The 53,763-nt window shown below is 65.0% G+C and carries 66 protein-coding genes (1 of these 66 only partly in view); 32 read left to right on the top strand and 34 right to left on the bottom strand.

Annotated features, from left to right (window positions below):
• Positions 1 to 388 carry the 3' portion of a hypothetical protein gene (locus ACODSO_RS24540; RefSeq protein ID WP_489039271.1) on the top strand. It extends 251 nt beyond the left edge of the window, so only the last 388 of its 639 coding nucleotides appear in the window; its start codon lies beyond the left edge, outside the window; it ends in the stop codon at positions 386 to 388.
• 376 nt (positions 389 to 764) lie between these two features.
• On the top strand, positions 765 to 1,289 hold the full coding sequence (locus ACODSO_RS24535; RefSeq protein ID WP_489039270.1) for a hypothetical protein: 525 nt from the start codon (positions 765 to 767) through the stop codon (positions 1,287 to 1,289).
• 165 nt (positions 1,290 to 1,454) lie between these two features.
• On the opposite strand, the gene ACODSO_RS24530 is transcribed toward ACODSO_RS24535, so the two are convergent.
• Together ACODSO_RS24530 and ACODSO_RS24525 are read right to left on the bottom strand one after the other, a co-directional pair.
• Positions 1,455 to 1,817 carry a hypothetical protein gene (locus tag ACODSO_RS24530; RefSeq protein WP_489039269.1) on the bottom strand — a complete coding sequence of 121 codons (363 nt, stop codon included), beginning with the start codon at positions 1,815 to 1,817 and terminating at the stop codon, positions 1,455 to 1,457.
• 42 nt (positions 1,818 to 1,859) lie between these two features.
• Positions 1,860 to 2,054 carry a hypothetical protein gene (locus tag ACODSO_RS24525; RefSeq protein WP_489039268.1) on the bottom strand — a complete coding sequence of 65 codons (195 nt, stop codon included), beginning with the start codon at positions 2,052 to 2,054 and terminating at the stop codon, positions 1,860 to 1,862.
• A gap of 136 nt (positions 2,055 to 2,190) precedes the next feature.
• Here ACODSO_RS24525 and ACODSO_RS24520 point away from each other — a divergent pair, with 136 nt between their 5' ends.
• A complete protein-coding gene (locus tag ACODSO_RS24520) occupies positions 2,191 to 2,433 on the top strand; it encodes a hypothetical protein (protein WP_489039267.1) in 243 nt (80 codons plus the stop codon).
• A 243-nt stretch (positions 2,434 to 2,676) separates the two neighbouring features.
• Here ACODSO_RS24520 and ACODSO_RS24515 read toward each other — a convergent pair whose 3' ends face one another.
• From ACODSO_RS24515 to pgfA, 4 genes are all read right to left on the bottom strand, one after another.
• Positions 2,677 to 4,506 carry a hypothetical protein gene (locus ACODSO_RS24515; protein WP_489039266.1) on the bottom strand — a complete coding sequence of 610 codons (1,830 nt, stop codon included), beginning with the start codon at positions 4,504 to 4,506 and terminating at the stop codon, positions 2,677 to 2,679.
• Between the two features lie 227 nt (positions 4,507 to 4,733).
• The gene (locus tag ACODSO_RS24510) at positions 4,734 to 4,946 is read right to left on the bottom strand and encodes a hypothetical protein (protein ID WP_094728925.1); all 213 of its coding nucleotides are present in this window, start codon (positions 4,944 to 4,946) and stop codon (positions 4,734 to 4,736) included.
• 115 nt (positions 4,947 to 5,061) lie between these two features.
• Entirely contained in the window at positions 5,062 to 6,201 is a 1,140-nt protein-coding gene (locus ACODSO_RS24505; protein ID WP_489039265.1) for an acyl-CoA dehydrogenase family protein, read from the bottom strand.
• Positions 6,194 to 7,234 (bottom strand): cell envelope lipid trafficking protein PgfA, encoded by a 1,041-nt coding sequence (gene pgfA, locus ACODSO_RS24500; RefSeq protein ID WP_489039264.1) that lies wholly within the window; start codon positions 7,232 to 7,234, stop codon positions 6,194 to 6,196. The genes ACODSO_RS24505 and pgfA overlap by 8 nt, the downstream gene beginning before the upstream one ends.
• A gap of 72 nt (positions 7,235 to 7,306) precedes the next feature.
• Here pgfA and ACODSO_RS24495 point away from each other — a divergent pair, with 72 nt between their 5' ends.
• Positions 7,307 to 7,906 carry a methyltransferase family protein gene (locus ACODSO_RS24495; RefSeq protein ID WP_094731880.1) on the top strand — a complete coding sequence of 200 codons (600 nt, stop codon included), beginning with the start codon at positions 7,307 to 7,309 and terminating at the stop codon, positions 7,904 to 7,906.
• Here the strand turns inward: ACODSO_RS24495 and ACODSO_RS24490 are convergent.
• The 5 genes from ACODSO_RS24490 to ACODSO_RS24470 all read right to left on the bottom strand — a co-directional run bounded on the left by ACODSO_RS24490 (position 7,896) and on the right by ACODSO_RS24470 (position 11,382).
• Positions 7,896 to 8,744, bottom strand: coding sequence for a hypothetical protein (locus ACODSO_RS24490; RefSeq protein ID WP_489039263.1), 849 nt, complete (start codon positions 8,742 to 8,744; stop codon positions 7,896 to 7,898). The genes ACODSO_RS24495 and ACODSO_RS24490 overlap by 11 nt on opposite strands.
• Before the next feature lie 92 nt (positions 8,745 to 8,836).
• A complete protein-coding gene (locus ACODSO_RS24485; protein WP_094731878.1) occupies positions 8,837 to 9,448 on the bottom strand; it encodes a hypothetical protein in 612 nt (203 codons plus the stop codon).
• The gene (locus tag ACODSO_RS24480; RefSeq protein ID WP_489039262.1) at positions 9,448 to 9,756 is read right to left on the bottom strand and encodes a hypothetical protein; all 309 of its coding nucleotides are present in this window, start codon (positions 9,754 to 9,756) and stop codon (positions 9,448 to 9,450) included. The genes ACODSO_RS24485 and ACODSO_RS24480 overlap by 1 nt, the downstream gene beginning before the upstream one ends.
• 242 nt (positions 9,757 to 9,998) lie before the next feature.
• Positions 9,999 to 10,676 (bottom strand): helix-turn-helix domain-containing protein, encoded by a 678-nt coding sequence (locus ACODSO_RS24475; protein WP_489039261.1) that lies wholly within the window; start codon positions 10,674 to 10,676, stop codon positions 9,999 to 10,001.
• Positions 10,677 to 10,935: 259 nt separating this feature from the next.
• A complete protein-coding gene (locus tag ACODSO_RS24470) occupies positions 10,936 to 11,382 on the bottom strand; it encodes a helix-turn-helix domain-containing protein (RefSeq protein WP_306437382.1) in 447 nt (148 codons plus the stop codon).
• A 980-nt stretch (positions 11,383 to 12,362) separates the two neighbouring features.
• Here ACODSO_RS24470 and ACODSO_RS24465 point away from each other — a divergent pair.
• The 20 genes from ACODSO_RS24465 to ACODSO_RS24370 all read left to right on the top strand — a co-directional run bounded on the left by ACODSO_RS24465 (position 12,363) and on the right by ACODSO_RS24370 (position 32,767).
• Positions 12,363 to 13,913 carry a cutinase family protein gene (locus ACODSO_RS24465; RefSeq protein WP_489039260.1) on the top strand — a complete coding sequence of 517 codons (1,551 nt, stop codon included), beginning with the start codon at positions 12,363 to 12,365 and terminating at the stop codon, positions 13,911 to 13,913.
• Between the two features lie 26 nt (positions 13,914 to 13,939).
• A complete protein-coding gene (locus ACODSO_RS24460; protein WP_489039259.1) occupies positions 13,940 to 15,178 on the top strand; it encodes an insoluble domain protein in 1,239 nt (412 codons plus the stop codon).
• A 164-nt stretch (positions 15,179 to 15,342) separates the two neighbouring features.
• Positions 15,343 to 16,320 carry a DUF8176 domain-containing protein gene (locus ACODSO_RS24455; protein ID WP_489039258.1) on the top strand — a complete coding sequence of 326 codons (978 nt, stop codon included), beginning with the start codon at positions 15,343 to 15,345 and terminating at the stop codon, positions 16,318 to 16,320.
• Positions 16,317 to 17,240, top strand: coding sequence for a hypothetical protein (locus ACODSO_RS24450; protein ID WP_489039257.1), 924 nt, complete (start codon positions 16,317 to 16,319; stop codon positions 17,238 to 17,240). The genes ACODSO_RS24455 and ACODSO_RS24450 overlap by 4 nt, the downstream gene beginning before the upstream one ends.
• The gene (locus tag ACODSO_RS24445) at positions 17,237 to 17,827 is read left to right on the top strand and encodes a hypothetical protein (RefSeq protein ID WP_489039256.1); all 591 of its coding nucleotides are present in this window, start codon (positions 17,237 to 17,239) and stop codon (positions 17,825 to 17,827) included. The genes ACODSO_RS24450 and ACODSO_RS24445 overlap by 4 nt, the downstream gene beginning before the upstream one ends.
• On the top strand, positions 17,824 to 18,180 hold the full coding sequence (locus ACODSO_RS24440; RefSeq protein ID WP_489039255.1) for a hypothetical protein: 357 nt from the start codon (positions 17,824 to 17,826) through the stop codon (positions 18,178 to 18,180). The genes ACODSO_RS24445 and ACODSO_RS24440 overlap by 4 nt, the downstream gene beginning before the upstream one ends.
• Positions 18,181 to 18,280: 100 nt before the next feature.
• Positions 18,281 to 18,574 (top strand): hypothetical protein, encoded by a 294-nt coding sequence (locus ACODSO_RS24435; RefSeq protein ID WP_094731869.1) that lies wholly within the window; start codon positions 18,281 to 18,283, stop codon positions 18,572 to 18,574.
• A gap of 20 nt (positions 18,575 to 18,594) precedes the next feature.
• A complete protein-coding gene (locus ACODSO_RS24430) occupies positions 18,595 to 18,984 on the top strand; it encodes a hypothetical protein (RefSeq protein WP_489039254.1) in 390 nt (129 codons plus the stop codon).
• Between the two features lie 49 nt (positions 18,985 to 19,033).
• Positions 19,034 to 19,723: a DUF8175 domain-containg protein gene (locus ACODSO_RS24425; RefSeq protein ID WP_489039253.1), complete on the top strand. Its 690-nt coding sequence runs from the start codon at positions 19,034 to 19,036 to the stop codon at positions 19,721 to 19,723.
• Complete coding sequence (locus tag ACODSO_RS24420) at positions 19,720 to 20,601, top strand: DUF8175 domain-containg protein (protein ID WP_489039252.1); 882 nt, start codon at positions 19,720 to 19,722, stop codon at positions 20,599 to 20,601. Before ACODSO_RS24425 ends, ACODSO_RS24420 begins: the two co-directional genes overlap by 4 nt.
• On the top strand, positions 20,592 to 22,142 hold the full coding sequence (locus ACODSO_RS24415) for a hypothetical protein (RefSeq protein WP_489039251.1): 1,551 nt from the start codon (positions 20,592 to 20,594) through the stop codon (positions 22,140 to 22,142). Before ACODSO_RS24420 ends, ACODSO_RS24415 begins: the two co-directional genes overlap by 10 nt.
• A gap of 103 nt (positions 22,143 to 22,245) precedes the next feature.
• Entirely contained in the window at positions 22,246 to 23,739 is a 1,494-nt protein-coding gene (locus tag ACODSO_RS24410) for an SCO6880 family protein (protein ID WP_489039250.1), read from the top strand.
• A 71-nt stretch (positions 23,740 to 23,810) separates the two neighbouring features.
• Positions 23,811 to 25,730, top strand: coding sequence for an ATP-binding protein (locus ACODSO_RS24405; RefSeq protein WP_489039249.1), 1,920 nt, complete (start codon positions 23,811 to 23,813; stop codon positions 25,728 to 25,730).
• On the top strand, positions 25,727 to 26,092 hold the full coding sequence (locus ACODSO_RS24400; RefSeq protein WP_489039248.1) for a hypothetical protein: 366 nt from the start codon (positions 25,727 to 25,729) through the stop codon (positions 26,090 to 26,092). The genes ACODSO_RS24405 and ACODSO_RS24400 overlap by 4 nt, the downstream gene beginning before the upstream one ends.
• Positions 26,089 to 27,780 carry a peptidoglycan DD-metalloendopeptidase family protein gene (locus tag ACODSO_RS24395; protein ID WP_489039247.1) on the top strand — a complete coding sequence of 564 codons (1,692 nt, stop codon included), beginning with the start codon at positions 26,089 to 26,091 and terminating at the stop codon, positions 27,778 to 27,780. The genes ACODSO_RS24400 and ACODSO_RS24395 overlap by 4 nt, the downstream gene beginning before the upstream one ends.
• Positions 27,777 to 28,367: a hypothetical protein gene (locus ACODSO_RS24390; protein WP_489039246.1), complete on the top strand. Its 591-nt coding sequence runs from the start codon at positions 27,777 to 27,779 to the stop codon at positions 28,365 to 28,367. The genes ACODSO_RS24395 and ACODSO_RS24390 overlap by 4 nt, the downstream gene beginning before the upstream one ends.
• Entirely contained in the window at positions 28,364 to 28,537 is a 174-nt protein-coding gene (locus tag ACODSO_RS24385) for a hypothetical protein (protein ID WP_489039245.1), read from the top strand. The genes ACODSO_RS24390 and ACODSO_RS24385 overlap by 4 nt, the downstream gene beginning before the upstream one ends.
• Positions 28,534 to 30,417 carry a type IV secretory system conjugative DNA transfer family protein gene (locus ACODSO_RS24380; protein ID WP_489039244.1) on the top strand — a complete coding sequence of 628 codons (1,884 nt, stop codon included), beginning with the start codon at positions 28,534 to 28,536 and terminating at the stop codon, positions 30,415 to 30,417. The genes ACODSO_RS24385 and ACODSO_RS24380 overlap by 4 nt, the downstream gene beginning before the upstream one ends.
• On the top strand, positions 30,414 to 31,202 hold the full coding sequence (locus tag ACODSO_RS24375; RefSeq protein WP_489039243.1) for a DUF4913 domain-containing protein: 789 nt from the start codon (positions 30,414 to 30,416) through the stop codon (positions 31,200 to 31,202). The genes ACODSO_RS24380 and ACODSO_RS24375 overlap by 4 nt, the downstream gene beginning before the upstream one ends.
• Entirely contained in the window at positions 31,199 to 32,767 is a 1,569-nt protein-coding gene (locus ACODSO_RS24370) for a hypothetical protein (protein WP_489039242.1), read from the top strand. Before ACODSO_RS24375 ends, ACODSO_RS24370 begins: the two co-directional genes overlap by 4 nt.
• Positions 32,768 to 32,815: 48 nt before the next feature.
• Here the strand turns inward: ACODSO_RS24370 and ACODSO_RS24365 are convergent, their stop codons facing one another.
• The 3 genes from ACODSO_RS24365 to ACODSO_RS24355 all read right to left on the bottom strand — a co-directional run bounded on the left by ACODSO_RS24365 (position 32,816) and on the right by ACODSO_RS24355 (position 36,498).
• The gene (locus tag ACODSO_RS24365) at positions 32,816 to 34,297 is read right to left on the bottom strand and encodes an ApeA N-terminal domain 1-containing protein (RefSeq protein WP_489039241.1); all 1,482 of its coding nucleotides are present in this window, start codon (positions 34,295 to 34,297) and stop codon (positions 32,816 to 32,818) included.
• A 66-nt stretch (positions 34,298 to 34,363) separates the two neighbouring features.
• Positions 34,364 to 36,091, bottom strand: coding sequence for a relaxase/mobilization nuclease domain-containing protein (locus ACODSO_RS24360; protein WP_489039240.1), 1,728 nt, complete (start codon positions 36,089 to 36,091; stop codon positions 34,364 to 34,366).
• A 26-nt stretch (positions 36,092 to 36,117) separates the two neighbouring features.
• Positions 36,118 to 36,498, bottom strand: a complete 381-nt coding sequence (locus ACODSO_RS24355; RefSeq protein WP_489039239.1) for a plasmid mobilization protein — start codon at positions 36,496 to 36,498, stop codon at positions 36,118 to 36,120.
• A 396-nt stretch (positions 36,499 to 36,894) separates the two neighbouring features.
• On the opposite strand from ACODSO_RS24355, the gene ACODSO_RS24350 reads away from it, so the two are divergent.
• Positions 36,895 to 38,184: a pentapeptide repeat-containing protein gene (locus tag ACODSO_RS24350; protein WP_489039238.1), complete on the top strand. Its 1,290-nt coding sequence runs from the start codon at positions 36,895 to 36,897 to the stop codon at positions 38,182 to 38,184.
• Positions 38,185 to 38,220: 36 nt separating this feature from the next.
• Here the strand turns inward: ACODSO_RS24350 and ACODSO_RS24345 are convergent, their stop codons facing one another.
• Positions 38,221 to 38,565: a helix-turn-helix domain-containing protein gene (locus tag ACODSO_RS24345; RefSeq protein WP_094731964.1), complete on the bottom strand. Its 345-nt coding sequence runs from the start codon at positions 38,563 to 38,565 to the stop codon at positions 38,221 to 38,223.
• Positions 38,565 to 38,963, bottom strand: a complete 399-nt coding sequence (locus tag ACODSO_RS24340) for a hypothetical protein (protein ID WP_489039237.1) — start codon at positions 38,961 to 38,963, stop codon at positions 38,565 to 38,567. Before ACODSO_RS24340 ends, ACODSO_RS24345 begins: the two co-directional genes overlap by 1 nt.
• 192 nt (positions 38,964 to 39,155) lie before the next feature.
• On the opposite strand from ACODSO_RS24340, the gene ACODSO_RS24335 reads away from it, so the two are divergent.
• From ACODSO_RS24335 to ACODSO_RS24320, 4 genes are read left to right on the top strand one after another with little or no spacing between them, the layout of a single operon-like run.
• Complete coding sequence (locus tag ACODSO_RS24335; protein ID WP_489039236.1) at positions 39,156 to 39,608, top strand: hypothetical protein; 453 nt, start codon at positions 39,156 to 39,158, stop codon at positions 39,606 to 39,608.
• 4 nt (positions 39,609 to 39,612) lie between these two features.
• Positions 39,613 to 39,813 carry a hypothetical protein gene (locus tag ACODSO_RS24330; RefSeq protein WP_489039235.1) on the top strand — a complete coding sequence of 67 codons (201 nt, stop codon included), beginning with the start codon at positions 39,613 to 39,615 and terminating at the stop codon, positions 39,811 to 39,813.
• 57 nt (positions 39,814 to 39,870) lie between these two features.
• A complete protein-coding gene (locus tag ACODSO_RS24325) occupies positions 39,871 to 40,698 on the top strand; it encodes a methyltransferase (RefSeq protein WP_489039234.1) in 828 nt (275 codons plus the stop codon).
• Positions 40,695 to 41,039, top strand: coding sequence for a hypothetical protein (locus tag ACODSO_RS24320; protein ID WP_489039233.1), 345 nt, complete (start codon positions 40,695 to 40,697; stop codon positions 41,037 to 41,039). The genes ACODSO_RS24325 and ACODSO_RS24320 overlap by 4 nt, the downstream gene beginning before the upstream one ends.
• A gap of 99 nt (positions 41,040 to 41,138) precedes the next feature.
• Here ACODSO_RS24320 and ACODSO_RS24315 read toward each other — a convergent pair whose 3' ends face one another.
• The 5 genes from ACODSO_RS24315 to nrdH are packed head-to-tail and all read right to left on the bottom strand — an operon-like array spanning position 41,139 to position 43,274.
• On the bottom strand, positions 41,139 to 41,933 hold the full coding sequence (locus ACODSO_RS24315; RefSeq protein ID WP_489039232.1) for a hypothetical protein: 795 nt from the start codon (positions 41,931 to 41,933) through the stop codon (positions 41,139 to 41,141).
• Complete coding sequence (locus tag ACODSO_RS24310) at positions 41,930 to 42,550, bottom strand: DnaB-like helicase N-terminal domain-containing protein (protein WP_489039231.1); 621 nt, start codon at positions 42,548 to 42,550, stop codon at positions 41,930 to 41,932. The genes ACODSO_RS24315 and ACODSO_RS24310 overlap by 4 nt, the downstream gene beginning before the upstream one ends.
• A gap of 33 nt (positions 42,551 to 42,583) precedes the next feature.
• Entirely contained in the window at positions 42,584 to 42,880 is a 297-nt protein-coding gene (locus tag ACODSO_RS24305; RefSeq protein ID WP_094731847.1) for a hypothetical protein, read from the bottom strand.
• Positions 42,877 to 43,008 carry a hypothetical protein gene (locus ACODSO_RS24300; protein WP_256980116.1) on the bottom strand — a complete coding sequence of 44 codons (132 nt, stop codon included), beginning with the start codon at positions 43,006 to 43,008 and terminating at the stop codon, positions 42,877 to 42,879. Before ACODSO_RS24300 ends, ACODSO_RS24305 begins: the two co-directional genes overlap by 4 nt.
• A 32-nt stretch (positions 43,009 to 43,040) precedes the next feature.
• Entirely contained in the window at positions 43,041 to 43,274 is a 234-nt protein-coding gene (nrdH, locus tag ACODSO_RS24295) for a glutaredoxin-like protein NrdH (RefSeq protein WP_489039230.1), read from the bottom strand.
• 490 nt (positions 43,275 to 43,764) lie between these two features.
• On the opposite strand from nrdH, the gene ACODSO_RS24290 reads away from it, so the two are divergent.
• Entirely contained in the window at positions 43,765 to 43,938 is a 174-nt protein-coding gene (locus ACODSO_RS24290; RefSeq protein ID WP_179276886.1) for a hypothetical protein, read from the top strand.
• Between the two features lie 178 nt (positions 43,939 to 44,116).
• Here the strand turns inward: ACODSO_RS24290 and ACODSO_RS24285 are convergent, their stop codons facing one another.
• Both ACODSO_RS24285 and ACODSO_RS24280 read right to left on the bottom strand, forming a co-directional pair.
• A complete protein-coding gene (locus tag ACODSO_RS24285) occupies positions 44,117 to 45,139 on the bottom strand; it encodes a DUF4192 domain-containing protein (protein ID WP_489039229.1) in 1,023 nt (340 codons plus the stop codon).
• A 53-nt stretch (positions 45,140 to 45,192) separates the two neighbouring features.
• Positions 45,193 to 45,333: a hypothetical protein gene (locus tag ACODSO_RS24280; protein ID WP_155291694.1), complete on the bottom strand. Its 141-nt coding sequence runs from the start codon at positions 45,331 to 45,333 to the stop codon at positions 45,193 to 45,195.
• Positions 45,334 to 45,798: 465 nt separating this feature from the next.
• Between ACODSO_RS24280 and ACODSO_RS24275 the strand changes: the two genes are divergently transcribed.
• Positions 45,799 to 46,989 (top strand): DUF3089 domain-containing protein, encoded by a 1,191-nt coding sequence (locus tag ACODSO_RS24275; protein ID WP_489039228.1) that lies wholly within the window; start codon positions 45,799 to 45,801, stop codon positions 46,987 to 46,989.
• A 272-nt stretch (positions 46,990 to 47,261) separates the two neighbouring features.
• Here ACODSO_RS24275 and ACODSO_RS24270 read toward each other — a convergent pair whose 3' ends face one another.
• The 4 genes from ACODSO_RS24270 to ACODSO_RS24255 all read right to left on the bottom strand — a co-directional run bounded on the left by ACODSO_RS24270 (position 47,262) and on the right by ACODSO_RS24255 (position 49,698).
• A complete protein-coding gene (locus tag ACODSO_RS24270; RefSeq protein WP_489039227.1) occupies positions 47,262 to 47,726 on the bottom strand; it encodes a hypothetical protein in 465 nt (154 codons plus the stop codon).
• A 14-nt stretch (positions 47,727 to 47,740) separates the two neighbouring features.
• The gene (locus ACODSO_RS24265) at positions 47,741 to 48,127 is read right to left on the bottom strand and encodes a hypothetical protein (protein ID WP_489039226.1); all 387 of its coding nucleotides are present in this window, start codon (positions 48,125 to 48,127) and stop codon (positions 47,741 to 47,743) included.
• Entirely contained in the window at positions 48,124 to 48,651 is a 528-nt protein-coding gene (locus tag ACODSO_RS24260) for a hypothetical protein (protein WP_489039225.1), read from the bottom strand. The genes ACODSO_RS24265 and ACODSO_RS24260 overlap by 4 nt, the downstream gene beginning before the upstream one ends.
• A 96-nt stretch (positions 48,652 to 48,747) precedes the next feature.
• On the bottom strand, positions 48,748 to 49,698 hold the full coding sequence (locus ACODSO_RS24255) for a hypothetical protein (protein ID WP_489039224.1): 951 nt from the start codon (positions 49,696 to 49,698) through the stop codon (positions 48,748 to 48,750).
• A gap of 112 nt (positions 49,699 to 49,810) precedes the next feature.
• Here ACODSO_RS24255 and ACODSO_RS24250 point away from each other — a divergent pair, with 112 nt between their 5' ends.
• Entirely contained in the window at positions 49,811 to 49,993 is a 183-nt protein-coding gene (locus tag ACODSO_RS24250; RefSeq protein ID WP_489039223.1) for a plasmid mobilization protein, read from the top strand.
• A 57-nt stretch (positions 49,994 to 50,050) separates the two neighbouring features.
• On the opposite strand, the gene ACODSO_RS24245 is transcribed toward ACODSO_RS24250, so the two are convergent.
• From ACODSO_RS24245 to ACODSO_RS24215, 7 genes are all read right to left on the bottom strand, one after another.
• Positions 50,051 to 50,311: a hypothetical protein gene (locus tag ACODSO_RS24245; RefSeq protein ID WP_094731839.1), complete on the bottom strand. Its 261-nt coding sequence runs from the start codon at positions 50,309 to 50,311 to the stop codon at positions 50,051 to 50,053.
• A 51-nt stretch (positions 50,312 to 50,362) separates the two neighbouring features.
• Positions 50,363 to 50,713, bottom strand: a complete 351-nt coding sequence (locus ACODSO_RS24240; RefSeq protein WP_489039222.1) for a hypothetical protein — start codon at positions 50,711 to 50,713, stop codon at positions 50,363 to 50,365.
• A complete protein-coding gene (locus ACODSO_RS24235) occupies positions 50,710 to 51,585 on the bottom strand; it encodes a hypothetical protein (protein WP_489039221.1) in 876 nt (291 codons plus the stop codon). The genes ACODSO_RS24240 and ACODSO_RS24235 overlap by 4 nt, the downstream gene beginning before the upstream one ends.
• Before the next feature lie 39 nt (positions 51,586 to 51,624).
• Positions 51,625 to 51,831 carry a hypothetical protein gene (locus ACODSO_RS24230; protein ID WP_489039220.1) on the bottom strand — a complete coding sequence of 69 codons (207 nt, stop codon included), beginning with the start codon at positions 51,829 to 51,831 and terminating at the stop codon, positions 51,625 to 51,627.
• A gap of 311 nt (positions 51,832 to 52,142) precedes the next feature.
• Positions 52,143 to 52,358: a hypothetical protein gene (locus tag ACODSO_RS24225; RefSeq protein ID WP_489039219.1), complete on the bottom strand. Its 216-nt coding sequence runs from the start codon at positions 52,356 to 52,358 to the stop codon at positions 52,143 to 52,145.
• Between the two features lie 332 nt (positions 52,359 to 52,690).
• A complete protein-coding gene (locus ACODSO_RS24220) occupies positions 52,691 to 52,933 on the bottom strand; it encodes a hypothetical protein (RefSeq protein WP_094731834.1) in 243 nt (80 codons plus the stop codon).
• Positions 52,934 to 53,218: 285 nt separating this feature from the next.
• The coding region (locus tag ACODSO_RS24215) for a hypothetical protein (RefSeq protein WP_489039218.1) at positions 53,219 to 53,763 on the bottom strand (545 nt) is incomplete at its 5' end.

Raw genomic sequence — 53,763 nt, 5'->3', positions numbered from 1 at the left:
TCGCCGCCACCCGCGCATGACCGCTGTCGAGACTGTGTCGGCCTGCGCGACAGCGTTACTCGAGCAGGCGGACGCAGACCCGGTGGTGCGTGCGCTGCATGCTCTCGAAATGAGCAACCTCGCAGCCGATACCGGACTGCCGAGCATCTATCGGGTGTTGACCGCCTGGATGACCGACACGCTCACACCGCGCCCGGATTGTTCTGCCGCGGAGCGAGCGCGGATCGGTGAGATCGTCTCGGTGGTGGTGGCGGCAATTGCGGGTATGTGCGCACTACGAACAGGGCACGGCATGCCTGCGAATGCGGCAACCCGGGCACGGCCGCTGGCTCTGACCGCTCTACTCTCGGAGTTCGACAATCCTCATCGGCGAGCTGGCACTAGCTGAACAGCCGCCGTGCGCACCCACCGAAAACCGAGAATTTGATCGACGACGCGTGCCCGAACCACAGTGCACCGTCGCAGCATCGCATCCGCAGGTCCGATCATGCCCAAAGTTCTTGGGCACCGCTTCCTGAACTCGTTGAAGTGCAGTTATTTTCGCGCCGCATCCACGTGTGCGGATGACCCGTCCGGCTACATGGGAGTCCACGGATCGAGGTGTGTCCGTGAACGCGCCGGCCTCTACATAAGCATCGCTGATGCAACGAGGATTCAACCGGTTTCCGCCTCACTCGGCTGCGTTCGGTTCGAAAAATCCCTTTCGGTCTTTTTTGCTGCAGACTGACAACTCGGACATAGTTCACTCGACGACAAGGATTGCGATGAAATCGATCAACCGCGTAGTACTCGGCGCTTTCCTCTGCGCCCCAGCACTGTTGGCCTTCCCCGCAGCAGCCTCAGCGGCAGGACCGTCGGATGTGACCTACGCGTTCGCAGTCGACGGATCGACGGTGACCAACACGATCACCAACAATTCCGGAAACACCTTGACCTGCGCCACATCACTGGCTCCCGCACCGGGTGGAGTCCTACCTCCGGTGTGGGAAGTCATCGGACCGGGACAGACGTTGTACTCCACCGACCCCGCCGGCCAGCCCGGAGTCAGCACCCAATCGGTCACCGACATTCCCACCGGCACCTACGTCGCGTTGGCAACGTGCGGCACCGAGAACGTCGACCCCGCAACCCTCTGGATCTCCGACTATCCAGGCCTGAGCGAGGTGCTGGCTACCGTGCCGTGGACCGCGTACACCGCGGCGCAGGCATCGCCCATCGTCACGATCGGAGAGTCCGTCCCGGTCTTGCCGGACCTCGGTTCACTGCCGGGCACAGGTAGCGCTGGCTGAGGACCGCCGTAATCTTCTGAGCCTCACCCGTAATCCCCCGGGGGGTGTGGTCCGCCGCCGTCTGAGGGGGCAGACCACGCCTCCCTCTCAGACGGTTGAGCGCCCCTCTCCACACATAGTTCGATGCACCAAGTCCCGAACGGTTCCTGCACCCGCCGGACGCCCTTAGAAGATCGCGAGTTGGTTGTCATCGACACGCCGGCGCGCCGTCCGTGCACGCGCTGTGGGCTTCACTGCAGGCTCGGGGTCGGGCACCGACGGGATCGGCCCCTGCTGTAGATCGATTCCTGCTCGGCTGGCGAGCACAGCGCGGATGTAGAGCCGCCGGGCGTGATGCTGTCGTCCGGTATCGCTGCCGCGATCCAGCCACTGTTCCCGCCACGCCGAGGTCCCGGCGTCGGGGACGGTGAGAGCGCGATCGGTCAGCCGGTCGAGGAGCACGTCGAGTTTCTCGGCGAGGGTGTGGGCGAGCTCGTCGAGGACGCGCTCGGAAACGCCGGCCACTCCCGCAGTCTCGCTTTCGCGCATGCCCCGCACAGTAGACCGCGGCACCGACACGAAACCCCGAACTCATCTCTTCTGTGCGTCCTGCCCGCACTGCGGCCGGGTCCAGAGTGGGACCGGGCTCGACGCCGGGGCGGTGCGCGGATCGGGGCGCGCGCTCGCCGGCTCCTCCTTGTGGGTCATCGACAGCACGATCGCGGCAGCGGTGTCACGGACGATCTCGTGCGGCAGGGGCGGGCCGAGCACTGTTCGGATCCTCATACCCTCGAGTATCAGGTGCCCCACTGACACAGTTCGACGACCGGAACGCATCTCCGCCCCAGCCTTCGGTGAGCGGATCGTGTGATCGGCGCTACTCGGTGGAACCGATCCGCTCTCGGCTGCGTCCAAGTCTTACGTGGAACAAGACCCGGAGTACCGCCAGGCAGTGCTCGACGAGGGCTACGACCCCGATGACCCTCACACCCGCCGGGCGATCGCGGGCGTTGGGGCGCTGCTGCGCGAGGTTGGGTTCGCCGAACGCACGGCACACCACGAGATCGACGACACCAGCGCGCCGCGTGCCCCGGGTTCGACCGATGCCCCAGGTGCGCGCACACGCCGCGAAGTCGAACGAGAGACAGCGTGGGCGCGGACGTGAAAGTGTCACTGTCGAATCCTGATCCGGTTGCAGTGCACCGGGAACCGCAGGGCCGAGATGGCAGGAGGGACGGAGTCCACATCAACGCGCTGTTGGTGCGTACGCGTGCCCAGCCGCCGAACGCGCGGGTTCACACGTACGGGCTCTGGGTTGAGCCGCTGATCCCGACGACTGGGCATCGATTGGAACGGCCTGCAGCAAGCGAGGCGCCGGCGCGGGTCGTGTAACGGTTCTCGTGCCTCGTTAGAACGGATCGGGTGGGCCGGTGTTCAGCACCGCGGCGATGTACTCCGGTTCCGGTGTATCGGCGTGGTGGCCAACGTCTGGGACGGTGAACAGTGCCAAGTCCGGTTCCGGCGGTGTCCGGGCCTCCTCGCGGGCAGCGAGCCATTCCCGCCAGACGATGCGTTCGGCGCGGTGGCGCACGATTCGGGCGCGGACCGCTGTGGTGAGACCGTGTCGGAGGCCGATGTCATCGAGTTCGACCGGCCCGATGCTCACCTGGGTGTTTTCGACCGTCAGTAAACCTGCGACACGTAGGTCCAGGAGCGCTTCGTAGCCGCTGGTTCGCCCGATCCCGACAGCGGTGAACAGTGTTTCCGGTGTCATCGGTTCCGGTGTTGCTGTCACGGCGTCGTAGAGGACGCGGTGGCGCCATCCGATCACGCTCCACGCCGGGTGTACCGACTCGACCTCCGCCGCCCTCCCGACAGCCTCAGCATGCGGGGCCGTCGACACCGCTCGTCCCGCCGGAGTGGGAACAAGGGCGTACCGATCAGGGTTCTGCCCGACACCACGCTCGATCAACAACAGCGGAGACCCTTCCATCTCGCGCAGTCGTTCGAGTACGGACCACACGGTCGATTCGGGCAGCATCCCCGCAGCGATCGACAGGGACCGTCCACCCACTCCGACTGTGGGTACCCCTTCGATGATCTGGCCCGACACCGCTGCAGTCCACGCCAAGGCCTGGACAACTGCGTGAGTGGTCCAACGATCGCGGCGGTGAGAGAACTCGGATGTAACCCAGGTTTGCGCGTGGGTAAGCCATAAACGAAGAACCGGATCGTAGGTCCCCCCTGTGTGCTTTTGCTTGTGCCCGGTATCCCGAACTTGATCAGGGAGGGCCGACGCGGCCCAGTCGAGGGCGCGGGCGGCGTCGCGGCGGATGGCGCGCGCCGGTTCGGCGTATCGGGCGTAGGCGGCGCGGACGCCGGCCCATTGGGGCGCCGCCGTGCGGGTGAGGATGTCGGCGGCACTGGCGCCGGCCAGTACCGCGTGGGTGATGACCGATTGCCGCGCTTCCGAGCGTGACGGCCAGCGGCTGGTGTCCAGGCGGCCGGTGGCCGCGAAATCGACGACGCTGCGTGGCGGCGGCGTCGAGCGGCAGAAACGCGGGTGCAATCGGGCGGCGTCGCCGGCGCCGAGGACGCGTTCGGTCACCGTCTCGGTGCGGATGTGCGTGTCGACCGGCGTGGTGGGTGCACGGCCTGTTCCGCCGAGGAGAGCTTCGAGCCGGGTCAGGGTGCCGGGATCGGAGCCGACGGTCAGGACGTCGAGCGCGGCGGCGGGGTCGACGTCGACGAGCTCGCGGTGACCGCCTTCTTTGCAGGACGAGCCGGGCACGGTGATGCATCCGGTCTTTTCGTTCGTCATCGGTGTGGTGTCGAGTGTGGGAAGCCGCACAGAGAGTTGGCGCAGTAGCGGTCGGACCTCGGCGGCGGAGACCGTATGGCCTGGGGCCAGCGGTATCAGGACGTGCTGTCCGCCACTGGTGGAGCGATCAACGACGGCGCGGCCGCCGCATTCGGTCAACCACGCCAGAACACGCTGCACATCGGCGACGACGGCAGCGTGACCGTGGGTTTTGGTGTCGAAGTCGAGCGCCACTACGCGAGCGCGCCCACGCAGGAACAGTGGTACAGCGGACGGGAGCGCTGGCCGCTTGACCGTCAGCGGGCCCGCTGAACCGTATTTTCGCAGGGCTGGGTCGTAGAGGCGCATCGAGTTGCGCGCCGCTAGAACCGGCGCGAAACGACGCCACAACCGGTCCGGTGTCGCGTCCGGGTACACGACACGAGCATTAAATCTTGTACCTACTTCAGGGCACGATGTACCCTGAGACATGTCCTCCAAGACAGTCCCTTCGGGGAAAAGCACCAAACACGAGTAGCGAGCTAGTCACTCGCTTCTCCGACTTCGAAAGCCCTCGGCCCGCACGCCGGGGGCTTTTGTCGTCTCGTGGTGCTGCATAGATTCAGTTGGGCGTATGACCCGAATGTCGGTTCAGGTCAAAACTGCTACGCAGTCAGGGGCAGCACCCCCTGGTCATGCGCACCGTTGAGCTCGCGCGCCAAATCTTCACGGTCGCTGGCGATCGCGATGAGATCGGCAACGTATTGACTGAGAGATGTCGCGCCAGCCGAACTTCGCTGTGCTTTGAGCGTGTCAATGAGCTCTGACGGGAGCCGGACAGTCAGCGACGTCCGGTCACCCTTACTGGGCATCGGCATGGCATGGCCTCCTTCGTCTACGTCTTCGGTCCCAACCGATGTCCATCCTGAACCAGAATCAATTTCGCGCTGCCGTGACACGCCGACAACAGGCCTAGAAATTACATCCATGTCACTAACTCACCGCGTCCTCGTCTGACCTCGCTTGTCCGGAACGAGCGGGCAGAGGCGACTGGGGCCGCTGATGGTCTAATACGCCAGCCAATACTTGAGCCCTCATCTCGGCCGTAGTAGCGCAAACAAGCGAGAAATTCGCCTCGCGGGCGGTGCGTTCTGCCAACTCTCCGCGTTGCACGGCTCGACTACCAGTAATTGCCGTGTAATAGATCGAGGCATCGACGGCGAAGCGACAGGCATCCGCACGCGCGCCGTGGATGTCAGCAGTCGAGTCGCTAACAGCGTGGTCCAATGAGTTCTTAACTGCAGTGAACTTGTTGGCCATTGTCTGACTGCTGTGCCCAGACGCGTCCAGAGCCGTCAGGCTTCGACTGGCTAGTCCCAACGCGAGCGAACCATTGATACGGACAATCGCTCTGTCAAGCATTGACATGGTTCCATGCCTGCTCCGACGTCGTCGCGCGACATGCATTACATCGGCTGCGTCGACGCGATAACCGTCGAAATCCAATGCGACAGTGCGAGAAGCGTTGGCGGCCGATAAATCTAGTTGTGTCGAGGACATGCCGGAGTTATCAGATGCGGACGCAAGGAACGTCACCGTCTCATCGTTTGCCTCGTCGTAGGCAGAGACCCCCAAGACGTCGACGAAACCCCACCCGGTTACGAATGGCGCCGAACCTTCGATCGAGTAACCGCCAGAGGTCCGGTGAGCTTGGACCAAAGGACGCTGGGGTGCAGCGTAACCCTCGCCCGACACTCCCGCGCGAACCAAGCCCATTTGCAAACCGGCTAGGTACCGCTCTTTGAGCGGTTGATTACGCGACGTCGCGAGTCTGAGCAGGGTTCCATGGTGCTGGGCCCAAACGAACGCCGTTGACAGACAACCGCTTACCAGAATTTCTCCCACTGCAGACAGCGCCTGTAAGGGGTTGTCACTGGCGAGAGCGACTCCATAGAATCCTCTATTAGCGAGTTCGTCGAAATGGGTAATCGGAACTTTGGCGGTTCGATCCACTTGTTCTGCAACCGGTTCCAAAACCTGGGCGCTAAACTCCCTTGCCTCATGGATCCAATCGATCGCGTTGGCTGCTTGTTTGCCCGGTGTCGGTTGGGGACTACATGGTGTTTCACTCACCGACGTTCGCCTCCTCGTATACACGGAGCGCGCTGCTGTCGACCTCGTCCGTCGAGTCGGTATGCCCTTCTGTGCCCTTGCGCCGAAGTAACACCACTCCCGTTGTCAGCGCCACGAGACCAGTTGCCCCGAGGCTAAGTGGGCCGTAGATCTCGACCCAGTCGACGAGACGTTTGGACTCGACAGCACGCTGCACCTGTTCATCGACGGTGGCAGCGTCGAGCTCCGGCGACATTTCCACGATGGTGACCGCCGCCGGGTCGTCGGCGGTACGTCCGTAGTACTGGTGAACCGCTTGTTTCCCGAAGACGATTGCACCTGTCGTGGGCTCGACCAGCAGTTCACGGCGTGCCTTGTAGAACCGGTGCATCAGAATTTCTTCGTCCCCGTCGATACCCCAGTAAGACGCGGGAAGGCTGAGCTTGCCGCCGGTGTCGAGGGGCGCGATGTCCTGAACGAAGCGGTAGACGTCCAAGCCGTTGAGTGTGGTCTCGCCGGCGAACTCGATCTCCTGGCTACGGCGCGCTGTCGTATCGAAGTACGGATATGACTTCTGTTCGACGTGGAACGGAAACTTGAGCGAAAGTCCGTCGTGAGTAACCTGGTCCGCGGGCTGATCGACGTACTTCTGGATCGACCCGATCGGATCGTCCATCGGCATCGCCGTTCTGCGGTCTGCGGTGAATCTGTCGACGGTCGCGTTGACCGTGCCTCGTTCACCCGGCCTATCGTCCCGTTGCAGTAACACAGCGGATTGCATCGTGATCTTGTTGCGGTCGGACGGTTCTTCAACAGTGACCTGTTGCAAGACCCGAATAGGAACGTCGCGATCGATTTTCGAGACTCCCTGAATGAGAGCTTCGGTGTCGAGCAAGGTGGCGGTGCCCGTTGCGACCGTTGCAGAGTCGACGTCGAGAGGCGTCTCCACCAGCTGTGGAGCCATGTAAAAAGCCATCGTTGCTGACGACGCGGCGAGAAACGCACCGACCCCAACCAGTGTCAAGCCTTTGATCGGTCGTGTCGCCTTAGTCATGCGTTAGTCCTTGAAGTAGGTCGGTGCCTTGCGCATCCCGGTGCGGCCACTGAGTCTGAGAAGCTGTGTCGCATGATCGTCAAGAGGCTGCCCTTGTTCGTGACCAGTCGACCGGCCGCTGCGGTTTTGGCCACAGCTTTCGCGGGATTCGTGTTGTCGGAGTACAAGATGGGCAAGCAGAAGCCGCGCACGGGCTCTGTGAATCGGGACAACGGGTCCGGTAGAGCAGTTGGCCGCGGCCTTGCACTGGCGTACGGCGGAGGCCTCGTGCTCAGTGTGGCCTCGCCGGCAACCGTCGTTACGCGGCGTCCACGAATGATGTTCGTTACGGGACTGACCACTGCGGTGCTCGGGCAGGCGCTCCGGTTTGCTTCGGCGCGCGAGCTTGGGGAGTCCTTCACGTTCAAGGTCCACACACACCCCGAGCAATTGGTGGTGCAGTCGGGCCCGTACCGGTCGATTCGGCACCCCGCGTACACCGGGGCACTGATCTGCGCACTGGGTTTCTGTATCGCGTACGGTAATTGGCTTGCTCCCGTCATGGTGTCGTTTCTTGCGGGCGGATACGTCCGCCGGATCCCGTCGGAAGAGGCAGCGATGCTCGAGGGCCTAGGAGACGGGTACGCCGAGTACATGGCGAACACCAAGCGCTTGATCCCGTTCATCTTCTAGCCGCACTCGCGGACGTTGCCTTACCGTCTTCTCCGTCGACCATCTCGACCATGAGCCGGGTAGACGCGACGGAATTTCTGCTGGCACGCCAGGCAGCCCGTTTGGAGCTCGGAATCAGGGTGTCCGCAAGGATGGCATTGCTTCGGGTCGCCAAGGCCTGCCACTCATCCATGTACGCCACGATGCGGCGGTATCTCTGGACACGAGGAAGCAGGGTCGTCCAGATATACACCCACGCAACGTATCCGGCGACGAGGAGAGGCGACATGATGAGAAAAAGAGATATCTGAACGGTGTGAGCGGTATACCAGTTCTCTACACCGCGGGCAAACGCCACTAGGTAGACGATCTTGTGGACTGCGTAGAGCAGGATCATCCCGCACGCCACCGCCGCAGCGATCAGGATGCGTGCTAGTTCTCCGGTCTTGACAACCAAAGCCATGCGGACCAACAGATAGAACGGTACTGCCACGCACATAGACAGGCTTCCGAGAAAGATGACCCAATAGACGAGCATCCAGCCTTCGGCTGCAAAGGTCTGGCTGAGGTAATAGGTAGGCCTGGACGACGCAGGAGAGAGCAGGAATGAGACGACGAGACCGAGGAGTAGCGCTGAAGTGGTGGCATAGCGAGCGCTGCGCGGATAACTACGTTGGGTCGAGTGAGCCACAATTCCGACCCATTGCATTGCCGCGCAAATGGCCAGGGCCTGAGCTATCAGAACGGACACGTTCCACAGGCCCGTTGCGTCATGGATGACGGGATCAAGCTTGTCGTCCGCCAGCGAGTGAATCCTGAACATCTGTGCACCACTGAGAGCGAGCAGTAGCACAGTCATGGGGCGTGTCTGCGGCCTTCGCTTGTACAGAGGTAGGCGTTGAAGGCCGAATACCAGCAAGACTATTGGCAGTATTGCCTCGAAGAACGTGCTCACATTTGCCACCCAAAAATTGTGGCTACCCGGCGCAGGGTCTCCTTGTCTTTCGAGTCGATGCCCTCCGGGTAGAAGGGCTTACGTAGAGAGTCGGCGCGAGCGAGCATGAGTGTGCCGAGCCATTCGGCCTCCGCTTCGATGGGCTGCAGGAAGTCCGGAACTCGTGTGAAACACACTTTCGCACGCTGCTCCTGGGCAAGAGCACTGATCATTGTTCTGGGGATGGCGGGGGCCATCCTCATGAACGACTCGACCAGAATGTGCTCGGTGACAACAACATCGGCTTCGTGACCGAGGAGGATATGTGCGACTTCGTGGAGGACGCATTGTTCACGGAACAACGGATCTACATCAGCTCGGACGTAGATCACATCTACCGGAGCAGTTCGTACCCAGAAGCCGGATACTTCCCCGCTCTCGCTCAGATCGTTAGGTAGATCGAGGACCAGTATTACTCGACCGATTCTGAACCCGACCTCTGCGACGAATCGGTCAATCGACCACGGTCTCGTAAACGGAAGCTGCAGCGCGTCGAGAAAGGATCTTGCACGCAGCTCGGGGTCGTCGATCCTTCTTGCCGCAACGGCGGCGTCATGGACCGAGCCCATTATGTCGATTCGCCGGCCTCGGCCGGCGCGTGCCAAGGTTGTGTCTCGAAACGTTCGTGGGTGTCCCGGACCAGCTCACTTAGACGCTCCGCAATTGCCGGTGTCAGTTGCGGTACGCGGGTTCGTAGTGCGAATACCGTCGCCTGCGACTGTCGCACGTTATCGAAGTAGTCGAGCTGAGCGTTGTAGTCCATCTGCTGCGCAACGGTGCCGACCAGGTAAGTTACCGGTGCTTCGAAAAAAGTGGCCACCGCCTCGAGCACGTCTTGATCGGGGCTGTCGACTGCCTGACTGCGGAGCGCCCTCATTTGCTCAACACTGACTGTGCGTCCGACGTTCTTGCTTACAAATGCCGCGACCTGTGGGTCCAGCTCATCGGGTGTCCCCAGATGTCGAAAGCCCTCGAACAGCCTGCCGATTCGATTGTGTAGCGGTAGCTGGCTGTCCATCGTGATCTGTTCCTTCCGAACGTTCTCTCCCCGCGGAGCACTGCGGGACGCGTGGTCCCGAGCAAGCACCCTTTCCCATTTCCTTCGCAACTTCAACTGCCTCACTCGCGCTCTGCCCATCGGTCCCTGAACCTGGCGTCCATCTCTTCGTCGATTTCGTCGCGCCTTCCGGCCAACCAGCGGCGGTAGAGCTGTTCCTCGTGTTCGACCGGGTCGTAGTCGACAGTGGGTTTGTCGAGGAGAGGGCCAAAGGCCATCTCCGCCATCGGAGCAAGGGTCTTTCCAGGGCCTCCACTTCGCTCTAAAACTGCAGTGGCATAGCGACCGGCGACCCGGGATACGAAGGCGTTGAACCCTGCAATGACGTGGTCGAGCTCATCGAGCGGGGGGTCAGCGCCGCGACAACTTTCGTGCACGGCGTTGAGCTGCCTGTGCAGCCCCAACAGATTGTTGACTTCGTCGAGCGGAAGCACGATCGCGTCGGGCTCCGTGCTGGGAACTCTCAATCCCGAGTTGCGATTCGACAGGCTCTCCAGCGGGACGGGATCGCCGCCGGCAAGGACGTCGGCCGCGCTCCCTCTGCTCCACCGCAGACCTTGGTCGAGTTTCCTGAGCACGGCCGGACTGGGTGCCCGACCCAGAGTGTCGTTTTCGATATTGCCGAGTGTGGTGTCCGATGGTCCACCGGCATCACGTACCTCGAACCTGGTCAGGGCGAGCCTTGCCCGGCGCGCTGCCACTACCTTCCCGAAACGGGCCAGGTCGTCTGTCTCCTGCATTGCTGCATCCTAGGTCTGATAAGCAAAATTATCGCAATTTGAAGAACAATATAGCGGTTCAGTGCAATATCGGCTCATACGAACCGCAATATCGCCACACACGGGGCTATATTGCAATTATTTTGCTTCTGAGTTGCTCTGGCTTCGATTGCGGGTACATACTGCACCCATGTCGTCGCTAGCCGCGTCACCCTCACCGTTGCGGCGGCCCAGGACGTCGACCCAGGCAAATCCCCCGTTCAGAAGCGGGCGAGTTTCGTCATGCCTGCACGCCGGCCGGACGGTCTCGCGCACGCTCATAACTGCGAATGAGCTCGTAGATCTCGATCCCGAGCGCCGAAGCGAGGCGGCGAGCGTTCTCGTCGGTCAGCTTTACTTCACCACGCTCGATCCGGGCGATCATCGACGTGCTTATGCCCACCTGCTGGCCGAGTTGCGGCTGAGTGAGCCCAAGAAGGACTCGCCAATCGCCGGGGAACCGCTGATCCCGAGGCACGTCCACAAGCTCACTAATAGGCAGGCTCAGGGTCTTCGCAACGAGGGCCAGTGTGTCGACCTGAGGACTTCGCGTGCCGGTCTCCCATTGCTGGACGGTGGCACCTCCGAGCCCGGCTTTTCGAGCGAGGTCCGCTCGGCTCATGCCCTTCTGTTCCCGCAAGGACGTCAGCCGTGCCGGGTCGAATCCCCGCAAGACACGTCGACTCACTGTCGCATTCCGTTCATTGCTAGACACCATGCCGCACCTCCACTAAGGTCTAATCTGTGCATGACCTTAAACGATGCAAATGTCGTGACAGGCAGGATCGGCACGATGCCTTCGAAGACGGGCGATTTCCCTCCTCAGTCGCAAACATGGAGGTGGCGACACCCCTGATCGACGAGGGGTAGCAACAAAATAAGAGAACCCCGGGCGCGCATCTGATTGGCGTCCGAACGCCCCCGGGGTCCCGCATCTGCGAATGACAACTGCGCTTAACGCACAACGCCCGCAGGCTTCCCAGCCTAGGGCGCGCACTCGCAGTCCGAACGACTGGAGCACACATGACATCGATTCTGAAACCAAAGCCGTTACGAACTTGGCCTCTCGCTTCCCTGCCGCCATACGGCGAACCGAGCACCGGTCTGTGCACCGCACTGACGCCGGTCGACGTAATCGGCCCCGTTGCATGTTCGCTTGCAAACAGCAACCCGACCAAAGCCACAGGGGAAGTTGATTAGTCGACCGGCGAGGTCGTGACCGAATGGGCGAGCATTTGACGTTCGCCATATCAGGCGCATCACCATCTCGCGCAGGTCGCCTGAGACCGGCAACAGCTTGAATCCGGCACTTGCCCAACACCTGTCGGGTTCAGTACGTGATCGATCACCCCAACGCCCGGGGTGATCGGCAACGCTTCCTCATCATGTGCCGAAAACGCGACCCCGCCGGGGCATCCACCGACTTCTCGACCTTGGCTGGCAGAAAGGGATTCCGTTGCTCTGGCTCTTCTCGCAGCACTGGTTCTGATCGACCTCTTCGGCTGCCCCTTCGGGCGGGGTGACGCTCCATCAGGGCCCACTCGCCTTCTACCCCCTCAACATCGCCACCTGACACCCATCATCTTGACAGGAGCCGAAATATTGTCCGCCAGAGATCGTTTCAGATCCATCGGCGTTGGAGTCGCCGTCGTGGGGTGCGCGCTGTCGGTGACCGCCACGCAATCCCTCGCACTTCCGCACACAGCGTCAGCCAGCCCGGAGCAGCCGTGGCTCGATGACTTGGCCACTGACTGCCCAGCACTGTTCACCCTCGCCGTACAGGGCACGGGTGAATCGTCGCCGGATGCACCGATCAAAGCTGACACCGGCATGCTCGGAACTGTTCTGGGGCCTGCTCTCGATGCTGCCCGTGTCCTCGGATCGTCGCTGGACCGGGCGTACGTTCCGTATCCGGCTGCGTTCGGTGGTGCGGTTCCCGGCGGAAAGCAGCCCTACACACTATCGGTAGAGGAAGCTGCCTCCAATCTCGAAGCCGCCGCCGAGAAGGTGATATCCGATTGCCCTGTAACGAAACTGGCGATCGTTGGTTACAGCCAGGGCGCGCACGCGGCCTCGAAATTTCTCGAAGCTGTCGGCGCTGGTACTGGGGCGGTGCCGGCCGACCGAATCGCGGCCGCTGCCTTGTTCGGATCCCCGACTCGTGCGGCCGGGTCCCCGGTCTTTCCCGGCAGCAGCAACGACACCCCGGCGTCGGCCCCAGGATCCTCCGGTGACCACGTCGCCGCCCTTCCGCCTGTGTCGGCACCGGCGCCGGCCGGGGCCGGAATCGGCCCGACCAGTGACGTCGCCACCAGTTTCGGATCACTCTCGGGCCGGGTGGCGTCCTTCTGCCAAACAGGCGACCTAACCTGCGACGCACCGGCCAACGCTCCCATCGCACGCGCAGTGACCAACGTCGCCGGTCAAGTCGAGGTCGGCGGCGATCCCTTCCGCGCAGTGCAGTCCATCGGCCTCGCGTTGGCCTCGACGTCGTTCGGTGTCGCCGTCGATGTCGTCAACGAGGACATCTCCGTGCCGAAGAACTCGCTCGAGAACCTGTCCATCACGCCGAAGAAGACACTCTCGCAACGCTTCGTCGAAGCGTCCGACCCGGCAGCGAAGCCGCCGACCGGACAGGAAGCCATCGCCGCCTTGACCAAAATCGGCCTCGTTGCGGTCAACGCTGTCGTCTCCGTCGCGAAGAAGGTCATCACTCCACAGACGATCGCGGAGGTCTCGGCCGCTGGATTGTCAAACCCGGTGGCCGCGTTCGCCGTAATCGCAGCCAAAACCGCCAAAGCCGTCATCGACCTCGTACCACCAGCGACATCGAAAAGAGTGGTGCAGCAAGCCTTCAACGTCGTCAAGAGCGAGGTCAGCGCCAACAAGGACCTGTTCGACCTCGCCGCTCTGACGTCCTACGCCAACACCATCGCCGCCCACACCGGTTACGCCTCCGCCGTGGCCACACCCCAGGGCGAGTCCGCGACACGCTTCGTCGCGGACTGGCTCGCGGCCGCCGCCGCTGATGTCGGTGACACCACCACAGCCGACCCCTCGTCGACCTCACCGACAAAGCCGACAGCAACAACCTCGGCAGTGACCACGACCCGCACCACCACACCGACCGCACCATCTATCACCAGCTCTCAATCACCCTCCACCCCAACCACGTCCGCCAGCACCACATCGCTGCCGGACTCGGCCCCCATCCAATAGCTCCACTGACTCGAAAGGTCCCTTCCATGGGTAAGCACCAGATCCCCACCCGCTCCTTGACCCGCATCGCAGCAGGAGCGACCGCAGCATCGGCAATGGCCGTCTTCTGCTACGGAACCGCAGCGGCAGCGCCGGGCGATGCACCCGCGACACAGGGCGACATCACCACCGGCGCACCGTCCACCCAAGGCCCGCTGACCTCCGACGCGCCGTCGACTCAGGGCGAGTTGACCGCACCCGCACCCGCCCCGCAGGCCGAGCGTGTGTACTGGGTTGCTCCGCCTGCCCAGTACGACCAGAGCGACTGGCAGACCTGGGACGCCTACTATGACGACGACACCACCGGGGCCTACACCGACACCGAGACGGCCGACCCCGCCCCGGCTGCTCCGGCCGTGGACGTCGAACCTGCCGCGCCGTTGGATGTGAACACCTTGCACGGCCCCGTCGCCGTCGAGGACCCCACCGTCCCGACCGCAGCTCCGGACAACATCGTCAAGGTCGGAGACTTCTACGCCGACCAGCCGAGCTGGCTCTCCGACGAGGACCGCGACCGGACCAACAACTCCACTGCCGTGATCCAGGCGCAGGTCACCGACTTCTGGCGCTCGATCGGAGTCCCCACCGACCGCGCCCAACGACTCGGTGCGTCCCAGATCGCCGCTGGCGGCGCTGGTTTGGTCACCGGCGCAGTCGCACTCGGTGGACCCGCGACCGTTGCCGGTGCACTCGGCGGCGGCACCCTCGGCGGTATCGGCGGCGCGGCCCTCGGGCTGTTGGTCCCGGTTGCTCCGGGTATTGCACCGTTGACCTCAGGTGTCGTGGGCACCGCAGGCGGCGCGGCCCTCGGAGCCGCGGTGATCGGCGCGCCCGCCACTGCACTCGGGGCAGCAACCGGTCTGGCAACTGGCCTCGCACTGGGAACCACCTACGGTGCAGGCGATCTCGGGGAACCACAGAAGATCGACCTGCCCGACTTCCCCCAGGCTGAGCCCGCCCCCGCTCCGGAGGTGGCACCGGCTGCCCCCGCAACTCCGGCCCCGCTCGCACAAACCCCTGCTCCCGCTCCGGTGGTCCAGGCGGCATCGGTGTGGACGGAGCCGACCAACCCGGTCGATACCGCCCGCGGGTTCGTCACCACCCAGATCGTCGGCGGCCCGCAGGCCCTCGACGCTGTCGATACCGCAGTGGCCGACGCCGCGCCCGCATTCGCAGCTATCGACGCCGCGATCACCGCCGCCTTCAACCCGGCTGTACCTGCCTGACCGATCCACACGACCCGCTTCGGGGGTGGGCTGCGTTCCGACCGTCCCGCACGCGGCCGGAACGCAACCCTCCCCGAAGCACCACCGACCGACAGTCCACACCATCACCGGGCTGCCGAACTATTCCAGCTTCGCCCAGCACCGAAGGAGCACAGGAGAAAACAATGGCGACCGACAATCACCGGCAGACCGCGGTGCTGTTCCCGGACCCGCAGGAACACTTCGACCCCCGGTGGCAGACGGTCGCCGACCTCGACACACCGCCTGTCATCGCACCCACAGGCGACACACCCACCGATCAGGCATCTACTAATGATCCCTTCGTCGACGACAACGACGAGGCCGACAACGACGGGTTCGCCCCCGCCACCGGCGGTGAGGTCGACCCTGATATTTCGGACTTCTACCCAGAAGACGAGGTGGACGAACCTGCGCGGGTGCCGTATTGGGTGAGCGCGCATGTGCCGGCCGACCGGCTGGTGATGGACGAGCCGAACCGCCGCTTCCGTCGACGCCGCTCCACCGCGCCTCTTCCGCCTGACCCCGACACCGACACCGACACAGCAGCACCGCAGATGTCGCCCGCAGCCCCACACCGGCCACGATCGGTTCCCGGCGGCTGGATCGCAGCCGGAGTACTCGCCGCAGCGTCACTGATCGGCGCAGCCGTCGTCGTGACCGGACACGACGAAACACCAGCCACCCCGGCAGCCGCCGCACCGGAGCCCACACAAACCCCACGCACGTCCACCGCCGCCGCGACGACGCCCGCGGCCGCACCGTGGTGCACCACCGCCGCCACGGCCGACGCGACGACCACCGACGACGCCGGCAACCGCGAGAGCGCCATCGGTGTCATCGCCGCATTCGAGCACGCCTACTACGTACAACGCTCCGGAGCAGCGGTCGCAGCGCTGATGACCTCACCGGCCCCGGCCGACCGCATCCAAGCGGTCATCGACCGCACCCCATCAGGAACCGAGCATTGCGTGACCATCGCCGCCACCGACATCCCCGATGTCCACGCCGTCGCCCTCTCGCTGCGTACCCCGTCCGGATCGGAGTCGGCCATCGCCTCACGCATCACCACCGCCCGCACAGGCGAGAGCTATGCCATCGCGAACGTCGAGGAGGTCCGATGAAGCAACGACGACGACCACCGGTGAGCGCCGTGACACCACTACGACCCACAGAGCTGCGGACCCCAGCAGCGGCGCACGTGGCACCTGAACAGGTCAGCATCGTGATCGGCGCCGGATCCGGCGGTGCGGGAGCCACGACCATCGCTCTCGGGGTGGCCCACACCCTCGCCGAACGCCTTCCTGTCGCAGCGGTCGACGCCACCAGCGACGGCGGCGATCTGTTCGACCGCGCTGCAGCCCGGCCGCTGCCCGATACCTCGATCACCGCCGCGATCCCGGCCTCCTCGGCCGCGAGCACCGGCGGCATCGTCCTGTGCGGATCGGCATCGCTGTCCACCAACAGATTCGACGACCACCACTTCGGTACTGGTGGTCAGGGCCACGAGCCGAACGCTCACCGCGCCGATCCTGCGCAGAGCAGCGACCTGATGTTGCTCGATTCGATCCTCTCCTCCCGCGGGGTTGCCCGGGTCTTCGACCTCGGCACAGCCGTCGACGCACCTCGCGCCGCGGCTCTGCGCCGACACGCACTACTGGTGCTTGCCGCGCCGGTCCGGGCGCAACCTCTGACCCGCCTGCGCACGGTCCTCGACCGACTTCGCTGGACCCACGGCCCCGAAGCCCTGGCCGGGACCGTTGTCGTGCTCACCCACACCGTTCCCGGTTCGGTCCTGGACCTGGCACCGATCCGCGCCGCCCTCACGCCCCTGGTGGCCGGATTGATCGAAGTTCCGTTCGATCCGGTCCTGGCCGCACCGGGGCTGCTCGATCACCGGCAGATCGCACCGGCCACCGCCCGCGCGTTGCAGTCCCTCTCCGACCTCGCTCTGCACCGAATCTCAGCGGGCCACCAGCCGACACCCCTGCGCCGCACCCACACAGGGATCGAGTCCGACGACCAGAGAAGGGAACAGGCATGACCGCCCACTACACACCCGATCCTGTGCCACACCCAGGCGATACCCGCACCGGCCAGCGCGACACCGAATGGATCTCCCCGGCAGTGTGGCTCCTCGGCGCCACACGCGAAGCCGGCGTCAGCACCCTGGAACGGTTCTGGGCGTTCACCGCCGACAGCGAAGGCTCGTGGCCACCAGGCGATGACCGGGGTCGCGTCTCCCCGTATGTGGTGCTCGTGGCACGCGAGTCGTTCAAATCACTCTCCGCCGCCCAGAACCTCGCCCTCGCACACGATCGCGGAGAGGTCGGAGCGGGGTCGGAGCTGCTCGGTCTGATCACCGTCGCGGCAGCACCGAACCTGGAGAAGCCGATCCGCCAGCACCGCGACGTCGTGGCCGCTGCGTTCGAGAAGGTCTGGCACATCGGCTGGCACAGGCACCTGCTCTCTGCCGCCCTCGGCAAGCTTCCTCGCTGGCATCCCCTCGACTCGGGCGCACTCGCACCAGTCGAAGGCCTACCGGCTGATGTCCACACCGCCGCGATCGACCTCACCAACACCGTCCACTCCCGTATCCCCACCCTCTTCGCCCCGGGAGGGTCCGCATGAGCGCTGTCGCAGCGGTCTTCGATCTCCTGACTGCGACCGACGTCGGTTCCGGTTCGGTCGCCTCCGTTGCCGGCGGCGCAGGAGCTGCCGCCGGCCGGACACTCGTCGAGCACCCGCCGATCGTCTCCGGAGCGAGGCCGACGACGTTGCTCGACATCGTGCGGGCGGTGATCTTCACGGCGACAGCGGGAGCGGGGGTTCTGGTCGTTGTCTTCGCCGCCCGAACGGTCGCATTCGCGGGAGTGTGGGAGGAGAGCATCACCGCCGGACCCGCTCGAAAACTGTTCGCTGCCATCGCCGTTCTCATCGTGGCTGCCTGCTTCCTCGCTCTCGTCGATTCGGCGTTGTCATGACCGCTGAGATCCCCAGCGCATCTACTCACCGCGGCGCCGGTACCGACCAACGCGGTCAACCCCGCTTCACCCCGACCCCCGAAAGGTAGATCGATCACTCATGATTCTCGCCACCGCACAGGCCGTGCAGGACTTCTCGGTCCAGGCCATCGAATTCAACGTCACCGCCGAACTCCCACCCGGGGCGAACGGGCTTCTGAAACTGCTCAACTGGTTGCTCTGGGGTGTCCTTCTCGCATGCATGGCCGCCATCGTCTTCTCCGGCGGAAAAATGGCGTGGGAAAAGTGGAACCAGGGCTCCATCCAGGCCCCGAAGATCCTCCTCGGCGCTCTGGTCGGTGCGATCGTCTCCGGCAGTGCGAACGCCATCCTCAACGCCGTCGCCGGCACATAGACGCACCGGGTGAGAAACCGATGAACACAGCACCACCCACAATCCCTGCCGGGGACATGGTGTCCGCGCTACCGGAGCAAGTGGTCAGCGACATCAACACCGTTCTCGGGTGGATGCTCGCCCTCGTCGCGGTCGCGTGCGTCGGCAAGATCGTCTTCGTCGGGGCCCGCCTGGCGTGGGATCACCAGCACACACCTGGAGTCGAATCACCCGTGGCCGCCGAGTTCTTCGCCGCTGTCATCGGCTGGATCCTCGCCGCGGCCGCCGCCGGCGGTATCGCCGCAGTAATGCTCGACACCGCCGGAGCAACACCCGCTGAACCCGAACGCGGCAACCTCGTCGAACAGATCGAACAAATCAACCCGCCCCTCGGCGGTGAGCAGCCATCCGGCGAACAAGGCCCGCCCTGACAACCGTTGCCGCAGAAGCGTTTCCGCCCGAATCGAAGGACCTACGAACATGACAACCACCAGCACCCGCACCCACACAGCAATCGCCGCGGCCACCGCTACAGCAGTAGCGGTCCTCGCCGCAGCCTGCGGCTCCGGCGATCCCGCCCCCGATGCGCCAGCGGAGGATCCCGCCGCGGTCGATCTCACACAGCCGCCGCAGATTGCGTCGTGGACGACGTTCGGTGGTATCGCAGTCCCGTTGGGCAGCCAGGACGGTCCGACGTCGACGCCGGGTGCACCGTTGACCGGCTTCACCCGTACTCCGCAGGGTGCGGCGTTGGCGGCGATCGGCCAGTCCGTGCAGCTCACCACCGCCACCGACTCCGAGTGGTCGACGATCCTGCCTGCTGTCACCACTGCGGGCGCAGGCCGCGACGCGTACGCCGGGAACCGGGCACTGATCCAGGTCAGCGGAACCGACCCGGCCGTGGTCCCCTCGATCATCGGCTACACCCTGCCCGCATACAGCCCCGACGCTGCGACGGTCTCGATCATTCAGGAGTTCTCGGACGATTCCCTCGCTGCGGTCGCTGCCGAGGTGGTGTGGTCGGGCGAGGATTGGAAGCTCGCCCTCCCCACACCCGAACGCGAGCCGGTCCCACAGGACTTCGTCACCGCCGAAGTCGCCGGTAACCCTGTCACCTCCCTCGACGGGTTGCCGACCGACATGGTTGCGCTCGACGGAGCGTCCCGATGAGCGAACCCACCACATCGGGCGTCGAGCCACAGGCCCCAGCTACCGAGCCCGAAGGCAAGAAGATCGGAACCGTCGGCCTGATGGGTGTCGGCCTTGTCGTGGCCATCATCCTCGCCGGGATCGTCATCAGTCTCGTTGTCCTGCAGAAAGATCAAGACACTCCCCTGGTCTCGGTGGATACCGGTGGATCATCCACTCCGGCGACACCGGCCCCGGAGGCGGCACTGTTCGAACCCGACCCGGAGTTCGATGCCCTCGGCCGAGTCACCTACGTCCCGAAAGACCCCAACGGGGTCATCCTCGAGCAGACCGCTCCGCCAGCGGGCCGCGCCCCCGACGCAGCCCCGTCAGGGGTGATGCTCCAACGCATCCACGGCAACATGGTGCTCCCGTTTTCCACCTCCGACGGCCCGACAGGTATCGACTCCTCCGGTGTGGCAACGGGATTCGCCCACACACCCCAGGGTGCAGCGCTCGCCGCCGCTCACTACATGGCGTACTTCTCGGCAGGCAACGACCGTATCGACATGCTTTCAGCCTCCCGGCAGGTCGACGACCCGGATTCGGATCTCGTGGTACGCAAGAAGGCGAACAATCTGCGTCAGGAGATCTGGGTTCCCGACGGTTCTCCTGCTGTGGCGGTGCCCTCGGTGCGGGTGGACTATTCGGACAGCTTGAGCCGGGTGTGGTTCGGCTACTCGGCGAACCTCGATACCGGCGGCACGCAGTACCGCAGGTTGTACGTCGACGTCATCTGGCGCGACGACGGCCGCGGTTGGGTACTCCAGGCTCGTCGCCCGAGCGACAGCCGCGGCCCTACGGTCGGCGCACAGATCGACTCCATGCCCTTCGAATCCGGCTGGTCGACATGGTGGTGAAGTCTCGACTGGGTTCGATACTGGCGCCTTTCATCACGGTCCTTGCAACCGCCGCGGTTCTGCTCCTCGGTTCGGGCACTGCATTCGCACAGGACCCCGAACCACCACCGGCAGAAGAAGACACATCGCTCCTCGAGGACATCGCCGGGGTCGCACAGTGCGGTTCCATTACCGGACTCGCCACCTCGGCGTTGAGCGAAATCGCCGGAGCAGCTGGGGTGGACGCCGGTGTTCCGAGTTGCATAGACAGCGTCGGCAACGTGGTCGCCGCCCCGCTCGAAGCAGTGAAGAACGTCGCCGAAGGTGCCTGGGAACAAGCGGGCCTCTCATTCGGCGAAGCCGGCGCTGCGGGGCTCAAATTCGCGCTCGGCTGGTGGATTTCGATCCCCGGCCAAGACGAAACCGCGTATCAAACGGTCCTGTCGAAGGTCGGTTCCTACACCTACGACGTACAGCTGGCGTTTTTGATGGTCTCGATCATTCTGCTCGGCGGCAAACTCGCCCTCGCCCGATCGGGGGCAATCCGGCAGGTCTCGGAAGAAGGGTTCCGCCAGCTCGCCCGAGCCACGGTCATCGCAGGTTCGATCGGCTTCTTCGTCGTCGTCGGCACCCGAATCTCCGACGGGATCTCGACGTGGTTCCTCGATTCGACCGTGGGCGATGACCCGGCCAAGCTGGTGGAGGCGATGGTGCGGATCACCACCTTCGCCTCACCGGGCGGTATCGCAATGCTCTTCGCGATCGGGTTGATCGGCATCATCGGCGGCCTGTTTCTGGTGTTCCTGCTGCTGATGCGCATGGGCATGTTGGTGGTGGTCTCGGCGTTCCTGCCGATCGCCGCAGCCGCGGGCGGTACCCGTATCGGAGCCAGCGCCTACGAGCGGCTCATCGCCTGGACGTTGGCGTTCCTTCTGTTCAAACCCGTCGGCGCGTTCGTCATCGGGATCTCGGCAATGCTGTTCGCGCAATCGGCACCCTCACAGGACAACGACGGCGGCATGATGACCGCCGTCGTCGGCGCACTACTGCTCGCCTGCACCGCTTTGGTGTTGCCGTCGCTGATGAAACTACTGATGCCCGAAGCCGCCGGCGGCGTCGGCGGTCTCGCGGCCGCGGGCGCGATGATCGGCGCCGCTGTTCAGGTCGGATCGATGGTCGCGACCGGCGGCGGGAGCGCAGTAGCCGAAGGTGCAGGCGCTGCCGGAGGCGCGGCTGCCGGAGGCGGTGTCGACGGATGGGCACCGTCGTCCTCATCCGGTTCCGTACCCACTTCGTTCGGCGTCGGTCCCGCTTCCGGCGGCGACAGCGGAGGCAGTGGAGGGGGTGACGGCGGTCCGAGCGGCGGCTCGATGCCGTCGGGTAGCGGCGGTGCGGACACCGGCGCGCAGAGCGCGGGCCGCTCCGCCGACGCCGCAGCACCCCCGGCCGCCTCGGGTGGATCGGCTCCGGATTCGTTCGGATCCGGCGCGGGAGGTGCCGGCAGCGGACCAGCTCCCGGCAGCGACGCAGGAAACGACAACAACAGGGGATTTCAGATATGAGACAACAGCTTTCGCACCGGACGCAAACATCGCCCCGACCGCACGAAGACCGCCGTAGTGCGGCCGCAGTCGACGTCGCACCATGCACACACGGGTCGATCCGATGAGCAGCGAGCACAGGGCGCCGACCACCTACGGCGCATGGCGACTGCCACGCTCGGGCGGTGCATTCGGGGTGAGCTTCGCGGTCACCATCCTCGGGATGGCGTTCGCGGTCGCCATCATCGGCACCTACGCAGTCACCCGGTCGCTGTCGGCATCGGGTCTGGTACTCGCGGTCGGCGCGGTGCTGATCGTGCCGATGGTGATGAACAAGGACGGCCAGAGCGGTCACCGACGTTTCTCCGGGTGGCGGACCTCGCTGCTGTCGAATCGGCGCGGCGAAGACACCTATGCCTCCGGCGCGTTCTCCAAGGTGCCCGGCGGGGTCTTGCGTCTACCGGGTGTCCTGGCCGGAACCGATCTCTACGAGGGCATCGACTCCGCCGGCCGCACGTTCTCGATGATCCACCTGCCCGACACCCACTACTACACCGTGCAGCTCGCCGCGGAACCTCAAGGCGGGGAGAACTTCGACCAAGAACACTTGGACCGGGCGGTGGCGAACTGGGGCCAGCAACTCGGAGGGTTCGGCGACGTCGCCGACATCCCTCTTGTCGCCGCGATCTTGGAGACGGTGCCCGACACCGGAACGGTGCTGATGGAAACCGTCCGCGCCCGTGTCCGCCGCGACGCACCCGAGCTGGCGCGCCAGTCGATGTACGAAACCGCCACCGGCACCGCCAAAGGCGGTGTCCGCATGGCAGCACGGTTGGCGATCACCTTCCAAGCCCAAACCGACGAACGCCGCAAGGACCCCGCCGAGCAAGGCGTGGAAATCGCGCGCCGCCTCCCCGAGATCACTGCAGCCGCAGCAGCCGCCGGAGTCATCTGCACCCCCATGACCGCCGACGAAGTCGCCGGCACCGTACGCCGCTCCTACGACCCCGCAGCTCTCGAAGCGGTCGAAGCCGCGCTGTACTCCGGACAGGGAACCGGCTTGTCGTGGTCGGACTGCGGACCACGCACGACCTTCCGCAAACGTGACCGCTACTTCCACGACGGCGCAGTGTCGGTGACCTGGGAGATGCGCGTGGCGCCGAAACGGGCAGTGACCGAGCGAGTCCTCGAACGTCTGATCCGCCCGCACGCCGAGCTGCCGCACAAGCGGGTCACGCTGCTCTACCGCGTCCACCCCGCTGGGGAAGCCGCCGACGTCGCTGCCAGCGACTACCGCAACGCCCGCGCCCGCCGCTCCGGCCGCACCGGCCTGGACAACATGGGCGATGTCAACGACGAACGCGCAGCGAGCCTGGCCCAGAAGGAGCAGTCCCTCGGACACGGCATGACCCGGTTCGCGATCCTGGTCACCGTCACCGGCCCGGCCGAAACGACCGACGTCCCACGTATCGACGCGATCCTGCGTGATGTCTCGGTGCAAGCCCTGCTCTCGGTGCGCCGCAGCCACTACTGGCAGGACGCGGCCTTCGCCGTCGGACTCGGTATCGGGATCTCCGCTCCCCAGCACACCTCCCTGCCGCGACTGGCCGACGGATAACACCCCTCACCGGTCATCGACCCGCACCAGCCCGCCCGCCGCTCCTGCCCCTCCGAGAGGAAACATCCGTCATGCCCGGCACTCTCACCCACCGCACTCCCCGCCCCGCCCCCGTCGACTCGAAGGCCGGAAAGCCGGTGAAGGCAGACAAATATCGGGTGCTCTCCGACGAGGACCGCAGCGCGCTCGAAGCCCGCTGCGCCGCAGCGACGAATCCAGTTCTGACCATCTGGCTCACGGCACGGCTCACCCGCGACGACAATCACCGCCGCAACCGGGACCGAGACCGAGCGCTACTCGGCGATGGCAGCCAGAGCGGAGTGTTCACCGCATCGGATGAACGCGGCTTCACCGGAGCGGGCAGTGGCCGCATGGCCACCGTCCTGCCCCCGGTCGAATACCGCGGAACCACCAAACAGGTCGCCGGACTGTATCCGTGGATCTTCGGTGCCTCCGCCCCGATCCTGGGCCCAATCCTCGGCCCGCACCTCTCCACCGGCGCCCCGGTCGGCTTCTCACCGCTCGCAGCGAAAGAGCGCGGCGCGATCACCGCACCGGCGTGCATCATCATCGCGCTCAACGGCTTCGGAAAGTCGACACTGCTGCGCCGCATCGCATTGGGCGACATCGCCGCCGGTATTCGAGTGATGTGGCCCGGCGACGTCAAACCCGACGGCCGCAAGCTCACCGAAGCCGTCTGCACCACCGGCGTCAACGAAGTCGGCTACGGCACAGGTGCATTGAACCCTCTCGACCCCGGTCCGATCGGGGTCGCACTGGCCCGCTACATCACCATCGACCCGGACCTGCGTCGCCGCTACGAGTTCGCGCTGCATTTCCGTCAGGTCAATCTCGTCCTGGCCCTGTGCGAGATCGTGCGCCGAAGTCCGTTGCAGGACTACGAGGAAGCGGTCATCGACTCCGGTATCCGCCTGCTCTACACCCCCGTCGTGGGCGGTGGCCGTGGACACGACGTGGAGCGGCCCGCGCGCCTGTCGGATCTGCTCGACCTCGTCGACAGCTGCCCCGACGAGCTGCAGAACGACGTGGTCGCCGACAGCCCGGAGGAGTACCGCGGACAGGTCAAACCGCTGCTGCGCACTCTGCGAGCCCTCACCAAGGGCCGGTTCGGGGAAACGTTCGACTCCGCCACCACCGTCCGGATCGACATCGACAACCCCTCGACCTGCTTGGACATGTCCGCCGTCCCCGAAGGCGACTCCCTGATGCGCGCCGCTGTCCTGGTCTCGGGCTGGTCGGAGTGCTTCGCCGCGGTCGACGCCGCGCACCTGCGCGCCACCAGCGGCAACGGCCCACACCTGGCGTTCTCGATCCTCATGGACGAGCTGTGGCAGGTCCTCTCGTGCGGTCCGACGATGGTCGACCGCCTCGACGGTGTTCAGCGCCTGCAGCGCACCAAAGGAGTCGGCGTCATCGCCGTCACCCACTCGGTCGCCGACCTCGAAAAAGTCGGTGCGTCCGGGTTCTTCGAACGCTCCCGCGCCCGCATCATCGGCCCCATCCCCCGCAGTGAGGTCGCCCGCCTGTCGGAGGTGATGCAGTTCTCCGAACGCGAGAAGACGATGCTCACCAACTGGTCCGACTCCGCCGACCTCGGCTCGGCTGCCACCGCGATGACCGCCGCCCGCATTCGCTGCAAGCATTGCTCGAGGTCGCTGCTCTTCCTCGCCGGCACGCAGACCCCCATGTGGGTGCACCAGGACAGCGAAGCGCGGCACTGCGACGCCGTCGACCCGCACGAGAGCGTCGAGGACTTCGACCCCAGCCGTATCGCCGAACCATTGGAGTCGGTCAAACAACCCCCCTCCGGGATGGGGCATTTTCTGCTCAAGCTCGGCGAAGGTGGCCGCCCGGGTGTGCCGTTCCGGGTGTGGGTGACTCCGGCGGAGAAGAAATCGGGGATCCACGACACCGACGAGCGTCTGGACGCCGCCACCGAAGAGCAGCGCCGTGCGGCGGTGACCCGATGAGCGCCCACCTCGCCCGGCACACGACGTTGACACCGGACGCCACCGAATCCGCAGGGGCCTGTTCCGCCGTGGGTGAGCGCCGGAAGTACCGGCTCGTCGACGACGACACTCGCGATGCTGCGATCGGCACCGTCTGCACAGCCATCGAACAAGGAACCTCCTTCACCGCTGCCTGCGCGGTGGTCGCCGCACACATCGGTGTCGCCGCCACCACCGTCCGCGGGTGGGTCAACGACTCCGGACGCCGCCCTCGTACGGACTACGACGAAGTCCTCGAATTGCGCCGGGCGTTGGCTGCGGCCGCCGAACTCAACCACCGTCTCGCTGCCGGACGAGAAACACCGACGACGGAGCTGCGGTGAGCGATCAGGGTGGCTCCTCGGGCCTGACGGCAGTCGCGATCGCGGCCGTCGGGGTCCTACTGGGGGCCGCGGTGCTCGCAGCAATCCTCGCTCAAGACGAGCAAGACCGCGCCGCTGCGTCGACCGACTGCCTACCCGGAACCTCTCAGCTCGGCGCGACGCCCGGGAACCTGCTCGCCGCCCCCGGCTCGTTCATCAAACCCGTCGACCCCGCCACGGTGACCTTCACCAGCGGTTTCGGAACCCGCTGGGGTGCGCAACATCAGGGCATCGACCTGGCCGGTCCGATCGGAACCCCGATCTACGCCGCCGCCGACGGCACGGTCTACGCCGCCGGGGAAGCGTCCGGTTTCGGGCAGTGGGTCGTGCTCGATCACGTATTGGGCGGTAAAACCGTCTCGACTGTCTACGGACACATCGACACCTACAGTGTCGCCGCCGGGCAAACTGTGCGCGCCGGACAGGTCATCGCCACCATCGGCAACCGCGGCCAATCCACCGGGCCGCACCTGCATTTCGAGATCTGGGACGGCGGCCGTGCCGGCGGGAGCGCGATCGATCCGCTCGCCCAATACGAGGCCGCACCAGCCCCCGGCGCAGCGCCCGCAACGCCGTCCGCTCCTATCTCGGCTCCGATACCAGCGCCGGTGGATCAGCTCGCCGGAACAGTCCCGGGCGCGGGCGGGGATCTGTCGACGCCCACCCCGGCATCGATGGGAAACGAGACCAATCTGCAGGTCGGCACCAAACGCGTGATGCGTGCTCTGGCACTGAAATTCGGTACCCGTCTCGATTCCCTCGGTGGTTGGCGGGCGAGCGGCGGAGCAGTCGACGATCATCCGCAAGGCCGCGCGGTCGATGCGATGATCGGAAACTACGCCTCCGGAGACGGCGTCGCGCTCGGCAACGAGATCCTCGACTACGTCATGGCCAACGCCGACTTCTTCCACCTCGAGTACGCCATCTGGCGGCAAACCATCCACTTCCCCGGCCAGGAACCCTCCCTGATGGAGGACCGCGGCTCGGACAACGAAAACCATATGAACCACGTCCACATCACCGTCGACGCCTCCGGATTCGACGACGCAGGCGCAGTGTGGGGTCAATTGCCCGGCGGAACGACCACAGGGCCGGGTGCGTCCGCGGCCGCTCCCGGATGCACCACCCCCGGGGCCGGGCTCGGTGAGGATCTCGCCGCCGGCACGGTACCGGCGGAGTTCGAACCGTGGCTTCGCAAGGCCGGGGGGATCTGCCCGCAGATCAAGTCCTCACTACTCGCCGCGCAGCTCGACGCCGAGAACGGCTTCTCCTACGGCCCCAACGCCCCCGTCTCCAGCACCGGCGCCGGCGGCCCCGCGCAGTTCATGCCCGGCACCTGGGCGAGCTACGGCAAGGACTACGACGGCGACGGGTCGATCGACATCAACTCCATCGGCGATGCAGTCATGGCGCAGGGCCAGTACATGTGCGACATCGCAGGGGTCATCGACGCCGGGATCGCAGACGGCCGGGTGAGCGCACCGAACGGACCCACCGAGCTCTACCTCGCCGGCTACAACGCCGGCGAAGGCGCAGTGCTCTCCTCCGGCGGATTCCCCACCGGCTCCAACGATTACATCGTGCAAACCCGCCCGTACGCGGACAAGATCATCGCCGCCGAACCGACGTTCAGGAGCCAGAACTCATGACACACACTGCTTCTCGTATCAGGTTCTCGCACAACACATCCGGTGCCCGTGTGCTGGCATCTGTGGCCGCTGCGATCGCCACCGTCGTGCTCGCGGCTGGCTGCGGTAGCTCACCGGACCCCGATCCGGTCCCCGAAGGCACCGACGCTCACGTACAGATCGACCCGCTCGACCCCACATCCCTCGGGCCGCAGGAGGCAGCCTCGGTGGCGATGAACGCGATCCTGTCCTGGCAGCCCGCGTTCGACACCAGCAAGACCGACGCCCTCGCCCGGGCGCGGCCCTGGCTGACGGTGCCGCTCACCGACACGCTCGACGCGCCGCAAACCTCGACGCAGTTGCGTCCGGATCGGGAATGGGACGCCTGGGCAGCATCCGGAGACACACTGACCGCGACGTGCACCCCGTCCGCCAATACCCCGGCCAGCCCGGAGGGTATGCGGACCGTCATCGTCGACCTCGACTGCCGCCAACGCGTCCTGCACGCCAGCGGCGCATCGACGCTGCGGCCTGTCGAGACCTGGAGAACCACGATCATCTCCACCCCCGGCGGGTGGCGACTGTCCGACTTCCGGTACCGCACATGACATCGCCCGAGACGTCGATCGCGCAGTGGACGGTGCTGATCGCCAAAGCCGCGGCCCTGGGCGTCCTCCCCCGCGCCGACGAGCTCGACACGGACCAAGCGGACCCGGCCAACGAACTCGACACACACCGAACAGCCATGACCCGTATTCACGAGAGGACTTCACCATGAACACCGACGTCAAAGATCCCAGCAACGACTCCGCGATGATGTGGCTTGTCGGCGGTCTCGCCTCCGCTGCCGTGCTGATCGGCGGCGGAGCATCGATGTCCCTGCGCCTCGGTAGCGAGCAGGAGGTCCCGGCGAATCCGGCCGACGTCGTCTCCCAGCTCTACACCGGCGATCTGGTGTGGACATCCGGGGCCACCGTCGTGGCCGTATTCTTCACACTGCTGATGTTGGCTCTACTCGGCGCGGTCGGTGTAGCTCTCGGTCGCCGGCGTGCTCGGCGTAGCCGCGTCGACGACGCCGCCGAACACCTCGGCCGGATCAAAGACGTCCGGTCGCTGACCTACAAATCCTGCCGCTCGGTGGCCGAACGCCTCGGAACACCCGTCGAACGGGGAAGCGAACCCGGTGTACCGCTGGGAATCATGGTCGGCACCCGCGCTCGCCTGTACGCCGACATCGAATCCACCCACGTCGACATCTGGGGTCCACGTACCGGTAAGACCACCTCCCGGGTCATCCCGGCCATCCTGGCCGCGATGGGCTCGGTGCTGACCACCAGCAACAAACGCGACGTCGTCGACGACACCCGCGCCTACCGCGCCGAGATCGGCACCGTCTGGATCTTCGACCCGCAGCGGGTCGCACAGGAACCCCCGACGTTCGTGTGGGATCCACTGTCGTGGGTGCGCTCGGACACCGCGACGACCGCAGCCGTCGGCGATCTCGACGCCCTCGATGCCGACATCTCGGTCCAAGAACGCAAGGCCGCTGCGCTGGCGAAACAGTTCGCGATCAGTGACGACGGACAGGCAGCCAAGAAGGATGCGTTCTTCGACCCCGAAGGCGAGGACCTGAACGCCTCACTGTTTCTCGCGGCCGCGGTTGGCCGACGGCCGATCACACAGGTCTACCGGTGGGTCACCGATGTGCAGAACCTCGAACCGATCTCCCTGCTACGCCAGGCTGACTATGCACTGATGGCGGACGGACTGTCCGCGCACTACACCGCTACCGACAAGCAGCGCTCCGGTGTGTTCACCACCGCCAAGAAGATGATCAACTGCCTCAAGTTCCGATCGGTGCACCCGTGGATCGAACGCACCGGCCCGGGCGATACCCGCCCGGAATTCGATCCTGCGCAGTTCGCCCGCTCCGACACCGACACCCTCTACAGCCTGTCCAAGGAAGGGATCGGTTCCGTCGGTCCGATCGTGACCGCACTGACCGTGGCGGTGTGCGACGAGATCCTCGAACGCGCCAGCGAGATCCCTGGCGGTCGTCTGAAGACGCCGTTCCTGTTCGCACTCGACGAAGTGGCCAATGTCGTTCGGTGGCAGGAACTTCCCGGCCTCTACAGCCACTTCGGTTCCCGCGGAATCATCATCATGTCCATCCTGCAGTCCTGGTCGCAGGGCGCACGCTGCTGGGGCGAGGACGGTATGAAAGCTCTCTGGTCGGCCGCCAACGTCGCCGTCTACGGAGGCGGCGTCAAAGTCGACGACGGGCCGTTCCTGCGGAACATGTCCACCGCCCTCGGCGATCACTACGAGATCACCGGTTCGATCTCCTCCGGACGAGGCGGTAACTCCCGCTCGCGTCAACGCACACAGGTCCGCACCCTCACCGAATCCGATCTCGAAGCGCTCCCCCGCGGCCGCGCGATCATCCGCTCCTCCGGCAACCGGCCTGTCCTGGTCGAGACCGTGCAATGGACCAACGGACCCCACGCCGATGCCGTGCAGGACGCGACCACACGCGCAGACGAGTCGGCAACGTCGACGGACGACTCAGCGGATCGGCGCGACGCCCTCGGAAGTGGCGATGGTGTGGCTCTGGGTAAGACACCGAGCTTCACCGGGACCGAGAGCGAGGCACTGTGAGCGACGACGAATTCGATCCCGCCACCGAACTCCCGACCCCCGGGGACGATTCGGAGCCTGCCAGGATCGATCACGACAACGTTGACGCGGAGGGTGCACTCCCGGTAGCGGACGACGACCGCGGGGCAGCCAGCCACGACGAGTTGTCCGCTGCATTCCAACAGCAGGTCGACGCCGCGGTGTCCGCCCGGATCCGCACGGAAGTGGCGGCGATCGCCGACGCACAGTTCGGTGAAATCCTCACCCCTGAACTGTTCGAGCAGTTGCAGGCCGCGACCGCACGCGCTCTGGCCGCGACCCTCGACAAAGAGGTACAGAAGGCGCAGGCGGCCGCCGACGATGCCGAAGCTGCACCGGTCTACACAACGCTGTTGGACTTCGTCGACGAGGTGATCCGCCCGCACTACCGCCGAGAAGTCTCGGAAGGAAATCAAAAGAAGTGGTGCCCACAGTGGTGGGCCCACGGGGAAGCCTACCGGCGACTCGATGCCCTCTGGCGAGCGTGGGAACACCTACGGAAAGACCCGAACACCGGGGCGAGTGTGTGGTGGAAAGACCACGCAGACCACCACATGGGCATGCTCCTCGACCCACAAGGCCCGTTCTCTGCGTGCGGAGTTCGGCACGGACACAAAACCACCCTCCCCCCGCTCCCTGCCGACGAACCCGACCCCGCCCTGTTCGCGATCCCGGCCGACCCCGACACCGCAGCCGCCGCCGACGACGTCCCACCGCCCGCCGACACCCGCTCGACCACCGCCGCCATTGAAGGAGCACAACGATGACGCAAGGACCCGACACCCTCACCGACGACCTCGGCCGTTCACTGCGCACCAGCCTGCAAGTCGCCCTCCTCGCCGGCGAAGCGATCGCCCGCCGCCGCGAGAACCGACTACGCGAGGCCCTCCAACGCAGCGACGAACACGCTCGCGCATTCCAGACCCGTCTACGCGCCGAACGAGGATCCGCCGAAGCGCAACTGCGGCCGGTGCACTCGTCTCGGTGGTGGGAGGCAGCGACACCCGAGATCCTCGCCGAGACCTACCGCACCGCCCACGCATGGAAAGAACAGTCCCCTGTCGCTGCAGACGCGCTGGCACGCCTGGACGATCAACTCTCCGCCCGGCACGGAATCGACACGGCCACACTCGGAGTCGAGCAGGCCGGTGTAGCGGATCGTTTGGCCGCGGTGATGAACGAACGCGCCGCCCGGGAAGCAGGATCGAACTCTTTCGCCGAGCGCGGCTTCACCATCGTCGATGATCGCCCTGCCGGCCGCGGGTTCATCCCGACCTGGGATCTTCGCCAGCCGAACGGTGAGGGCATCGACCGCGGCGCTATCGACGAAGCACCGCAACATTGGGCCGTGTTTCTCACTCGCGACGACAAGAACGAATGGGCCCCGGAGTTCTTCTGCACCGACGTCGCCGCCGCAGGCCTCGACCGTCCCGTCCCGCCGCTGTACCTCGCTCACGAGGACTGGTGGTGGGAGATGGCCGCCGAACATCAGATCGCCGAAATCTACGAGCAGTTCATCCACAACGGTGGTACCTACGGCGTGGTCCGCATGGAAGATCAGATCTCGCGTCACTACGGCATCGACGCCAGTACCTCACGGGGCCTACCCTACGAACTCGCCGACCGCATCGCTGCTGTGAACGCCGAACGCGCAGACACCGTCGCCGCCGAGAAGTCGACACAAGAACGCGCAGACACCGTCGCCGCGATCGCCCACGCAGACCGCGTCGACGCCGCACGCGAAGCACAGTCCACCCCCACACCCGGGACACAACTCGATACGCTGGCCGCGGAGTTCGACGACGCACTGGAGTGGGCGAAAACCGCCGTCCCGCGCGACGCCGAACGCTACGTCTACGCCGGCGGAGAACGCAAAGACGCAGCACGCGAAACCATCACCACCGGATGGGAAGTCGTCCAATCCAAAGCCTGGGCCACCGAGCACGCACCTGCATTGGCAGCGCAGTTCGCGCAGACCGAAATCTCGGCCAACCGTCAGGACTACCTGACGGCGAGAACCGAGCTGATTCAAGAATGGTCCACAGCGGGACGCCCACGCATCGACGCCGCACTAGGAGAGCAGCCTGCCACCGCATCAGCGAGCTCGGCCTCACCGCACCGCTACGACTCCAAAGAACGACGCGATGCACTCACCGCACAGCTCCAAGCCGCCGGCGTCGACCCGGACGCCATCGAAGCCCGCCTCGCCGCCGACCGCGACAATGCACACCCCATCGGAACTCCCGCTGCGTCCACGTCGAACTCCCCCAAAGCAAGCAAAGGCGACCGCAGCAACTCCCGCTCTACGAGCACCGAACGCGGAGACCGCTGACAGCCCATGGGCGCCGCTGTGTAGGGCCTCCCCTAACTTGGCGGGGCCCTACCTGCGCTCGGATTTCAGCGCTCGTTGTTGCTCCTCGTGGCCACACCCCAAAACTCGCAGCAAATGTGCCCTGATGATCCGGTGGAGAACCTCGCTAGCGCTGGCAAGGCTGTTCGCCGGGTGGTCTCGCGTTCCGTGTGCGAGATCATTACGCACCATACGTAAGACATTCTCGGGTACCGGCGGCTCTGCAGTTGAACTCTCTTCCAGCACCGCCGCCCTCACCTCCGCTACAAGAGCCAGCGCATCGAGCTCGACTTGCACCGAGCTCGAAGGAAGCATCTCGATCAACTGCTTCAAAGCGGTGTCGAGACCTGACGTAGCTCGGCGACCGAGCGCTGACTTCGCGAACTTCCAGTCCTTACCGGTCAAACTTGCGCCTTCAAGTTTGCGTGTGGAGTCCAGATGCTGAAAGAAGTTCCAGCGCTTCAGATTGTGGCTCCGCTGGTTCGATCGGATCGCCTCTTGGTTCTCGAAACCGTGCAGACTTTCCAGACATTGCATCGCGAATAAGTAGCGGCCACGTGGGTGCTGATCCTGGTCCATCATCCCCGGCCGGTAGGTCTGCAGAAGCGGATTTCCCGCAGACCTGGCCTCCCGTGACGCACGAATCAAATCGATGGGCGAGACCTTCGAGAACTCCAACGCCGCTCCCACTCGCGCACCGTTGTCCTTGTTGGAGTGGTACACCTCTTGACTAATTCCCGCGGCGAAAAGCTGTGCTACAGCGTCCAAGCGTCCGTCTGCGTGCAAGTCCGGTAGTAGTCCAAGATAGGTAATCCTTTCGGTCCTACCGGTGGCGAGCGACGCCACGTCCCTAAGGGGCTCGATCCACAGATCGATCCACGCTTGAATCCCTATGGGCGAATGCTTATTGAAGCGCATGAGCGGGATGTAGCGCAGTCTGAATTCGTACGGATCGTGCATGCGCGCGGTCATGTTGTACTCGTGGCTGACCTCGATCTCTGAGTCGGCCCACACCTGCTTACTGTCGCCGTTCCCCTGGACCGTCCACTCCCCTCCCGCCCAATCCTTCGGATAGCGGATGCTCTCCAGCGGCGTTTGACCGCCGAGCACATCGAGGGCGGTGATCTGAACTTCGGCACCGAGGAATCGGAACTCGTCGCTGGGCGGCAAGTCGACTCCGACGACTGCGGCGCTTGCCCGAACCCACGACACTTCGTTGCCCATGATCGTTATTTGCGCGCCAATCAGGGCAATGTCGAGCCCTTGATTGACCAACCGGCCGCGCAGCAGCGGAAAGTCGAGATACTGCGGAAATGCACCTGACGTTTCACCGCTTTCTGGATGAGTGATCCACGTCCCAGCAACGCCGTGGACCGTTCCTGTAGGTGATCGCGACGCCTTGAGATCGACTGTTCCGGCGTGCGTCTGCACTTCACCGTCTGAGTCCGAGACATGCCATTCACAGGGATAGTCCCCAGGTTCGATGGTCGACAGATTCAGCGCGGAGGGCATTCAAGAGTTCCTAATCTGAGTCAACTTCGAGAGCACCTGTTTGATCTGCGGCCGTTGCAGCAATGCTCATCGTCCTCTGTCCCTAGGTTCACGGTTCAGCTGTCCGTCTCGGGTCGGTTTAGCTTGAGGTGACTCGGTCAATCGCCGCCCCCTCGACTTGCCAACCCCGACAGTGTCAGCGTGACGTGCCTTGAGAACCTCTTTGATCTCCTCGGAGATGTCGGTGCGCGCATCGACTTCCGCGTTGTACGCCTTGCGTTGCTCACTGGCCGTCACCGGCCGCGTGCGCTCGGCAACCGAGACCGGTGACGTCGCCAGAGCAGCCTCGGACACGGGTTGCAACCGTGCACGCACGGCCGCGAGTTCGGTTCGCGCCAACGTCTCCACCGCCGACGCCCGCGCCAAATCCCCTGCCGCGCGGTGCGCGTCCGCGATCGCTCGCACTGTCTTGGTCAACTGATGCAACAGCAGCATGTACCCCGCGGCCGGATCGGTGGTCCCCACTTGCAACAAGATCAATGCGGCCCCGCCTGCGGACAATCTCTTCTGTGACACTGGAGCACGCTGGTGCGCTGAAATCTGTGCCGAGTCGGCCAACGTGCGGGCCGCCGCCGCCAGTGGTCCCGGTGTCGGTTCCATCCGCGCCGACCATGCTGCGAACACACCCGCTGTGCGGCCCGCAGCACGCGCCCATTGCGCGGTATCGGTGGTCGGTATCGACCCCAGGTACGTGTTCCACTTGCCGATGTCCTGCGCGGCGCGGGCGATCAGCTTCGGGTCGATCGGCGTGAGTTCGCGGCCGTTGCTCACGGTCACCGCGCTACCGCGACGCGTGGCCTTCCACTCCGCGGTCGCCGCTGTACGTGCGTCTTCGCTCTGGTCCCACTCATCGCGCAACCGCGGCAAGGTGAGGTCCTTCGACAACCGTCCGCCGCCGTACCAGACCGGTCGTCCGCCGTTTGCTCGCTCGGCCGGTGTCGGCGTCGTGGCAACGGAGTAACCGACGACCTCGCCGGTCGTTCCCTTCTCGTAGCGCGGGCGCACCAACAGCTTCCGGGCGCGCAGTCGTCGCACGAATTCCGCTTCTGTCTTCGATGCCGTCGCGCACGCACGCACGGTCCGCTCCATCGCCTCACGCGCAGTCTCCGGAGCATTCGCGCGGCGGGCGCGTGCCGCTTCGGCGGGCTTGACACCGCGGCTTCCGCGTTCTGCTTCGCGCGAGGACAGGACCACCAACTGGTGGCGGTGTTCGAGAACGTTGCAGGCGGTCTGGGCACGCTTGAAATCGTTGAAGGTGTTGACCTTCGTACCGTCCTCACGGACCGCTGATGCAGCGATATGGATGTGGTCGCCGCCCGCGGTGGTCTTGCCGTGACGGATGGCCACCCAGCGTGCCGGTGCGCGTGGAGAGTCAGGGTCGTCGAACCCCATCTCCTTCATGAAATCGGAGGCGATCGCAGCCCACTTCTCGTCCGGCAGTTCACCCTCGTCCGGGTTCAGTGACAGCGAGCAGTGCCATACATTCTGGTCCGATGTCGCGTCGGCCAACGCGACCGACCGGGTTATACCGTCGTCGATCGCAGCGTTCATCTTCCGCTTGCTCGTGACGGTCACCTCGGTACCGAACACCACCCGCGCGGTGTCCAACTTTCCCGCAAGCGCGATCGCGTCCTCGTGCGAGAGCTCTGCCGATGGCGCCGCATACATGATGGTTTCGTGGCCGGCCACGATGTGCGGGTTCTCGTGCTCGTTCGACTTGCCCGGCCCGGCGAGATACACCACCAGCCCTGTCATCTTCGCGCCCCGAGTGATGTTCGGAATCAACGACCGACCAGATCCCGGGGAAGACGTTCGAGTCGATCGAAAACCCTGCGCACCGCGTCCACTGCCGCAGCAGTTTCCGGTGGCACCTCGCCCGTCGCGTTCGCGACCTTCGCGAGCTGGTTCAGGTTCCGGCCGACCGCAGCAATGAGCTTGGTGACCGCGAACAATTCCGTCAGATCCTCACGCGACACCGACGCCCGCGGAGCCTTCAACGCCGAGTCCGCGAGCAACCGCGCCACCGTCACACCCTGCACCCGCGCAGCAGCCTGAACCGCCAGCTCCTGCTCATCGGTCAACTTCACGACATGCCGGTGCATCCGCCCGCCGACAACGTTCGACTGACGGGTGCGAAGCCACCCCGCTTTGGTCTCCCCCATCACCCGCTCCTCACCGTCGGCACCTCACATTTGCCCAGCGCAGCGACCCCACACCTGGGGACCCACACCAACAGTGTGGCAGGTGCCCGCCGAAATCGCTAGATTTAGGGCACCCAAGTTATAGCTTGCTCCGCCAGGGGCATGCTGGTGGCTCGCGGAGCCTTCGGAGTGGGTCGCCAGAAAAGACGCTCAGGACGAGCGCCGCGAGCTCAGATTTCGCGCGCCGCAGGTGCGCGGCCGGCGGTTGTCCCCGGTTGTGGATTCGGACCCAATTGTGGGTGCCTGAGACCGAGCGGAGCGGCCTGGGAACTCTCGGACATCCACATGAGGACACAGTCCGATCCACAGTTGGGGGCAACCGCTGACCATGCAGCCAAATCAGGGGACGATACGAGCATGAGTGCCAACGAGGACGAACCTCCACCGGAAACGAACAAGGAAGAGAAGCTCTCGCGTAAGCATCCGGAGCTCATCTTCCAACTACTAAAAGTCGGACCGGTCCTGGGGATCGCAATCAGTGTCGTTGGCGTTGCGCTAGCCATCTTTGCTTTCATCCTGAACCTGCCGATCGAATCAGGCCAGGGCACGACGATTGGCGGACTGGCAGTACTCATCGGTGCCGCGCTGACGTTCTACAGCGCGAAGCTGACCCGCGATCGGACCAGTGCCGACGAACTCGCGAAGCTCGCTGAGCAGCAAAACGCCCGGAAGCAGGCACACCACCGTGAGGTAATGCGCGATCTCCAGTTGCGCTTCACCAGCAGCACCACCCAGTTGGCCAACGACGCGGCGACAATTAGGCTCGCCGGCGTCTACTCCCTAGCCTCGCTCGCCGACGACTGGTATGCCGCGACTGGATCCACGCTCGCGTCCGAGCGCGACCGCCAAGTATGCATCGACGTGCTCTGTGCATACCTGCGTCGAAATACCACCGCCTACTCTGCGCTGCATGCTCAACTAGGAGAGGGCGACGTCCTCGAATTGGTCGACGCTCTAAAAGCCGACGAGGACATTGTGCGCACCGCCATCATCACCGCGATACGAACTCACACGACCCACGTGACGCGCGTGACGAACGACCCGTCGTGGCGGGGCGCGGACTTTGATCTCACACGCGCGAACCTCGACAACGCAGACCTCCGCTCCGCCGATCTCCGAACGTCGTTACTCCCCAACGCCGAACTCGACAACGCCGACCTAAAGGGATGCATTCTCGACGGCTCCGATCTCGACGGTGCCAAACTCAGGGGCGCGCAGCTGAACGCGGCACACCTCAACGGGGCGCACATGAAGAAGGCCAAACTTGAGGGCGCACAACTGGACAACGCCGAGTTCCGGAAGGCAATAGCTAAAGCTGCGGACTTCACGAACGCAACAGGTTCGTTCGCGGATTTTCGAGGAGCCAAACTGCACAGCGCCAATTTCACCGGAGCCGACCTCGGTATACGTTCTCGGTTCGACGGCGCTTATTTGTACGACGCGAATTTCGCGAATTCTAAACTGACGAACGCCTGCTTTGACGGCGCCACCCTCGACGGAGCAGACTTTCGCGGCGTCGACCTGAGCACGGCGTCTTTAGTCGACGTCGTCATCGGACCGGACCAGCCAATGTGGCCTGACAATCAACGCCCGGACCATGTCACCGTCGCACCGGCCACGGAGTTCCCGGACCCGAACGACGAGTAAAGCGAGCAGACGCCGTACACATACGACACCGAGAAGTTAGGCGAACGCGTCGAGGTCGAGTGCGATTTCGACGCCGTCCTTTTCGACGACGATCTTCGGGTGCACAGCACCGGTCGCGGCGAGGTACTGCCGCAGCGTCGACAGCAACAGGTCGTCGCGGCTCTCGATCCGCGACACCGCACCCTGATTCGTTCCGAGCAACGCGGCCATCTCCACTTGCGTGAGGTTGCCGGCCTTACGGATGTCGGCGAGCCCTTCCGCGTACACGCGGTTCATCGCCTCTCGCTCGGCTGCGAACTCGGCCACCGTCTCCGCGATAGCGGGCTTGGTGCGTAGTTGTTCGATTCGGTCGTTCGCGCGCCGGAACGTCTTCTCGCTCATCACTGCTCTCCTTCTGCGGTCTCTCGTAGCCACCGCTCGATCGCGACATCAGCTCGTGCGCCGACACCGTCGTAGAACACATCACCCATCCGCGCCTTGTCGGCCGCAAACAACGCCACCACCACCGAGTTGCTGTCGGGCGGGAACCAGCAGATCAACCGCAGCGCGATCTGCGCATCGAACGGATGCGCGGTGCGCCACACCGGAAACTTCTTCGACTGCCGCACCCGCTTGAGGTCCGGCCGATCCTCCGGCGGTGGACCGTCGAGCTCGCGCAGTTGCACCAACGCATCGGTCACCCGAGCAAGCACCCGCACCGACGCGGCATCACCCGCGTCGGCTTTGGCCTCGACGCGATCGAGCCAGTCGAAGAACTCTTCCGGTGCATCAACATCCACCACCAAAGTATACCTCGCACGGTATATACCGCACAAGGCATACAGTCGGCGGTGGGCGTGCATATGTCGGTTGTATTCGATAGCGTTGCCTTCGGATATCGGGCAGCCGTGCGGGCCGCCCGAGACCGCGTCAGAAGCAGCGCCACACATCGACTGTGTGTGCGCTCTACGCCGTCTCCGAAAGGCCCGCACATGTCACTCTCACCGCTCGACCCGTCCACCGTCCGCGCCGCCGCGCAAGCCGCCCTCGATGCCCGCCTCGGTCTCATCGACGCGATCGTTGCCGCGCAGAACGAACGCACCGCGGCCGCAACGAAGGTCGCCGAAGCGAACGCCGTCGAACGCGCAGCAGGCGCGAAGGAACTCGCCGCGATCAAAGCCGCACTCGACGGTGGTTGGTCGGCCGCCGAGCTTCGCGCGTCCGGTCTCAAAGTCCCGCACTCAGCAGCCACCAAGAAGACCGCGAGCACCCCTGCGGCAACCAAGTCCGGCAGCTCACGTACACCGCGCGTGCGGCCGGCGGTGACCACCACCAGCGAGCAGACCGCTACAGAGGCGACGCCGGACACCGGGCAGTCGCCGGATACCGATCGCACAAGATCAGGGCAGAGCGTGTCGGGCGAGAACTACGCGAACGCGAGCTGACCCGATGGGCGTCCTCAACACAGGTGCGTGGCTGTTGGTGTTCGTCTCCATGTTCGCGATCGGTGCGGCCGGTATCCGCTTCGCCTTGATGCCGCTCGTGTGGGCGCCGATGGACCGGATGTCGAAGACCCTGTTCGTCATCGGCGGCGTCTGCGCACTCGGCAGCGCCGGCATTCAACTCCTGCCTCTCGATGCCGCGTTCTGACCGCCGGCCACACCGCGTACGTGCTGTGCCGAACCCTCGTTCCGAAGGCCTTCCCACATGACCACAACAGAACACTCCACACCCGCCCACCGACCACCTCCGACCACGCCGAGCACCGGCAAACTTCTTTCTGTCGAGATCGCCACTCTCGACCAGTACGGCGACCCCGGGTTCGTGCACACCCGCGGGCACTTCTACACCCATTCCACCGCGGCCAGGTTCGCGATCACCCAAGCCGAAGCAGTGACCACACTGCGCAAGGCCGGCGAGCTCGCGGTCACCATCAACCGGGAGGGCGAGGGTCACACCGATACCGATGTCTTCGTGGTCGGGTCGACCGGTGAGATCGCGTGCGCGTTGGCGGCCATCCCGAACTATGCCGCTGGTGTCCGCGGCGCCGAACTCTCACCACCGGACTACGTCCGCGCGGCCGCAGCGACGGTGCTGTCCACGCGGCCGCCGCTCCCCGACGGACATGAGCGGGTCGATGTGCTCGAGGTTCAGGTCCGGTCGGTGCGCCCGGATCCGCTTCCTGACTCGACCACGGTCCTCGGCGACTACCCCACGCCGCTGGCGCGGCAGGTGGCCGGCGAACTCGTCGACCACCTGACTGCGGCCGCACCGGGCCGGATGGAAGGCGCAGTCACCGAGATCGACGCACGGTCGATCGTGCTCGTCGCGCACAGCGTCGCACTCTCCGATACCGACGCAGCCGCAGTGGAGCGGTACGGGCAGATCACCCGCCTCCGCGCGAACCTCGCGACCTTGGATTCGGTCGTCGACGCACACCAGGTCATCGACCTGACCGCGCAGCTCGACCGACTGCTCGCGCACACTGTTCACTTCGCTGGCGGCACCGCACCGGCAGACAGAGCGCGGTCGTGACCGGCGGCGGCCGCGATCACGGCGGCGCTCTGTCCGAGTCCGACCTTGCGGAGGTGGCGGTACTCGCCGAACTCGGATCGCCGGAAGCGGTGACGGCGTTCAAGCTGATGCGGCACACGTTGCAGCTGGAGACTGCGCCGCGTTTCGTCGAACTGTTGGCAACGATCAACCGGTTGTCCGGACCGGGTTTCGAGGTGCGGGCATCGTTGGAGCTACTCGATGCGGTCCGTGATTCCGGGGATCTCGACCTGGTCGAACTGTTCGCGCCCTCGCTCGACGATCCCACCGGCGCGCTCGCTCTTGCGCAGCTGCTGCGGACGTATCACGGTCACGACGACTGACCAGGCAGCCAACTCGAACGCGGCAGCGCTTGACACCGAAGGGTGTCAGGCGCTGCGTCGTGTTCGGGTACCACCTCAGGTGGCCAGTGCGACAGGTACTTACTGCGGCCAGCCGCGGGCGAGCATGGCAGTGCCGCGGTGTAGGTCGTTGAGGCCGGCGACGATCATGCTCAGCCAATTGGTTGCGGTGGGCGGGTTCGGAACGAGTGTCGACGGGACGAGGTTTTGGGCGTCGTTGTCGAGCTCGTTGAAGTCGGCTGGGTAGTCGGTGGCCGCGCCGTCTGTGACGTTGGGTGCACCGGCGATGTCGTAGGTGATTTGGTAGACGATCTCGTGTTGGTTGGGTTCCTCGAATGTCGCCGACAGTGTGAGGTCGCCCCACTTCTGGCGGTCGTAGGTGATCACCCCGGTATCGAGAGCAGCTTGCAGGAGCCAGTGTTGCTGCAGCCGTAGCAGTGAGTCGTTTCCGGTGGGGTCTTTCACGGTGTCGTCGAGTTCGTCGACACGGTCTGTATGCAGTGTCAGCAGCGGCGGTTCGACGGTGATGTCGTGGGTGCTCATGGCCGTGTCCTCCGCGGTGTAGGTGTGGGTGACGACGAGGACTCCGGTGTCGGTGTGCAGGTTGGCGCTGTCCCCGAGTGCGTCGACGAGCCGATCTGCGAGCAGGGCAGCATCGGCGGCGAGGTAGGTGCCCAGTGTCGTCCATGTCGCTGGGTCGTAGGACAGTTCCGATGCCGAGCACACCTGCACGGTCAGCGCGTCCGGGCCGCGGTCGACGCGAGTGAGGTCGCTCGCGGCGCTGCGGACGGCCGTGATCGTGTCGCGGACGTGCGCCGGGAGCGTGTCGTCGGTATCGGTGGCGTGTTCGTCGGTCATCGCTGTCGAGCTTGTCATGCCGGGTTCTCGTCGTTCTCGGTGTGTGCGCTTCGGAAGTGGTTCAGCCGGTTGAATGCTGCGCGTTGGCGGCGGCCGTGTTCGAGCATGTGCTCGAACAGGTATTCCTCGGGTGCTTCTTCGGCGGCCTGCATGATCGCGGCGGCGGCGGTGTGGAAGCTGCGCCGGTAGGACTGGGAGAGGACCATGTCGGCGTAGTGGGTGGCTTTGTATCCGTCGGCTCTGGCCGTGATGACCTCGTTGAGCCTGCGCCGCACATTCGCATCTTTCTCGCCGTCCGCTCCGGCTCGAACGAGAGTGATGGTGACGCTCGCTGGGTCGTAGTGCTCGCCGGCCGTGATGAGGTCTGCGATGACAGTGAACAAACGCCCGTACGCGGTGATCTCGAAGTCGCGGTCTGTCAGGATTTCGGCGATCCGTCGATCTTCGGAAGGCAGTCCCCCGGTGTGATCACTCCACATCAGGGCGCACAGCAGCAGCGCTTCGGGGTCGGTGGCGGGATCGTAGGCGAGCTCGTCCGCGAGGGAGGTGAGTACCTCGACCACCGCGGCAGACGATTCCGCATCGTGCTGTGCGGCTTCATCGTCCGGTGTGGGGACTGCGCGTAGCGCGTTCATCGCGGGCCTCGTTCGTGTCGGTGGTCTGAGTAGTCAGGAGTCGTAGCTGGCGAGCGTGTGGGCGAGGTCGGCGCGTATCGCTTCGAGCGTGGTGCGGACGTCGTCGAGGCGCTCGGCGGTGGTCGCTGCGTCTTCGTGGGACAGCACGAGTCCGCTGGTGCGGCCACGGAGTGCGGCGAGGATCCTCTGTGTGGGTCCGAGAACCATCAGGGCATCCTCGACAGTGTCGTCGAGCTCTTCGACGGCCTCCACTGCCCTGCGTGACGCGAGTGTGGGCCGGTTCGGGGTGGGGTCGTCTACTTCGGTGTCCACGCTGCTCAGTGTGGTCATGACGCAATCTTGTCGACGTCGGATTGCTCGGGCGAGCTTTGTGTCCGGTCGTGTTCTGCGGCCAGTTCGGCGTCGATCTGGCGGTCGATGTAGTCGGGGTCGGGGGTGTAGACGGGTACGAGTCGCATGGCGGGTGCCTCCTTCGGTGGTTGCGGAGTTGTCAGGCTGCTGCGAGTTTGTCGATTGCGTCGATCCGGAAGCCGCTCCAGTGGGTGTTGTCGTCGACGACCACGACGGGCGCTTGCAGGTAGCCGAGTTCGCAGGTGACGTAGTGGCGGGCGGTGTCGTCTTCGGTGATGTCGACGCTCTGGTACTTGAGACCGCGCTTGTCGAGTCTGCTTTTCGTGGCGTCGCATTGTCCGCAGTTCGGTTTGGTGTAGACGGTGATCGCCATGATTGTCTCCGTTTCGGATGTGCTCGATTGGGTTTCATTCTATCGAATATACGTCCGTGTGTCTAGATTTAATCGACTACGATAAATACTTCAATATCGTTGTTGTCGAGCGCTTTTCATCATTCCGAGCGAACCACATTCAGCACCTCCAGCCACCCTTTGGAACTGGCCGGGGTGGCCTGTCCGTGTTGCTGTGCCACGTTCTTTTCGCCGTGATCTGGCGCAGGGAAGAGACAGCGGTGGACGGGTGGACGCCTGTCAATGCTTGGGCCGGGCAGTTTTCACCGCGTGCAGGGCGCGTGTGGGTGTGAAAAGTGTTCGGAGCCTTGGCCGGAGCTCGCGACGCCAGGGGTTGACCGGTGGCGCCCGTAGGCCGCATTCTCGTTCGAAGCCAGATGCCGACAAGAACGTTCTTCCCTTGTCGTGAGGTACGGAGCGAGCGGAGTTCAGTCCGGGTGCCGGCCGAAGGTCGGCCGGTAGGGTGCCGGGTATGAAGCGCTCGAAGGTCGAACACGCATTGTCGAAAGCGGTGGTGAATGCCTCGCCTGCGCCGTCTGATCTCGCGTTGGATGCGATCGTGGCCGGTATTCCGGTGGACGAGACCCGTCCGGAGTCGGCCGGCGACGTCGATGTCACCTGGCCAGCCCGTCCGACCTCTCTCTGAGCGCTTTTCCGCTGCGTTCACCCCGGGTACAGGTGGGCCGCCTGCTCCGGGGTGGGCTGCTGGTCGAGTTCGCGCTTGTCGGTGTGAGGGCTCGATGCCCGAAGCACCGGCCCCACGCCGTGAGCCGAGCTGCCGGGCGCGGCCACCTCGTCGGTGAGGGGCCGCGTCCGGTTTTTGTCTAGGTGTAGCTCTGGACTCGGCCGATGTGGTCGGCGACGTAGTGCGGGGTGATGACGGCGATGACGTCGCGGATGAGTTTCGGCGGTGCGCCTCCTTGCAGTGCGGTGTCGAGCAGTCGGGCCAGGCTCGGCATCGGAGTCGATGGGGTGGTTTCCCGGTTGACGGTCTCGATCGCGATACCGGCGGTTGCACCGTCGCCGACGGCGTAGTGGAACAGCCCTGCGAGGGTGAGGGCGTGCGCGCGGGCGGTTCCGGTGAGCCTGGCGGCGATGCGGATGAATGTCTCTCCTGCTTCGCGTGCGCCGTGGGTGGCCATCGCGAGGAACGCGTCACGTACTTCGGTGTGCCCGGTGGACAGTGCGAGTCCGACGCGGGCGGTGAGGTCTGCGCTGGGGATTTCGCGGGCGTGGATCACGGCGGCGAGCTCGTCGAACGTGACGGGTAGGAAGTCCTCCCCCATCGTTGTCGCGGCGGCCAGCCCGATCGATTCGGGGATGGCCGCGCCTTGGTCGAATCGTGCTGCGATGTCGCTGCGGCGGCCGGTGCTCGAGAGGCCTTCCTCGACTGCCATTGCTGTCGCTGCTTCGCTGAGGGCGGGGTCGGGGACGATTCCGTCGGTGTTGCGGTCGAGGTCGGTGTAGATCGATCCGGCGGTGAGGCTGTAGGCGTGCAGGGCGAGAAGGGTGTCGATTGCGGATCCGGCCATTGCTTCGCGGATCGCGTCGAGTCCGATCAACGCGGCTCCGGCGTGTGCGGGGTCTGCGATGGCGGCGAGGATGACGGCGGTGACGGGTTGCCCGTCGATGTCTTGGCGGGCTGCGGCGGCCGCTAGCCGGATCGCTGCGGTTTCGGCCCCGAATGCGTCTACCCGCATGGCGGCTGCGACGAGGTGGCCACCGCCTGCGGCGTCCTTGGCGAGGGCGATGACGACGACGGAGTTTTCGGGTGTGAATCCGAGTAGTGCGGGGATGGCGGCGAGGGTGTCGGCGGCGGTGGCGAAGGAGATGCGGTGTTGCGTCATGGTGAATGCCTTTCGGTGTGTGTTGAATTGGGTTGCAGGACGGGCGGTGTGGGTTAGTTGCGGAGTTCGCGGCGTGCGGTTCGGCGGTCGCGTCTGGCGCTGGCGCGTTTGACGGTGCGGCGGATGGCGGGTTTGCCTTGGCGGTGGACGAGGATGTCGATTTCGTCGGCGGTGCTGGGGTGTTGTGCTCGCATGGTGACCTCTCCTCGTGACGGTGGCCGGACCTTCGCCCTGCCAATTTCTTTTGCCGTGGTGGCTGGGGAGAGAAATTCAGCGCACGGGGCCGGAGGGTCAACGGTCGGGCCGGGGAAGTTTTCACCGCGAGCGCAGCGAGTGTGGGTGTGAAAAGTTTTTCGGAGCCCTTGGGTCGGCGTCAGCCGCCGGCGGTTGATGCGGAGGTCATGGGTGCTGAATGCTCGGAGAAGCCACCGACGTCGAAAGAAATTGATGCTTTCAACGCTTCTGAGAGCGGAGCGCAGCGGAGTTCCGTTCGGGGCGGCCCGCAGGGGCGCGTGTGGCCCGCCAGGGCCTGTCTGTGAACCGGCGTCATTGCTGGTGGTGACGCCTGCGCCTAGAACTCAAGAAGATCTGGCATCGCTGCGTTCAGGCGGCGACGGGCTGGCTCAAGGCCTTGCACGGCCCTGCTATCTTTCGTGGCAGTGACATCCGTCACCAGTGAATCGCAGGGGGCTTCAGCAGTGGGACAACGCGCAACGGCAGCACTTCTGGGCCTGACTCTGCTGGTAGGAGGGTTGGTCGGCGCTGGCACCGCCAGTGCACAACCTGCACCGACCACAACTTGGCTGTGCAACCCGAACATGGCCGCCGACCCGTGCGACCTCCCCGGAGACAGCACCGATCTCGGCACCGGTGTCACCACGCCGGCACCCGCGGCGGTGCCAGAATCCGACAAATCCGTCGACTGCTTCTACCTCTACCCCACCGTCACCAACGACGTAGCCCTCAACGCCCCCGGCTACGCCACCCCCGAGGTCGCGTCGACCGCGAGCTTACAAGCCGCCCGGTTCAACACTCAGTGCCGCGTATTCGCACCGGTCTACCGCCAGACGCCGCCGGTCGGTGTGCTTCTGGCCCTGGCGGGAGCCGCCGGACCGTCGATCGACCTGGCGTACTCCGATGTGCGCGCCGCCTGGGACAACTACATGGCCACCGAGAACAACGGTCGAGGTGTCATCCTCATCGGCCACTCGCAAGGCACGTTCATGCTGCGTAAGCTGATGCGCGACACCTTCGACCGAGATGCCGCACTGCGGACACAACTCGTCGGCGCGTTTCTAATGGGCGGGAACGTCGAAACTGCCCGCGGCAGCACCACCGGCGGCGACTTCACGAACATCCCGCTGTGTACCGAGCGCGGTCAGTTCGGTTGCGTTGTTGCATATTCCACCAACACATTTGTACCGCCGCTCTCCGTCTTCGGCAACGCTGACCTCGACCTACCTTCTCAGCGTTGGGGACTACCGAGTGGACCCGGCTATCAGGTGGCGTGCACCGACCCAGCAGCACTGAGCGGCAACGATCGGCCTGTCGGAATCACGGTGCCGAGCGCACCGTTCGCTTTTGGGATCATTGCGGTTCTGCTGCAGTACACCACGGCACCCGAGGCGGTGCCGACATCTGATTCGACGTGGACCACCAGCCGCGGCCGAGTCGTCGGATCATGCATCGACAGTGGCGGATACAACCAGTACCACCTGCAGTTCGTGGAACCTCAGCCGCTCAACGAGATTCCGCTAGCCGACTCACACCTGGTCGATATGAACGTCGGCCTCGATCGACTTGTCAGCATCGCCGGGCAGCAAACAGCTGCGTGGCAGCTCGCCCGCTGACCAGCGCGTTCGAAGCCTCGTCAAAGAAATTGCTTCTCTTTTCAGCGGACGGAGCGCGGCGGAGTTCGATCGGGGGGCGGCCCGGAGGGACGCGCTGGGCCCGTCAGGGCTTGCTTTCGAACTGGACATGGTTCGTGTGGTGGGACGCCTGCGCCGCCGGAGCGTGGGCTCGACGGCGGCGTGGTGTGGGGGTACGGCTGCGAAAGTGATTGTGCGGGAGCGACGGAGCGTGACCTGGCTCGGTGTCGCGGTAGCGCTGGTGTTGTGTTTGTTCAGTTGTTGCGGTTGTTGGTGCGGGTTTCGTGGGCGGTTTCGGCGGTGTCGATGATGCGCAGTCCGCTGCCGAAGCATGGGCTGAGTATTTCGGTGGTGATGCTGTTGTTGATTGCCGCTTTGGTTGCCCAGGTGAGGGCTGCGGTTGCTGTTATGAGGATGGTGGGGAGGGTGATGCCGTTGTTGGTTGTGTTGAGGATTGCGCTGATGGTGAGGGCTATCAGGGCTGCCCAGGTGAGTGTGCGGGCTGCTTCGAGGAGTGTGAGTTTGCTGTAGTGGTATTTCTCGGCTGTGTGGGTGTAGTGGTCGGCGAGTTCTGGTGTGTAGGCGGTCCAGAGTTGTTGTTGGAGTGGACGAAGTTGTTTGCGTGTTGTGGCGTAGCTGTAGGGGGCGAGGAGGAGGGGCATGTCGTAGTGCTCGATGGTGGTGCCTCCTGTGGTCGCGGCTCGCTCAGTGTCGAGCACCGGTGTTGGACGGTTCAGTCTTGGTCGCGGTCGCGGTTCATCAGTTCGTGGATGTGTTTGGCGGTGTTGACGTCGTTGATGGTGTCGGTGGCGTATGTGGTGTTGAGGTTTTTGTTGGTGTGGTGCAGGTTCGTGGCGAATGCTGTTGCGAGAAAGGGGAATGCGAGTTCGAGGATGCTGATTTGGTTGGTGTCGCCGTTCCAGATGTGGAGGACGTTGTAGGCGGCGGCGACGACGGCGAGTAGGCCGAGTGTGTATTCGCTGAGGGTGTAGAGGGTGATGCGCAGCTGGGAGTAGTGGCGTGCGTGGTCCATGTATTTCTGGATGTTGTTTTCGGTGTAGTTGCTGCGGAGTTGGCGTCGGAGTTTGGTGTGTTCGCTGCGGGCGGTGAGGATGTTCACGGGGTCTTCTCCTGCTCGGGCTCGATGTTGGAGATTGTGCGCGGTATTCGGCGTGGTGTCGGCAGAATGCCTCCTGTGCCGACGATCTGGCCGGGTAGCGCGCTGGGTGGCAGTAGGGGGACAGTGCCGGCGCGGAAGGCGTCGAAGGTGCGTTCGGTCGCTGGCGGAGCTGCGTCGGTTGCGCTGGGTGCACTGGTCGGCAGAGAAGTCTTTTCGCCGTAGGTCGTTGGGTTGCTGCTCGTCGCGTGGTGTTCACTGTCGTCGTTGCGGTGAATCCAGCGACGGACGATCTTGGGTCCGCTCAGTAATGCAAGTGGTGTGATGACGAGGAGTGTTATCGCCGCGGTGACGCCGAGGATTGTCCAGTAGGCGGTGACGTCGACCGGTGATTGTGGCGTGATGTCGCCGCCTCGTTCGGCCGGGGTGATGGTCCAGATGACCAGCGCTAGGAGGCCTGCGAAGGCGGCGAGGCCTGCGAGTGCGTAGGCGAGCGTTGTGGTTCGGGTGCCAAGTGTCTTCGTCATCATGTGGTTCCCCCAGGTTGATGTCGTGAGTGTGGTGGTGATGGTGCCAGGTGGGTGCGACAGGTTCTTCGTGCTCGCATCCACCTGGGCGTCGTTTCAGCTGGTGAGTTGTTTGCGTGTGATGTTTTCTATCGCGGTCTTGGCTGTGGCGTAGACGCGGTCGGGGACGGTTATTAGTCCGTCGGAGAGGCGCTGGACGGTCGTCATGGCGGCTTCTCGTTCGCCTGCGGCTGCGGAGTCGTCGAGGGCGAGCTCGAGTGCGCTGCGGATGCGGCGGACGGTGCGTTTGGTGTCTTCGGTCTGTGCGCCCATGCCGATGGCGCGGGCGTGCTGGTCTGCGGTGTTCCAGGCGTTGAGTGCGGTTCGTGAGGCGTCGGCGAAGGCCTGCACGCGCTCTGGGGTGCTGGGGCAGGTGTCGGTGTTGAGTGCGCCTGCGGCCGCGAATGCGTCGATGAAGGCGGCGGTGCGTGGTTCGCCCAAGTTGTCGAGCTGTGGCCGGGTGAAGATGGCGTAGGGGTCGGCGAGGTATTCGGCGTAGGCGTCTGCGACCTGGGCGTAGATGGCTTGCGCTGCGGCGAAGTCGGCGGCGAGGGTGTGGGCTGCGGCTTTGCGGTCGAGGACGCGGTGCCGGGTGCGTACGACGAGGTACCCGGTCAGCGCCAATACCGTTATTGCTGCCATTCCGGCTCCGAGCCAAATGAGGGGTGTCCAGTCGAATGGTTCGCTCGGTGGCCCGGCGACCGGGGGCGGTGCTGCGTCGGTGGACGGTATGTCCACGGGAGCAGCGTTGGTGTCGTCGGACTCGTTGCTACCTGCCGGAAGTATGGAGCCGACCAGGCCTGCACTGGATGTGATCACGACTCCGCCGGCTATCGCGGCGAGTCCTTTCCCGGCTCTGTCCGGTTCTCCGAGGGAGCGGGCCCAGATCAGCTGCCTGCCGCCGATCACGATTCCGCCGATGCCGAAAAGTACGCAGCCCCACAGTAGCCAGGGCAGGATGTCGAGCAGGGGCGATGCCCCTGCTGGTAGTTGCGGTTCGTAGTTCATGTTCCCCCCGAATGTTTTTGTGTTGCAGTCATTTCGCCTAGATGGTTGCTATTTATTGTATGCGGTTAAATAGGGCTGCGCAACCATTTATTGTAGTTGGTAAAATGGGTGCATGACGCAGCGTGGTAGGCCGAAGTCGGAGGGTCCGACGCTTGATTTCGTGGTGTCGGTGCGTTTCACCGAGTCGGAGCATGACGAGGTCACCCAGGCCGCGGACGCTGCGGGGGTGACGTTGAGTGCGTATCTGCGAGCTCGCGGGGTGGCTGCGGCGAGGCGTTCTTTCCGCCGTGGCTAGTCGGCGTCCGACTCCTGAGCCACAACGCAGGCCGCGCTACGCGGGCCTGCGGGATGGTTAGTTGGTGTTGAGTTCGTCGAGGTAGCTGCCGTCGCTGATGGCCGGTTGCTGCTCGGCCGGGCCGGGTTCGTCGCCTGCGGCCGGCGCTGATGGTTCTGTGGTGGCGGGGATGAAGTGATCGGGTTTGGTGAGGTAGGGGTAGACGCCGGTTCCGGGTGTCTCGTGTTCGACCATGACCAGGCCGTCGTCGTGGATTTCGCGGATGACGACGACGCTGGATGCGCCGGGGGCGATGTGGACGCGGTCGCCGATGTTCATGTGTCTCCTTGGATAGCTTCTGGTTCGATTCCCTCGTAGTCCACGCGTTGGTCAGCGCATGGGTGTGATGGCGTCACTTGGCACCCATTGGCTTTGCATGTCCAAGTGCCCCTTTCCATTTCCTGTGGGTACGGAGAATTTCACGCAGGCGAGCCAGGCACCGTTGGCGAGCCGTGCCCACGCCAACAACGCCCCTTGGACTTTGATATCGACGCTGAGCCCCTCAGCTCTAACTTTGAGTGGTGTGCCGTCGCGGAACGAGGTGTTCGAGGATCCTGGTAGTGCTGCCGATACGGAGACGATGACCGGTTGGGGTGGGTCGACGATGCGGCGTGTGGGTGGGTCGAAGGTGACGGGCCAGCGTTCGAACAGGTCGCCGGCAGGGTCGTGGTGTGTGGTCATTGCGCGGCCGCGAGCGTCCGGCGTGTGGCACCGGTGAGTGCCGTCTGGTCGTCGGTGGCGGCCGTCCAGTTGAGGCGTTGGTCGGTGCCGAAGGCGGGTGCGGTGAGGGTGTAGCGACCGGTGCGCTGGGGTGTTCCGCGGCCGTGGACGGCTGTTTCGATGGTGATTGCGCGTAGGCGGCCTCTCCCCTGCTCGATGCCTGCGACTGCCACGGTTCGGGATGCGATGGTGAGGTCGAGGCCGGGCATGCGGCCGTCGGTGGTTATCAAAACCGAAGCGTGACTGCGACATCGGGCTAACAATGCACGGGCTCGGGTCGGTGGGATGTCGCGGCCACCGAGGGTGGTCACGACGATGTCGAGGCCATCGAGGCAAATACTGGCGGCGTCGAGAGCCGTGTCCGGATCTCCGGGATCGACGAGTGCGACGCGGGTGAGGTCGCCTCCGTGTTCGTGGACGGCGAGTAGCCCGAATTTGGGTTGCCCGATGATCGCGATGTGGTGGCCGGCGGCGCTCGCGGCGGCAACGAGTCCGACGAGAACGGACCCGGCTCCTGTGACGGAGAGGGCTGTTCCACGGGCCAGTGCGCCGTGTGGGAGCAGTTCGGCCATCGGTAGGGGTACTGGGATGGTTCGAAGTGTTCGCGCCGGTACAGCGGGCGTGAGGGCGTTGCCGCTGCCGCCGTCGACAGCAGCGGCGGCGTCATGGGGAAGCACTGTCACCGACGTGGATTTCACCGGCGATTCGGCTGGTAGGTCGGCGGGTGCGTGGTCGCGGCGTCCGGGGATCGATGCCATTCGCCTGCGGAGGGCGTCGAGCTGAGCGGTTTTGTCGAGTCCGGTCAGGTCCGGGATGGGGTCGGCAGCGGCCATGGAATCGACCTTTCGCCGTACCGGTGGGACACCATGAATCTACTCGAACGCGTGTTCGATGTCGAATACGGGAAGTGGAGGCGCAGGTAGGTACAGCTCGGACGCGATGTGGAGCCATGGGTAGCCGTCGAGGAGATGGCGATACGCACGCAGTGTGGCTGTGACCTGCCGCAATGCCGAGATGACGTGCGGATCGTCGGGGTCGAAACCTTCGTCGCGGATTGCTCGTCGCTCGTGATCGTCCATATCCGATTGGACGCGGCAGTTCGTCGGTTGGTTCCGCCGACTGTCATTCATGTGAATGATTTCGAGCCACGCACCCGGTGTACCGGGGTGCGTGGCTCGAAATCGAGTTTGGGTGACGGTGTTCGCCAGTGCGCCTCTCGGCAGGTGGCCGCTCGTAGCGGCTGATGGTTGGTACCCGGGGCATTGGGATCGAACGCCGTCGATCTGGTCAACAGCGTTGCGGGCCCGTTCTATTCCGGCATCGCGGCAGTGACGGTCGAGCTGCGAGGGAACTGGTGGCCCCGCCCGGTATGGGCGGGGCCGGGCTGTGTTCAGGCGGTGCGGTGTGTGGTGAGGAAGTGTTCCCAGAGGTGATCTGGGATGTTGGCGGGTGCGGTGTAGTGGCCGGTGGCGCTGAGTCCGGAGCCGGGTAGTCCGGCGTGGTGGATGTCGGCGTGGAGGCCTCCCAGGTTGTGGGTGGCGGCGTTGGCGCCGCGGTTGCGGGCTTCGGAGGCGATGGCCGTCAGGCGATCGGGGACGTGGTTCATGGCGAGTTCCTTTCGAGGTTCGGATGAGACGCAGCGGTCTGACGTGGCGAGGGTGGCCTGTCAACCCCGAAGAGGGAGCGTGCGAGCGTGGGTTGATGGGTCGGGGTCCCCGGCATGTCAGGCTGAGGCGACTCGTACGACCCCCTTGGTGACCACTGGAAGCGACCCCGCACGGGGGCGATGCGACCGCTCGCGGTCGCCGATCCGATCCGATCCGATCGGGTGGAGGTTACGGCTGCAGCTGGTGTTCGGCGCGCCGGTCGATCTCGTGTGGTGAGGGCCAACAGGCAACCTGCCCAACCCTTTCGGGCTGGGCAGGTGCGGATCGTTCTCTAGTGGGTGCACCAGAACGATCCGACCGGGATGGCCGCGCCTGGCACTCCTGCGCACCACGTGCAGGTGGTGTCGTGTGCGATGCGCCCGAGCACTCCCTCGGCCTCCTCGATGAGCAGCGGCAGCTCTGCTGCGCTGGCGAGCGCGAGCGCCTCGAGCGCCCAGCGCTTCGCGCGGGGATCTTCGGCGGGCAGCTGAGCGGCTTCGCCGATGAAGTGGGTGATGATCTGGTGATCGTTCATGACTTGGGGACCTTCCGGAAGGTTCGGATGAGACGTCCCGGTCGGACAGGCTGAGGGTGGACTGTCAACCCCGAAGAGGGAGCTTGCGAGCGTGGGTTGATAGGACGGGCCCCCGGCATGTCAGGCTGAGACGTCTCGTACGACCTCCTTGGTAACCACTGGAAGCGACCCCGCAGGGGGCGATGCGAACGCGGCACGCGTTCGGTCGGTGTCGGGCGCGGACAGCAGCATTCGGCCGGTACACCGGTGCTGACCCCGCCCGGTGTGGGCGGGGTCGTGCCTCGGTCAGTCGAGCTGGAGCGAGACCGTGTCGGCGGCGATGGTGTGCTTGGCGAGCAGCCCGTCCCAGATCCGCTCGTCGAGGCGAGCGGGGGCCTTGTGCTCGGCGTCGGCAAGGTCGTGGCCGGCGGCGGTGGCGCCGCGCTGAGCGGCGGCGGCGATGACTGCGTCGTGGCGGTCGGGAAGCATGCGAGATCCTTTCGAGGTTCGGATGAGACGCAGCGGTCTGACGTGGCGAGGGTGGCCTGTCATCCCCGAAGAGGGAGCTTGCGAGCGTGGGTTGATGGGTCGGGGTCCCCGACATGTCAGGCTGAGGCGGCTTGTACGAACCCCTGTGGTGACCACTCGGTGCGGCCCCGACAGGGGACGGTCCGGCCGTTCACGGCCGGTGTGGTTGACCTGCGGAGTGTTCGGGAATGCGGTGGTGGTGCCGCCGAATCCGTTGTCTCCGATGCTCGCCAGTCCGGGCGCGCCGCCGTCCGGAGCGCAGTGGGTTTTCGAGTGGAAGTGGGACGTAACTGCGCGGGTTCGCAGAAACTCGCGAACGATAG

The sequence above is a fragment of the Rhodococcus sp. FG69 genome, from assembly GCF_057808915.1.
This window is presented reverse-complemented; position numbering and strand designations above follow the sequence as displayed.

Bases quoted from the DNA above. Each gene is read 5' to 3' on its own strand.
- ACODSO_RS24235 (WP_489039221.1), bottom strand. From the start codon at position 51,585: ATGGCCGCTGCCGACCCCATCCCGGACCTGACCGGACTCGACAAAACC.
- ACODSO_RS24335 (WP_489039236.1), top strand. From the start codon at position 39,156: ATGTCACTCTCACCGCTCGACCCGTCCACCGTCCGCGCCGCCGCGCAA.
- ACODSO_RS24460 (WP_489039259.1), top strand. From the start codon at position 13,940: ATGGGTAAGCACCAGATCCCCACCCGCTCCTTGACCCGCATCGCAGCA.
- ACODSO_RS24310 (WP_489039231.1), bottom strand. From the start codon at position 42,550: ATGAACGCGCTACGCGCAGTCCCCACACCGGACGATGAAGCCGCACAG.
- ACODSO_RS24325 (WP_489039234.1), top strand. From the start codon at position 39,871: ATGACCACAACAGAACACTCCACACCCGCCCACCGACCACCTCCGACC.
- ACODSO_RS24445 (WP_489039256.1), top strand. From the start codon at position 17,237: ATGACCGCCCACTACACACCCGATCCTGTGCCACACCCAGGCGATACC.
- ACODSO_RS24285 (WP_489039229.1), bottom strand. From the start codon at position 45,139: ATGACGCAACACCGCATCTCCTTCGCCACCGCCGCCGACACCCTCGCC.
- ACODSO_RS24510 (WP_094728925.1), bottom strand. From the start codon at position 4,946: ATGCCGATGCCCAGTAAGGGTGACCGGACGTCGCTGACTGTCCGGCTC.
- ACODSO_RS24355 (WP_489039239.1), bottom strand. From the start codon at position 36,498: ATGGGGGAGACCAAAGCGGGGTGGCTTCGCACCCGTCAGTCGAACGTT.
- ACODSO_RS24280 (WP_155291694.1), bottom strand. From the start codon at position 45,333: ATGCGAGCACAACACCCCAGCACCGCCGACGAAATCGACATCCTCGTC.
- ACODSO_RS24420 (WP_489039252.1), top strand. From the start codon at position 19,720: ATGAGCGAACCCACCACATCGGGCGTCGAGCCACAGGCCCCAGCTACC.
- ACODSO_RS24415 (WP_489039251.1), top strand. From the start codon at position 20,592: ATGGTGGTGAAGTCTCGACTGGGTTCGATACTGGCGCCTTTCATCACG.
- ACODSO_RS24250 (WP_489039223.1), top strand. From the start codon at position 49,811: ATGACGCAGCGTGGTAGGCCGAAGTCGGAGGGTCCGACGCTTGATTTC.
- ACODSO_RS24490 (WP_489039263.1), bottom strand. From the start codon at position 8,744: ATGACTGTGCTACTGCTCGCTCTCAGTGGTGCACAGATGTTCAGGATT.
- ACODSO_RS24440 (WP_489039255.1), top strand. From the start codon at position 17,824: ATGAGCGCTGTCGCAGCGGTCTTCGATCTCCTGACTGCGACCGACGTC.
- ACODSO_RS24495 (WP_094731880.1), top strand. From the start codon at position 7,307: ATGATCGTCAAGAGGCTGCCCTTGTTCGTGACCAGTCGACCGGCCGCT.
- ACODSO_RS24230 (WP_489039220.1), bottom strand. From the start codon at position 51,831: ATGGACGATCACGAGCGACGAGCAATCCGCGACGAAGGTTTCGACCCC.
- pgfA (WP_489039264.1), bottom strand. From the start codon at position 7,234: ATGACTAAGGCGACACGACCGATCAAAGGCTTGACACTGGTTGGGGTC.
- ACODSO_RS24400 (WP_489039248.1), top strand. From the start codon at position 25,727: ATGAGCGCCCACCTCGCCCGGCACACGACGTTGACACCGGACGCCACC.
- ACODSO_RS24350 (WP_489039238.1), top strand. From the start codon at position 36,895: ATGAGTGCCAACGAGGACGAACCTCCACCGGAAACGAACAAGGAAGAG.
- ACODSO_RS24485 (WP_094731878.1), bottom strand. From the start codon at position 9,448: ATGGGCTCGGTCCATGACGCCGCCGTTGCGGCAAGAAGGATCGACGAC.
- ACODSO_RS24260 (WP_489039225.1), bottom strand. From the start codon at position 48,651: ATGACGAAGACACTTGGCACCCGAACCACAACGCTCGCCTACGCACTC.
- ACODSO_RS24290 (WP_179276886.1), top strand. From the start codon at position 43,765: ATGAAGCGCTCGAAGGTCGAACACGCATTGTCGAAAGCGGTGGTGAAT.
- ACODSO_RS24365 (WP_489039241.1), bottom strand. From the start codon at position 34,297: ATGCCCTCCGCGCTGAATCTGTCGACCATCGAACCTGGGGACTATCCC.
- ACODSO_RS24450 (WP_489039257.1), top strand. From the start codon at position 16,317: ATGAAGCAACGACGACGACCACCGGTGAGCGCCGTGACACCACTACGA.
- ACODSO_RS24405 (WP_489039249.1), top strand. From the start codon at position 23,811: ATGCCCGGCACTCTCACCCACCGCACTCCCCGCCCCGCCCCCGTCGAC.
- ACODSO_RS24385 (WP_489039245.1), top strand. From the start codon at position 28,364: ATGACATCGCCCGAGACGTCGATCGCGCAGTGGACGGTGCTGATCGCC.
- ACODSO_RS24430 (WP_489039254.1), top strand. From the start codon at position 18,595: ATGAACACAGCACCACCCACAATCCCTGCCGGGGACATGGTGTCCGCG.
- ACODSO_RS24225 (WP_489039219.1), bottom strand. From the start codon at position 52,358: ATGAACCACGTCCCCGATCGCCTGACGGCCATCGCCTCCGAAGCCCGC.
- ACODSO_RS24410 (WP_489039250.1), top strand. From the start codon at position 22,246: ATGAGCAGCGAGCACAGGGCGCCGACCACCTACGGCGCATGGCGACTG.
- ACODSO_RS24240 (WP_489039222.1), bottom strand. From the start codon at position 50,713: ATGACCACACACCACGACCCTGCCGGCGACCTGTTCGAACGCTGGCCC.
- ACODSO_RS24530 (WP_489039269.1), bottom strand. From the start codon at position 1,817: ATGCGCGAAAGCGAGACTGCGGGAGTGGCCGGCGTTTCCGAGCGCGTC.
- ACODSO_RS24480 (WP_489039262.1), bottom strand. From the start codon at position 9,756: ATGAGGGCGCTCCGCAGTCAGGCAGTCGACAGCCCCGATCAAGACGTG.
- ACODSO_RS24255 (WP_489039224.1), bottom strand. From the start codon at position 49,698: ATGAACTACGAACCGCAACTACCAGCAGGGGCATCGCCCCTGCTCGAC.
- ACODSO_RS24245 (WP_094731839.1), bottom strand. From the start codon at position 50,311: ATGAACATCGGCGACCGCGTCCACATCGCCCCCGGCGCATCCAGCGTC.
- ACODSO_RS24380 (WP_489039244.1), top strand. From the start codon at position 28,534: ATGAACACCGACGTCAAAGATCCCAGCAACGACTCCGCGATGATGTGG.
- ACODSO_RS24390 (WP_489039246.1), top strand. From the start codon at position 27,777: ATGACACACACTGCTTCTCGTATCAGGTTCTCGCACAACACATCCGGT.
- ACODSO_RS24300 (WP_256980116.1), bottom strand. From the start codon at position 43,008: ATGCGACTCGTACCCGTCTACACCCCCGACCCCGACTACATCGACCGC.
- ACODSO_RS24330 (WP_489039235.1), top strand. From the start codon at position 39,613: ATGGGCGTCCTCAACACAGGTGCGTGGCTGTTGGTGTTCGTCTCCATG.
- ACODSO_RS24535 (WP_489039270.1), top strand. From the start codon at position 765: ATGAAATCGATCAACCGCGTAGTACTCGGCGCTTTCCTCTGCGCCCCA.
- ACODSO_RS24455 (WP_489039258.1), top strand. From the start codon at position 15,343: ATGGCGACCGACAATCACCGGCAGACCGCGGTGCTGTTCCCGGACCCG.
- nrdH (WP_489039230.1), bottom strand. From the start codon at position 43,274: ATGGCGATCACCGTCTACACCAAACCGAACTGCGGACAATGCGACGCC.
- ACODSO_RS24435 (WP_094731869.1), top strand. From the start codon at position 18,281: ATGATTCTCGCCACCGCACAGGCCGTGCAGGACTTCTCGGTCCAGGCC.
- ACODSO_RS24315 (WP_489039232.1), bottom strand. From the start codon at position 41,933: ATGACAAGCTCGACAGCGATGACCGACGAACACGCCACCGATACCGAC.
- ACODSO_RS24360 (WP_489039240.1), bottom strand. From the start codon at position 36,091: ATGACAGGGCTGGTGGTGTATCTCGCCGGGCCGGGCAAGTCGAACGAG.
- ACODSO_RS24425 (WP_489039253.1), top strand. From the start codon at position 19,034: ATGACAACCACCAGCACCCGCACCCACACAGCAATCGCCGCGGCCACC.
- ACODSO_RS24305 (WP_094731847.1), bottom strand. From the start codon at position 42,880: ATGACCACACTGAGCAGCGTGGACACCGAAGTAGACGACCCCACCCCG.
- ACODSO_RS24475 (WP_489039261.1), bottom strand. From the start codon at position 10,676: ATGCAGGAGACAGACGACCTGGCCCGTTTCGGGAAGGTAGTGGCAGCG.
- ACODSO_RS24345 (WP_094731964.1), bottom strand. From the start codon at position 38,565: ATGAGCGAGAAGACGTTCCGGCGCGCGAACGACCGAATCGAACAACTA.
- ACODSO_RS24370 (WP_489039242.1), top strand. From the start codon at position 31,199: ATGACGCAAGGACCCGACACCCTCACCGACGACCTCGGCCGTTCACTG.
- ACODSO_RS24525 (WP_489039268.1), bottom strand. From the start codon at position 2,054: ATGAGGATCCGAACAGTGCTCGGCCCGCCCCTGCCGCACGAGATCGTC.
- ACODSO_RS24220 (WP_094731834.1), bottom strand. From the start codon at position 52,933: ATGAACGATCACCAGATCATCACCCACTTCATCGGCGAAGCCGCTCAG.